General features: G+C 67.0%; 47 protein-coding genes and 1 pseudogene (1 of these 48 only partly in view). 28 read left to right on the forward strand and 20 right to left on the reverse strand.

Features of this window, described 5'->3' with window-relative positions; all coding sequences use genetic code 11:
- A partial coding sequence (locus tag ACK4S9_RS11225; protein WP_409725544.1) for a GIY-YIG nuclease family protein occupies positions 1–395 on the forward strand: 395 nt, incomplete at its 5' end.
- Positions 396–461: 66 nt separating this feature from the next.
- A complete protein-coding gene (locus ACK4S9_RS11230) occupies positions 462–3,077 on the forward strand; it encodes an EAL domain-containing protein (protein WP_409725547.1) in 2,616 nt (871 codons plus the stop codon).
- A gap of 21 nt (positions 3,078–3,098) precedes the next feature.
- Here ACK4S9_RS11230 and ACK4S9_RS11235 read toward each other — a convergent pair whose 3' ends face one another.
- Positions 3,099–3,815 carry an SDR family oxidoreductase gene (locus ACK4S9_RS11235; protein WP_409725549.1) on the reverse strand — a complete coding sequence of 239 codons (717 nt, stop codon included), beginning with the start codon at positions 3,813–3,815 and terminating at the stop codon, positions 3,099–3,101.
- 201 nt (positions 3,816–4,016) lie between these two features.
- Positions 4,017–5,045: a UDP-N-acetylmuramate dehydrogenase gene (murB, locus tag ACK4S9_RS11240; protein ID WP_409725552.1), complete on the reverse strand. Its 1,029-nt coding sequence runs from the start codon at positions 5,043–5,045 to the stop codon at positions 4,017–4,019.
- A 157-nt stretch (positions 5,046–5,202) separates the two neighbouring features.
- Here murB and ACK4S9_RS11245 point away from each other — a divergent pair, with 157 nt between their 5' ends.
- The 5 genes from ACK4S9_RS11245 to ACK4S9_RS11265 all read left to right on the forward strand — a co-directional run bounded on the left by ACK4S9_RS11245 (position 5,203) and on the right by ACK4S9_RS11265 (position 10,410).
- A complete protein-coding gene (locus ACK4S9_RS11245; protein WP_227800642.1) occupies positions 5,203–5,688 on the forward strand; it encodes a YajQ family cyclic di-GMP-binding protein in 486 nt (161 codons plus the stop codon).
- Positions 5,689–5,825: 137 nt separating this feature from the next.
- The gene (locus ACK4S9_RS11250) at positions 5,826–7,094 is read left to right on the forward strand and encodes a nitronate monooxygenase (protein WP_409725556.1); all 1,269 of its coding nucleotides are present in this window, start codon (positions 5,826–5,828) and stop codon (positions 7,092–7,094) included.
- 130 nt (positions 7,095–7,224) lie between these two features.
- Positions 7,225–9,615: an EAL domain-containing protein gene (locus ACK4S9_RS11255; protein ID WP_409725559.1), complete on the forward strand. Its 2,391-nt coding sequence runs from the start codon at positions 7,225–7,227 to the stop codon at positions 9,613–9,615.
- A 79-nt stretch (positions 9,616–9,694) separates the two neighbouring features.
- Positions 9,695–10,003 carry a metalloregulator ArsR/SmtB family transcription factor gene (locus tag ACK4S9_RS11260; protein ID WP_409725561.1) on the forward strand — a complete coding sequence of 103 codons (309 nt, stop codon included), beginning with the start codon at positions 9,695–9,697 and terminating at the stop codon, positions 10,001–10,003.
- Complete coding sequence (locus tag ACK4S9_RS11265) at positions 10,000–10,410, forward strand: hypothetical protein (RefSeq protein ID WP_409725566.1); 411 nt, start codon at positions 10,000–10,002, stop codon at positions 10,408–10,410. The genes ACK4S9_RS11260 and ACK4S9_RS11265 overlap by 4 nt, the downstream gene beginning before the upstream one ends.
- Positions 10,411–10,415: 5 nt before the next feature.
- Here ACK4S9_RS11265 and ACK4S9_RS11270 read toward each other — a convergent pair whose 3' ends face one another.
- Entirely contained in the window at positions 10,416–11,354 is a 939-nt protein-coding gene (locus ACK4S9_RS11270) for an exopolyphosphatase (RefSeq protein ID WP_409725569.1), read from the reverse strand.
- A 275-nt stretch (positions 11,355–11,629) separates the two neighbouring features.
- On the opposite strand from ACK4S9_RS11270, the gene ACK4S9_RS11275 reads away from it, so the two are divergent.
- The 10 genes from ACK4S9_RS11275 (at position 11,630) to crtB (ending at position 24,104) form a co-directional block, all read left to right on the forward strand.
- Positions 11,630–12,898, forward strand: a complete 1,269-nt coding sequence (locus tag ACK4S9_RS11275) for a sensor histidine kinase (RefSeq protein ID WP_409725571.1) — start codon at positions 11,630–11,632, stop codon at positions 12,896–12,898.
- 101 nt (positions 12,899–12,999) lie between these two features.
- Complete coding sequence (locus ACK4S9_RS11280; RefSeq protein ID WP_409725573.1) at positions 13,000–13,776, forward strand: LytR/AlgR family response regulator transcription factor; 777 nt, start codon at positions 13,000–13,002, stop codon at positions 13,774–13,776.
- Between the two features lie 74 nt (positions 13,777–13,850).
- Positions 13,851–15,278 (forward strand): cytochrome P450, encoded by a 1,428-nt coding sequence (locus tag ACK4S9_RS11285; protein WP_409725575.1) that lies wholly within the window; start codon positions 13,851–13,853, stop codon positions 15,276–15,278.
- An 88-nt stretch (positions 15,279–15,366) separates the two neighbouring features.
- Entirely contained in the window at positions 15,367–16,575 is a 1,209-nt protein-coding gene (locus ACK4S9_RS11290; protein WP_409725577.1) for an ATP-binding protein, read from the forward strand.
- Positions 16,576–16,709: 134 nt separating this feature from the next.
- Positions 16,710–17,723, forward strand: coding sequence for a porin (locus ACK4S9_RS11295; RefSeq protein WP_409725579.1), 1,014 nt, complete (start codon positions 16,710–16,712; stop codon positions 17,721–17,723).
- A gap of 361 nt (positions 17,724–18,084) precedes the next feature.
- Entirely contained in the window at positions 18,085–19,086 is a 1,002-nt protein-coding gene (locus ACK4S9_RS11300; RefSeq protein ID WP_409725581.1) for a polyprenyl synthetase family protein, read from the forward strand.
- Positions 19,087–19,104: 18 nt separating this feature from the next.
- Positions 19,105–20,412 (forward strand): glycosyltransferase, encoded by a 1,308-nt coding sequence (locus ACK4S9_RS11305; RefSeq protein ID WP_409725583.1) that lies wholly within the window; start codon positions 19,105–19,107, stop codon positions 20,410–20,412.
- On the forward strand, positions 20,405–21,586 hold the full coding sequence (gene crtY, locus ACK4S9_RS11310) for a lycopene beta-cyclase CrtY (RefSeq protein WP_409725585.1): 1,182 nt from the start codon (positions 20,405–20,407) through the stop codon (positions 21,584–21,586). The genes ACK4S9_RS11305 and crtY overlap by 8 nt, the downstream gene beginning before the upstream one ends.
- Complete coding sequence (locus ACK4S9_RS11315; RefSeq protein ID WP_409725587.1) at positions 21,583–23,136, forward strand: phytoene desaturase; 1,554 nt, start codon at positions 21,583–21,585, stop codon at positions 23,134–23,136. The genes crtY and ACK4S9_RS11315 overlap by 4 nt, the downstream gene beginning before the upstream one ends.
- On the forward strand, positions 23,133–24,104 hold the full coding sequence (gene crtB, locus ACK4S9_RS11320; RefSeq protein ID WP_409725589.1) for a 15-cis-phytoene synthase CrtB: 972 nt from the start codon (positions 23,133–23,135) through the stop codon (positions 24,102–24,104). The genes ACK4S9_RS11315 and crtB overlap by 4 nt, the downstream gene beginning before the upstream one ends.
- On the opposite strand, the gene ACK4S9_RS11325 is transcribed toward crtB, so the two are convergent.
- Positions 24,010–24,534 (reverse strand): sterol desaturase family protein, encoded by a 525-nt coding sequence (locus ACK4S9_RS11325; protein WP_409725591.1) that lies wholly within the window; start codon positions 24,532–24,534, stop codon positions 24,010–24,012. The genes crtB and ACK4S9_RS11325 overlap by 95 nt on opposite strands.
- Positions 24,535–24,658: 124 nt before the next feature.
- Here ACK4S9_RS11325 and ACK4S9_RS11330 point away from each other — a divergent pair, with 124 nt between their 5' ends.
- From ACK4S9_RS11330 to nhaA, 3 genes and pseudogenes are all read left to right on the forward strand, one after another.
- The gene (locus ACK4S9_RS11330) at positions 24,659–25,063 is read left to right on the forward strand and encodes a DUF2141 domain-containing protein (RefSeq protein ID WP_409725593.1); all 405 of its coding nucleotides are present in this window, start codon (positions 24,659–24,661) and stop codon (positions 25,061–25,063) included.
- Positions 25,064–25,285: 222 nt separating this feature from the next.
- Positions 25,286–26,701: pseudogene (locus tag ACK4S9_RS11335) on the forward strand (alanine/glycine:cation symporter family protein); the annotation flags it as partial.
- Positions 26,702–26,976: 275 nt separating this feature from the next.
- Positions 26,977–28,194, forward strand: coding sequence for a Na+/H+ antiporter NhaA (gene nhaA, locus ACK4S9_RS11340; RefSeq protein WP_409725595.1), 1,218 nt, complete (start codon positions 26,977–26,979; stop codon positions 28,192–28,194).
- 137 nt (positions 28,195–28,331) lie between these two features.
- Here the strand turns inward: nhaA and ACK4S9_RS11345 are convergent, their stop codons facing one another.
- From ACK4S9_RS11345 to ACK4S9_RS11370, 6 genes are all read right to left on the reverse strand, one after another.
- Positions 28,332–31,040: a PEP/pyruvate-binding domain-containing protein gene (locus ACK4S9_RS11345; RefSeq protein WP_409725597.1), complete on the reverse strand. Its 2,709-nt coding sequence runs from the start codon at positions 31,038–31,040 to the stop codon at positions 28,332–28,334.
- Positions 31,041–31,204: 164 nt separating this feature from the next.
- Positions 31,205–31,687 carry a hypothetical protein gene (locus ACK4S9_RS11350; RefSeq protein ID WP_409725599.1) on the reverse strand — a complete coding sequence of 161 codons (483 nt, stop codon included), beginning with the start codon at positions 31,685–31,687 and terminating at the stop codon, positions 31,205–31,207.
- Positions 31,688–31,779: 92 nt separating this feature from the next.
- Positions 31,780–31,905, reverse strand: coding sequence for a hypothetical protein (locus tag ACK4S9_RS11355; RefSeq protein ID WP_409725601.1), 126 nt, complete (start codon positions 31,903–31,905; stop codon positions 31,780–31,782).
- 44 nt (positions 31,906–31,949) lie between these two features.
- Complete coding sequence (locus ACK4S9_RS11360; RefSeq protein WP_409725603.1) at positions 31,950–33,077, reverse strand: hypothetical protein; 1,128 nt, start codon at positions 33,075–33,077, stop codon at positions 31,950–31,952.
- A 241-nt stretch (positions 33,078–33,318) separates the two neighbouring features.
- Positions 33,319–33,978, reverse strand: a complete 660-nt coding sequence (locus tag ACK4S9_RS11365; RefSeq protein WP_409725605.1) for a class I SAM-dependent methyltransferase — start codon at positions 33,976–33,978, stop codon at positions 33,319–33,321.
- Between the two features lie 15 nt (positions 33,979–33,993).
- On the reverse strand, positions 33,994–34,932 hold the full coding sequence (locus tag ACK4S9_RS11370) for a CysB family HTH-type transcriptional regulator (RefSeq protein WP_409725607.1): 939 nt from the start codon (positions 34,930–34,932) through the stop codon (positions 33,994–33,996).
- 201 nt (positions 34,933–35,133) lie between these two features.
- Between ACK4S9_RS11370 and ACK4S9_RS11375 the strand changes: the two genes are divergently transcribed.
- From ACK4S9_RS11375 to cobA, 6 genes are read left to right on the forward strand one after another with little or no spacing between them, the layout of a single operon-like run.
- Positions 35,134–36,822, forward strand: coding sequence for a nitrite/sulfite reductase (locus ACK4S9_RS11375; protein ID WP_409725609.1), 1,689 nt, complete (start codon positions 35,134–35,136; stop codon positions 36,820–36,822).
- Entirely contained in the window at positions 36,815–37,378 is a 564-nt protein-coding gene (locus ACK4S9_RS11380) for a DUF934 domain-containing protein (protein WP_409725611.1), read from the forward strand. The genes ACK4S9_RS11375 and ACK4S9_RS11380 overlap by 8 nt, the downstream gene beginning before the upstream one ends.
- A gap of 9 nt (positions 37,379–37,387) precedes the next feature.
- Positions 37,388–38,104, forward strand: coding sequence for a phosphoadenylyl-sulfate reductase (locus ACK4S9_RS11385; RefSeq protein WP_409725613.1), 717 nt, complete (start codon positions 37,388–37,390; stop codon positions 38,102–38,104).
- A gap of 25 nt (positions 38,105–38,129) precedes the next feature.
- Positions 38,130–39,068 (forward strand): sulfate adenylyltransferase subunit CysD, encoded by a 939-nt coding sequence (cysD, locus tag ACK4S9_RS11390; RefSeq protein WP_409725615.1) that lies wholly within the window; start codon positions 38,130–38,132, stop codon positions 39,066–39,068.
- A complete protein-coding gene (locus ACK4S9_RS11395; protein WP_409725617.1) occupies positions 39,068–40,384 on the forward strand; it encodes a sulfate adenylyltransferase subunit 1 in 1,317 nt (438 codons plus the stop codon). Before cysD ends, ACK4S9_RS11395 begins: the two co-directional genes overlap by 1 nt.
- A 13-nt stretch (positions 40,385–40,397) precedes the next feature.
- Positions 40,398–41,117, forward strand: coding sequence for a uroporphyrinogen-III C-methyltransferase (gene cobA / locus ACK4S9_RS11400; protein ID WP_409725619.1), 720 nt, complete (start codon positions 40,398–40,400; stop codon positions 41,115–41,117).
- 148 nt (positions 41,118–41,265) lie between these two features.
- Here the strand turns inward: cobA and ACK4S9_RS11405 are convergent, their stop codons facing one another.
- From ACK4S9_RS11405 to lptF, 4 genes are all read right to left on the reverse strand, one after another.
- Positions 41,266–43,569 carry a DUF4214 domain-containing protein gene (locus tag ACK4S9_RS11405; RefSeq protein WP_409725621.1) on the reverse strand — a complete coding sequence of 768 codons (2,304 nt, stop codon included), beginning with the start codon at positions 43,567–43,569 and terminating at the stop codon, positions 41,266–41,268.
- 213 nt (positions 43,570–43,782) lie between these two features.
- Positions 43,783–44,151: a sirohydrochlorin chelatase gene (locus tag ACK4S9_RS11410; RefSeq protein ID WP_409725623.1), complete on the reverse strand. Its 369-nt coding sequence runs from the start codon at positions 44,149–44,151 to the stop codon at positions 43,783–43,785.
- A gap of 5 nt (positions 44,152–44,156) precedes the next feature.
- Positions 44,157–45,341 carry an LPS export ABC transporter permease LptG gene (lptG, locus tag ACK4S9_RS11415; protein ID WP_409725625.1) on the reverse strand — a complete coding sequence of 395 codons (1,185 nt, stop codon included), beginning with the start codon at positions 45,339–45,341 and terminating at the stop codon, positions 44,157–44,159.
- Positions 45,338–46,504, reverse strand: a complete 1,167-nt coding sequence (gene lptF / locus ACK4S9_RS11420; RefSeq protein WP_409725627.1) for an LPS export ABC transporter permease LptF — start codon at positions 46,502–46,504, stop codon at positions 45,338–45,340. Before lptF ends, lptG begins: the two co-directional genes overlap by 4 nt.
- 77 nt (positions 46,505–46,581) lie before the next feature.
- On the opposite strand from lptF, the gene ACK4S9_RS11425 reads away from it, so the two are divergent.
- Entirely contained in the window at positions 46,582–48,084 is a 1,503-nt protein-coding gene (locus ACK4S9_RS11425) for a leucyl aminopeptidase (protein WP_409725629.1), read from the forward strand.
- Positions 48,085–48,190: 106 nt separating this feature from the next.
- Here the strand turns inward: ACK4S9_RS11425 and ACK4S9_RS11430 are convergent, their stop codons facing one another.
- The 3 genes from ACK4S9_RS11430 to ACK4S9_RS11440 form a co-directional block, all read right to left on the reverse strand.
- Entirely contained in the window at positions 48,191–48,649 is a 459-nt protein-coding gene (locus tag ACK4S9_RS11430) for a hypothetical protein (RefSeq protein WP_409725631.1), read from the reverse strand.
- Between the two features lie 67 nt (positions 48,650–48,716).
- The gene (locus tag ACK4S9_RS11435; RefSeq protein WP_409725633.1) at positions 48,717–48,923 is read right to left on the reverse strand and encodes a DUF1653 domain-containing protein; all 207 of its coding nucleotides are present in this window, start codon (positions 48,921–48,923) and stop codon (positions 48,717–48,719) included.
- Between the two features lies 1 nt (position 48,924).
- On the reverse strand, positions 48,925–49,275 hold the full coding sequence (locus tag ACK4S9_RS11440; protein ID WP_409725635.1) for a hypothetical protein: 351 nt from the start codon (positions 49,273–49,275) through the stop codon (positions 48,925–48,927).
- Between the two features lie 498 nt (positions 49,276–49,773).
- Between ACK4S9_RS11440 and xth the strand changes: the two genes are divergently transcribed.
- Complete coding sequence (gene xth, locus ACK4S9_RS11445; RefSeq protein ID WP_409725682.1) at positions 49,774–50,541, forward strand: exodeoxyribonuclease III; 768 nt, start codon at positions 49,774–49,776, stop codon at positions 50,539–50,541.
- A gap of 3 nt (positions 50,542–50,544) precedes the next feature.
- On the opposite strand, the gene ACK4S9_RS11450 is transcribed toward xth, so the two are convergent.
- From ACK4S9_RS11450 to acnD, 3 genes are all read right to left on the reverse strand, one after another.
- Positions 50,545–53,163, reverse strand: a complete 2,619-nt coding sequence (locus ACK4S9_RS11450; RefSeq protein WP_409725637.1) for an EAL domain-containing protein — start codon at positions 53,161–53,163, stop codon at positions 50,545–50,547.
- Positions 53,164–53,297: 134 nt separating this feature from the next.
- Positions 53,298–54,497, reverse strand: coding sequence for a 2-methylaconitate cis-trans isomerase PrpF (gene prpF, locus ACK4S9_RS11455; RefSeq protein WP_409725639.1), 1,200 nt, complete (start codon positions 54,495–54,497; stop codon positions 53,298–53,300).
- A 146-nt stretch (positions 54,498–54,643) separates the two neighbouring features.
- Positions 54,644–57,234, reverse strand: the 3' portion of a protein-coding gene (acnD, locus tag ACK4S9_RS11460; protein WP_409725641.1) for a Fe/S-dependent 2-methylisocitrate dehydratase AcnD. The gene runs 16 nt beyond the window's last position; only the last 2,591 of its 2,607 coding nucleotides appear in the window; the start codon falls outside the window, past its right edge; its stop codon occupies positions 54,644–54,646.

Below are 57,234 nucleotides of genomic sequence, written 5' to 3' on the forward strand. Positions count from 1 at the left end.
TTAAGTGTCGCACCGGCCCCGTCGTTCCGGCGAAGGCCGGAACCCAAGCTTTGTTTGCGTACCCGCAGCACCAGTCCCGAGTGGCGGCGCAAGGATACCGGATGGATAAACAATCCTTCGTCTACATTCTGGCCAGCCGCTCCTACGGTACGCTTTATATCGGCGTCACCTCCGACCTCATCCGCCGTGTCTGGCAACACAAGGAAGGCTGCGTCGATGGCTTCACCAAAACCCATCGTGTACACCAACTCGTCTGGTACGAAATCCATGGCGACATCATCGAGGCCATCACGCGCGAAAAACAGATCAAGAAATGGCGTCGGGACTGGAAAATCAATCTCATCCAATCCGCAAATCCTGCGTGGCAAGACCTGTACCCCGCCCTGGCCGCGTGATCACCTGAACCGTGCCCGCACGCCTTCCGCGCTAGAATGGCGGCCACTGTCCACCTTCCAGCCCGCATGTATCCCGACAACGATTCCGTCAACGCGCACGGCGGCGGCGCTCCCCCACCAGCGGCCGCGTGGCCGGGCACGGCCAGCGCCGATGCCACCGCCATCATCTACCGCAACATCGAGGACGTCGTTTACCGCTATGCCGTCGAGGGCGGCGATACCTTCCGCTTCATTGACGTGAACCCGGCTTTCTACAAGGCCACCCACCTGAAGCCCGAGCAGGTCATCGGCAAGACCGTCGACGAGGTGATCCCCGAGCCTTCGCTGTCCATGGTGCGTGAGCATTACCGCACCGCGATCCGCACGGGGCAGACCCAGCGCTGGGAAGAACACACCGACTTCCCGGCCGGGCGCAAGGTCGGCCGGGTGTCGATCACGCCCGTGTTCGACGGCGAGGGCCGCTGCACCGACCTGGTCGGCACGGTGCACGACATCACCGACGTCATCGAGCGCGAGGAAAAACTGCAGCAGGCCCACCGCGCGCTGGAACAGGCCTTCGCTGTCCAGGGCAGCCTCGCGGAGTCGCTGCGACGCGACGAAGAGCGCCTGGCGCTGGCGCTGAACGGAACCGGGGAAGGCGTCTGGGATTGGCGCGTCGACGAGGACTGCGTGAGCTACTCCGCCAAATGGAAGGACATCATGGGCGCTACCTGCGAGCTGAGCCGCAACCAGGAACACACCTGGCGCAAGCGCATCCATCCCGACGATGCCGCGCGCGTGCTGCGCAGCTTCGAACGCTACCTGGCCGGCGAGGCGCCGGCCTACATCTGCGAATACCGGATCCGGCGCTTCAGCGGCGAATGGATCTGGGTCCGCTCGCGCGGCAGCATCGTCGAGCGCGATGCGCAGGGCCGGCCGCTGCGCGTGATCGGCACCCTGACCGACATCACCGAAGCCCGCGACATGCGGCAAGCCCTGGCGGACAGCCACGAGCGGCTCGCCAGGCTGGCCCAGCAGGTGCCGGGCGCCCTGCTGGAACTGGCGCAGCGGGCCGACGGCAGCCTGGCCTGCCCGTTCATCAGCGACATGGCCCACGCCCTGTTCGGCCTGTCGCCGGCAGCCATCCAGGCCGACCTCGGCTGCGTGGGCGCACGCATCCCGCCGCTGCACCTGGGCCGCCTGCGGCGCGCGCTGGCGCGCTCGGCGGCGCAACTGCAGCCGCTGCGCGCCGAGTTCAAGTTCGCGATGCCGGACGGCGAAACCAGCTGGCGCGAGCTGATCGCGACCCCGGCCCCGTCCGCGGACGGCGGCACCATCTGGTACGGCTTCATCGACGACATCAGCAGCCGCAAGCGCAGCGACGAAACGATCCGCCAGTTCACCGAAAAGCTGGAGCGGCGCGCCCATTACGACACGCTAACCGGCCTGCCCAACCGCGCCCTGTTCCGCGACCGCCTGGAACAGGCGATCCGCCACGCCGAGGACGAGGGCGACGAACTGGCCCTGCTGTTCATCGACCTCGACCGCTTCAAGGAGGTCAACGACCTGCTCGGCCACGACGCCGGCGACCTGCTGCTGGTCGAGGCGGCCCAGCGCATCCAGTCCTGCGTGCGCAAGGGCGACACGGTGGCGCGCCTGGGCGGCGACGAATTCACCGTGATCCTGAGCGAGACGCGCGAACTGGCCCACGTCGAGGGGGTCGCGCAGGCGATCCTGGATGCACTCGCCCAGCCCTTCCCCATCCAGCAGGAGTTGCTCTACATCGCCGGCAGCATCGGCATCGCGCGCTTTCCCGAGGACGCGCGCGATCCGGAAGAACTGATGCGCAACGCCGACCATGCGATGTACCGTTCCAAGGCGGCCGGGCGCAACCAGCTGACTTTTTTCGAAGCGACCATGCAGGCGGCGGCGCTGCGGCGCCTGAAGCTGCTCGCCGAGCTGCGCAACGCCGTGCCCGGCAACCAGCTGGAGCTGTATTTCCAGCCGATCGTCGACCTCGGCTCGAACCGGATCGTCAAGGCCGAAGCCCTGCTGCGCTGGCGCCATGCGTCCGGCGCCCTGCTGTCGCCGGACACCTTCATCGGCGTGGCCGAGGAATCCGGCCTGATCCACGAGATCGGCGACTGGGTATTCCGCACCGCGGCCCACTACTCGAAACGCTGGTCCGACATGCTGGCGCGCGATTTTCAGGTGAGCATCAACAAGTCGCCGGTGCAGTTCCAGTCCCAGCTCGACGCCGCCGACTGGGTGGCGCACCTGGACGAGATCCGCCTGGTTCCGCGCTGCATCAACGTCGAGATCACCGAAGGCCTGCTGCTGAACCTGTCGGATACCGTGCTGGCCAAGCTGGCGGCGCTGCAGTCGAGCGGCATGCAGGTGTCGATCGACGATTTCGGCACCGGCTATTCCTCGATGAGCTACCTGAAGCGCCTCGACATCGACTACCTGAAGATCGACCAGTCTTTTGTGAAGGAACTGGTGCACGACAATTTCAGCCGCACGATCACCGAGACCATCATCGTCATGGCGCACAAGCTGGGACTGAAGGTCATCGCCGAGGGCGTCGAGACGCCGGAGCAGTGCGCGGCCCTGAGCCGCGCGGGCTGCGACTATGCCCAGGGTTACCTGTTCTCGCGCCCGGTGCCGGCCGACCTGTTCGAGACCATGCTGGCCTGGCAGTAGCCGGCGTGGCCGGCCTTCGTGCTATGCGCCGTTGCGCAGGTCGTCGACCGGTTCGTGCCCGAAGCGCTGCGACAGCAGGCAATCCACCAGCTTCACCGCGCAATCGCGCGGAGCCACCAGCACCCCGCCCTCCTTCATGTCGACGAAGCGCTGCTTGAGCGGGAAGTTCGCATCCGGCGTGGCCCGGATCTCGGCCTGCATGTCGGTATCGATCACGCCCGGCGCCAGGCTGACGCAGCGCACCCGCGGGTCGCCGTCGAGCGCGACCGCGCGGGCATGCTGGTCGAGCGCCGCCTTGGTGGCGCAGTAGACGCTCCAGCCCGGGTAGGCGCTGCGTCCCGCGCCGCTGGAAATGTGCAGGATGCGCCGCTCGGCCTGCGGCGCGGCCTGCACGAAGGCGGCGGACAGCGCCAGCGGCGCGCCGACGTTGAGCGTGGCCGCGCGCAGCGCCGCCAGCGGATCCTGCCCGGCCAGCGGCCCGACCGGCGTCACCACGCCGGCATTGTTGACCAGCAGCGCCGTATCGCAGCCGGCCAGGAAGGAGCGCAGCGTGTGCCCGCCCAGCCAGGCGCCCAGGGCTTGCGCGTCGCCCAGGTCGACCACGGCCTGCTCCATCCCTTCGCCTATTTCCGCATGCCCGCGCGCCAGCCCCAGCACGGGAATGCCGCGCGCCACCAGTTCCGCCGCCACCGCGGCCCCCAGGCCACGGCTGTGACCGGTCACGACTGCCTTGATCATGTTCGTCTCCGTTCCTGCTGTCTGGCTTGCTGAATTTTCTCCACTAACCGAAAGACCGTCGCACCGGCGAGGCCGGTGCCCAATTTCGTAGCGCATCGAGATGCTTGCGAAAATTGGGTTCCGGCCTGCGCCGGAACGACGTTCCAAGCTTACGGTACTGACGTGCAACACATCACTAGACCTCTTCCGACCTAGCTGCGCCTAGATGAATACCGGTTCCGGCTCCAGTTCCACGCCGTAGCGCGACTTGACGTCGGCCTGGATCGCGCGCGCCAGCCGCACCACGTCCTTGCCGGTGGCGCCGCCCAGGTTGACCAGCACCAGCGCCTGCTTCGGATACACGCCCGCCGCTCCCAGCGCCCGGCCCTTCCAGCCGCACTGGTCGATCAGCCAGCCGGCCGCCAGCTTCTCGCTGCCGTCCGCCTGTGCATGGTGCACCAGTTGCGGAAATTCGGCCAGCAGCCGCGCGCAGCGTTCCCGGCTGACGACCGGGTTCTTGAAGAAGCTGCCGGCGTTGCCGATCTCGCTTGGGTCGGGCAGCTTGCGGCGCCGGATCGCCTCGACGGTGCGCCCGATGTCCAGCGGCGTCGGCGCGGTGAGTCCGGCCTCTTCCACGGCCCGGGCCAGTTCGGCATAACGCAGGTTCGGCGACCAGGCCGCCGGCAGCGCGAAGGTGACGTCCAGCACCACCAGCGCACGTCCTTCCGGATGCTTGAAGAGGCTGTCGCGGTAGGCGAAGCGGCAGGCGGCCGCGTCCAGGGTGCGCACTTCCCCGCTGTCCATGTCGTAGGCGCTCAGGGAGTGGAAAACGTCCTTGGTTTCCGTCCCGTACGCCCCCACGTTCTGGATCGGCGCCGCCCCCACCGTGCCCGGGATCAGGGACAGGTTTTCCAGCCCGCCCAGTCCCTGGGCCAGGGTCCACTGGACGAAGGCATGCCAGTTCTCGCCGGCCTGGGCCCGTACCAGGATGCGGCCGTTCCGCTCGCCCAGCACTTCCTTGCCCAAGCCCGCCATGTGCAGGACGATGCCGTCGAAGTCGCGGGTGAACAGCATGTTGCTGCCGCCGCCCAGCACCAGGCGCGGCAGCCCGGCCAGCAGCGGATCGCGCCGCACGGCATCGAGCTGGGCCGCCCCCCTCACCTCCAGGTAATGGCGGGCCCGCGCCGGGATGCGGAAGGTGTTCAGGGAGGCGAGGGAGAAATCGTCGAGGATGGGCAGGTCGGCTTGCATAGGATGACAGTGTTTTTTGGCCATTATAGGGGGAAGCGGGGAGGCAGGGCTGACCCCGTTCCTTGCCGGACGGGCAAATCCGGTGGCCTAGCGCAGGCGTTGTCCGTTAAAATAGAGGGATTCATCTATTCAGCTTTACAAGAAAAAGGAAACCGCCATGCCATCGTTTGATGTCGTCTGCGAAGCAGACATGGTCGAAGTGAAGAATGCTGTCGAACAATCGAACAAGGAAATCACCACCCGCTTCGACTTCAAGGGCAGCTCGGCCAATGTCGAGCAAAAGGACAAGGAACTGACCCTGTTCGCCGATTCCGACTTCCAGCTCGGCCAGGTCAAGGACGTCCTGATCAACAAGATGGCCAAGCGCAAGGTCGACGTGCGTTTCCTCGACGAAGGCAAGATCGAGAAGATCGGCGGCGACAAGGTCAAGCAGGTCATCAAGGTGCGCAACGGCATCGAGACCGAGGACGCGAAGAAGATTACCAAGCTCATCAAGGAAAGCAAGATGAAGGTGCAGGCCAGCATCCAGGGCGAATCGGTGCGCGTCACCGGCGCCAAGCGCGACGACCTGCAAGCCGCCATGGCGATGCTGCGCAAGGACGTGCAGGAGCTGCCGCTGGCCTTCAACAACTTCCGCGATTGAGCTTGCCCGCAAGACAATGGCGCGCGATCGTGTCGCGCAAAACCTGCCCCGCCTTGGGGTAGAATGACGGCCGCGCGGCTGCGCGACTGGTCGATGCATATGTACGCGTAGGGAACTACGGCGGTTTAAGGATTGCAATGAAACGTGTTGATGATTTCCGCCTGAAGCTGGGCAACAAGGAATATGTGCCCATCATGATCGGCGGGATGGGCGTGGACATCTCGACCTCGGAGCTGGCCCTCGAGGCCGCCCGCCTCGGCGGTATCGGACACATCTCCGATGCGATGGTGCAAGACGTGTCGGACCGCAAGTTCGACACCACCTTCGTCAAGGACAAGACCAAGCTCTACAAGTTCAATATCAACAACATGAACAAGGCGGTGGTCCAGTTCGACCTCGACCGCCTGGCCGAGGCGACCCGCCTGCACGTGGGCTCGACCATGGAAGCGAAGAAGGGCGACGGCCTGATCTTCGTGAACTGCATGGAAAAGCTGACCATGAACGCGCCCAAGGAAACCCTGCGCACCCGCCTGTCGGCGGCCATGGACGCGGGTATCGACGGCATCACCATGTCGGCCGGCCTGCACCTGGGTTCCTTCGAGCTGATCAAGGACCACCCGCGCTTCCGCGATACCAAGCTGGGCATCATCGTGTCCTCGGTGCGCGCGCTGCAGCTGTTCCTGAAGAAGGTCGCGCGCCTGGACCGCCTGCCCGACTACATCATCGTCGAAGGCCCGCTGGCCGGCGGCCACCTCGGCTTCGGCATCGACGACTGGCAGCAGTACGACCTGCACACCATCATGGACGAGATCCATGCCTACATGCGCGCGCAGCAACTGGACATCCCGGTGATCGCCGCGGGCGGCATCTTCACCGGCTCGGACGCGGTCGGTTTCCTGGAAAAAGGCGCCGGCGGCGTGCAGGTGGCGACCCGCTTCACCGTCACCCACGAGTGCGGCATGCCGGACCACGTCAAGCAGGAATACTTCCGCGCCAGCGAGGAAGACATCATCGTCAACGGCGTCTCGCCGACCGGCTACCCGATGCGCATGCTGAAAAGCACGCCGGCGATCGGTTCCGGCATCCGCCCGGGCTGCGAATCCTACGGCTACCTGCTGGACGCCACCGGCAACTGCGCCTACATCAACTCGTACAACCGCGAGGTGCAGGCCAGCCCGGACGGCAAGAACATCACGGTGTTCGACAAGACCTGCCTGTGCACCCATATGCGCAACTTCAACTGCTGGACCTGCGGCCACACCACATACCGCCTGAAGGACACCACCCACCGCCTGGCCGACGGCAGCTACCAGATCCTGTCGGCCCAGCACGTGTTCGAGGACTACCAGTTCAGCGTGAACAACGAGATCGCCCTGCCGCCGAAGCAGGAGACCGTCGCAGCCTGACACAGCCTTCGTTTGCTGTTCCATATCTTCAAAGCCACGGTTCGCCGTGGCTTTGCGCTTTATGCGCCGCGCATGGACGAAGGCGTGTAATCTGATCACCCCATGAGCGCTTTTCGCGAAGGGTGCCGGCATGTCGTCCATCGAACCGTCCGCCCACGTCTGCTTCCTGACCGATGACGAGGGCAAGGTCGCGACCTGGAATCCCGCATGCGCGACGCTGTTCGGCTGGACCCCGGCGCAGGCGTCCGGACGCGCCCTGCTCGACCTCGTCGCCGGCGACGCCGGCAAGCCCGCCTGGCCCGCCCTGGCCGCCGCCGGCGGGGCCAAGCTGCGCATGCGCTTTGCCGCCGGGCGCGAGGGCCTGGCCACGCTTGGGCTGCTGCGCCAGTACGACGGCCGCGGCGAGCCGCGGGGCTGGAGCGCCACCGTCCTGATCGCCCCGTCCGATGCGCTGTCCGAATCCGACCGGGTCGGCAATACGCCGCTGTCCGAAGTCGTCGACCTGCTGCCCGGCACGTTTTACGCGATCAACCGCGCCGGCCGCTTCATCCTCTGGAACCACAACCTCGAACGCATGACCGAAATGACGCCGGACGAACTCGGCGCCGCCCACGTGTTCGACATGTTCGAGCCGCGCGAGCGCGCGACCGCCATGGAAAACTTCCGCCGCGTGTTCGACGAGGGCGCCGAGGTGGCGATGGAGATGAACTACGTGTCGCGCAGCGGGCGCGAGACCCCGGTCATCGTCGGCGGCGCGCGGGTGGGCTGCGACGGCGACCAGTACCTGTTCGGGATGGGCCTGAGCATCGCCAAGCGGCGCGAGAAGGAGCACCAGCTGCTCCTGCGCGAGCGCGCGCTGCACGCGGCCAGCAACGGCATCGTCATCACCCGCTGCGCCGGGCGCGACAACATCATCGAGTACGTCAACCCGGCCTTCGAACGCATCGCCGGCTATCCGGCCGTGGAAGCGATCGGGCGCGATGCGCGTTTCATGCAAGCGCCCGATTTCGATGCCCACGAGCGCGGCCAGGTGCGCCTGGCCCTGGCCGAGCGGCGCGCGGTCAATGTGGTGTTCCGCAACATGCGCAAGAACGGCGAGATCTTCTGGAACGACCTCTCCATCACCCCGGTGCGCGACGAGCACGGCGAAGTGACCCATTTCATCGGCATCCTGCAGGACGTCACCGCCACCAAGCAGCGTACCGAGCATCTCGAGCACGAGATCAACCACGATCCCCTCACCGGCCTGGCCAACCGCAACCTGCTGTGGGACCGGCTCGAGCACGCGGTGCACCTGGCCCAGCGCCACGGGGCGATGGTGGCGACCATCCTCGTCGACCTCGACAACTTCAAGACCATCAACGACACCTTCGGCCACGAGGCCGGCGACGTGGTGCTCAGGGTGGTCGGGCGCCGCCTGCTATCGGCGGTGCGCGACAGCGACACGGTGGCGCGCATGTCGGGCGACGAGTTCGTGCTGGTGCTGGTCGACCAGCCCTCGGTGCGCTTCACGCTGCGCATGGCCGAGCGCCTGCAGCGCGCGATGACGATGCCGGTGGCCTTCGGCGGCAACGAGATTCCGGTCGGCGCCAGCATGGGCGTGGCGCTGTTCCCGCAGGACGGCGCCTCGTCCGCCGAACTGGTGCGCGCGGCCGACATGGCGATGTACCACGCCAAGGGCAATGGCGGCGGCGTGCATTTCTACTCGCCCGAGATGCGTTCGGCCAGCCAGAAGCGCGCCGCGCTGGCCGACAGCATCCGCAGCGCCCTCGAGCACGACGAACTGTTCCTGCTGTTCCAGCCGCGCATGGACGCCAGGAGCGGCAAGGTGCGCGGCTTCGAGGCCCTGCTGCGCTGGCGCCACCCGAAGAATGGCATCATGCTGCCGGCCGACTTCCTGGCCGAGGCAGAGGAATCGGGCAAAATGATCGAGATCGGCAACTGGGTGCTGGACCAGGCCTGCGCCTTCCTGCGGGAGCTGCGCCAGCTCGGCTACACCGGCCTGCCGGTATCGGTGAACGTCTCGCACCGCGAATACAGCCAGCACGGCTTCGTCCCGGGCCTGGCCGAACGCATGGGGCGCTATGCCCTGCCGCCCGGCAGCCTGGAGATCGAGATTCCCGAAGCCGACCTGATCCGCAACCCGGCACTCGGGCGCGACCTGTCGGCGCAGCTGCGCGAGGTCGGCGTGGCGCTCTCGCTCGACGAATTCGGCAAGGGGATTTCCGACCTGTCCTTCCTGCGCCAGCTCTCGGTGCGCCAGGTCAAGCTCTCGAAGGCGGCGGTGCACGAGATCGCCCGTGAGGGCGACGGCAGCGGCGCCAACCGGCTGGCCAAGACCCTGATCGACATCGGCCACAACCTCGACCTGGCGGTGGTGGGCGAAGCGGTCGAGACCGAGGCGCAAGTGGACTTCCTGCGCTCGCACGGCTGCGACCAGCTGCAGGGGCAATGGTTCAGCGAACCGCTGCTGCCGGAGGCGGTAAGGCAGATGCTGGACCAGCGCTACCACGCCCGGTAGCCGCCATCCCTCCCGCATTTTCCAGCACGGCGAGCGTGAAAGCGCTTGCAATAGTTCGATATTTAGCTAACAATCGATCATGACTTCCGTTTTCAAAGCCCTTTCCGATCCGACCCGCCGCGCCGTCCTCCAGCACCTTCAACGGGGACCGATGGGCGCCGGCGAACTGGCCGACCTGTTCGACGTGTCCAAGCCGACCATGTCGGCCCACTTCGCCGTGCTGGTCGCGGCCGGGTTGATCGAACCGGAAAAGCACGGCCGCACCATTACCTACCGGCTCAGGCTGTCGGTGCTCGAAGACGCCTTGCTCGGATTCGCGCAAGCCTTCGGACTGAACCTCAGCCGGCCAGACGCATCCGCTGTTCCACCCAAGAAGGAGCAACCATGAAGCCGTCCCCGTCGTCCCGCCTTTCCCACCTGTGCCGCGCCGTGCTGGCGGCTGCCTGCATCCTCGGGGCCTGTGCCCTGCTGGCCTGGGCCGCGCCGTCCTACCTCGATCCGGAATGGGCGCGGCGTTTCTCCGGCGCCCTGCTGGGCGTCGTCGTCGTGGTGTATGCGAACGCAATCCCGAAGGCACTGACGGCCCGCATGCGCTGCGCCTCCCCTGGCGCCGACCAGGCCGCGCGCCGCTTCGCCGGCTGGGCCCTGGTGCTGGGTGGCCTCGGCTACATGCTCGCCTGGCTTGCCGCCCCGCTCGGCATCGCAGGGATGATCGGGGGCCTGGCCTTGGGCACCGCGGTGACCTGCGCCGCGCTCGGCTGCATCCGTATCGGCGCACGCCGGGCCGGCAACTGACGCGTTCAGCCGTCCTTGTTGATCCGGTTGATGAGGGCGCCGAGCACGTCCTCGGCCATCTCGTTGTCCACCTGGCAGGTGCCGGCGTTCTCGTGCCCGCCCCCGCCGTACTCCAGCATCAGGGCGCCGATGTTGGTGTTCGAGGTCCGGTTCAGGATCGACTTGCCGGTGGCGAACACGGTGTTCTGCTGCTTCACGCCCCACAGCACGTGGATCGAGATATTGGTCTCGGGGAACAAGGCGTAGATGATGAAGCGGTTGCCGGCATAGATCACCGCTTCGTCGCGCAGGTCGAGCACCACCAGGTTCTTGTGGACGCGGGCGCAGCGCCGGATCTGCTCCTTGCAACGCTCGCTGTGCTCGAAGTACAGCGTGGTGCGCTCGCGCACGTCGGGCAGTTCCATGATTTTTTCGATCGGGTGCTCGGCGCAATAGTCGATCAGGGCCATCATCAGCTGGTAGTTGGAAATGCGGAACTCGTGGAAGCGCCCCAGGCCGGTGCGCGCGTCCATCAGGAAGTTCAGCAGGTTCCAGCCCTGCGGGAACAGCACCTCCTCGCGCGAGAAGCGCGCCGAATCGCCCTTGTCGACCGCCGCCATCATCTCGTTCCAGGCGGCCGGGAAGGTCCTGGCGCCGCCGTAGTGGTCGTAGACCACCCGCGCCGCCGAGGGGGCCTCGGGATGGATGACGTGGTTGTCGCGCCTACCCGTGTTGCGGATGGTTTCGGATAAATGGTGGTCGAAGGCCAGGTGGGCCGCCGCGACATAGGGCAGGTTGGTCGTGATGTCGCGTGCGCTGATGGCGATCTTGCCGTCCTGCATGTCTTTCGGATGCACGAACAGGATGTCGTCGATCAGGTCGAGGTGCTTGAGCAGCACCGCGCACACCAGTCCGTCGAAGTCGCTACGGGTTACGAGTCGAAATTTTTTCTGGGCGGCTGACATCTGCACTTCCTTTCTGGAGTCGGAAAGCGGGACTGCGGTCTAAAGATCATACATTGCAACGTTTCCGTTTGTCAGCTTTTGCGATCACGCATCCTGGCCGGACGCCATCCATTCCCCGGATCGTGCAGGCTGTCGCACGACGCTGGCTGCAAAGCGGGGCGAGGGGTAAAGTTGCATCATCCCAACAGTTGTCGTTGCCGCGGATGTTGTATTTCCGGCACGCGCCAGCGGCGAAGAGGTACACTCGCCGCTTGCACCCAGAGTGAATAATGAGCATGCAAGCAAGAGACACCAATCCGCATTATTTTTCGAGCGTCCTGTCGTGGCTCTACCGCGGCTTCGACGCCGTGGCGACTTGGGTCACCCAGCTGTCATGGTGGAAGTTTTTCCTGTTTGCGATCCTGACCCTGACCGCCGGGGCCATCCTGCAGGAAGAACTGTTTTCCGGGCCGGCCGAAGAATACGTGGCGCGCGCCGAGCGCGAGCGGCGCGGCGGCGACGCCGCCATCCTGATCGACGAGAGCGGCATCCGCTTCCATCCGCGCAACCGGCCGCGCAACGCCACCACGCCGCCAGAACCGCCGAGCCCGCCGGACGCCGACGGCGCACCGGATGCGCCCGATGCGCCGGCCGCCCCGGCGGCGCCGAGCGCCGCGCCGGCCCCTGCCGCGGGCAGCAACGGCGAATCGGTCCACATCGAACTACCGCCCCAGATCAGCGAGGAACTGTCGAACGCGATCGACGCCGCGGTGGAGGACGCCGCCGAGCAGAAGGTGTCGCGCTACCACAAGCAGGCCTCGACCTGGTTCATGAACTTCGTGCTGCTGTTCGTGCTGGCCCTGTTCGGCACCAAGGCCCTGGTCGGCGGCAAGAAGCGCGCCGAAGCGCAATCGCAACTGGCCAACGCGGCGGCCGAGCGCGAAGCGATGCAGCGCCAGCTGTCGGAAACCAGGATGCAGATGATGCAGGCCCAGGTCGAGCCGCACTTCCTGTTCAACACCCTGGCTTCGGTCGAGCACCTGATCCAGGTCGACCCGCCGCGCGCCTCGGCCATGCAGCGCAGTCTGATCCAGTACCTGCGCGCGGTGCTGCCGCAGATGCGCGACAACGCCGTGGTGACGGGTCTGGGGCGCGAGGTGGACATGGTCACGGCCTACCTGGCCCTGCTCAAGATGCGCATGGAGGAGCGCCTGACGGTGGTGATGCAGGTGCCGGACGGCCTGCGCAGCGCCGCCTTCCCGCCGATGATGCTGCAGTCGATGGTCGAGAACGCGATCAAGCACGGCCTCGAATGCAAGCCGGAAGGCGGCACCCTCAAGATCCAGGCCGAGGTGGTCGACAGCAAGCTGCTTGTCACCGTCACCGACGACGGGGTCGGCTTCGGGGTCATGCCGAGCGACGGCACCGGCCTCGGGCTGCAGACCATCCGCGACCGTCTCAAGCTGCTGCACGGCGACGCCGGCCAGCTGCACATCGCGGCCAACAGCCCGAGCGGCGTGATCGCCATGATCGAGGTGCCTTACCAGCTCGCCAAGGCGAGTTGACCCAGGGTGCATGCGCGCCGGCCGGCGGCCCGCCGGGTGCTTGCCTGGCGCGCTGTTTCATTGAATAATCAACAAATAACCACATAGCTACAGGGACAAGCATGCCTACCGCACCTACCGCGATCATCGCCGATGACGAACGACTCATGCGCGACCAGCTGCGCCTGCGCCTGTCCGAGGCCTGGCCGGAACTCGACATCATTGGCGAAGCCAAGAACGGTGAGGAAGCGGTGGCACTGGTCGAGCAGCTGGGGCCGGACCTGACCTTCCTCGACATCCGCATGCCGGGCAAGACCGGCATGGAAGCTGCGCGCGACATCGGCGCGCGCAGCCAGATCGTGTTCGTCACGGCCTACGACCAGTATGCGGTGGAAGCCTTCGAGCGCGGCGCCATCGACTACGTGCTCAAGCCCACCGAACCGGAGCGCCTGAAGCTCACGGTGGACCGCCTCAAGCAGCGCCTCGAGCGCCCGAGCGAGAAAGCCAGCGTCAACGACAGCGTGCAGGCGATGCTGTCGCAACTGGCCGAGAAGATCGCCGCGCCCAAGCCCAAGCATTTGCAGTGGATCCAGGCCAGCATTGGACAAGACCTGCGCATGATTCCGGTGGAGGATATCCTGTTCTTCCGCTCCGACGAAAAATACACCTGCGTGCAGACCGCCAGCTTCGAAGCCCTGATCCGCAAGCCGGTGCGCGACCTGGCCGAAGAGCTCGACCCCTCGCTGTTCTGGCAGATCCACCGCGCCACCCTGGTCAACGTCAACGCGATCGAAGGCGTGACCCGCGATATCCGCGGACGGCACCTGGTGCTGGTCAAGGGCAGGCCGGAAAAGCTCGAAGTGAGCCGCAGCTTCCTGCACCTGTTCAAGCAGATGTAATTCCGGCGGGGCCGTGCGCGCCCGTCCTGTCGAAAGTCGTACAGTCAAGTTTTACGAACTCGACAGGATAAACCATGAGGAATTCGCGCAAGGACACCCTGCTGCTGGCCGCCGGCGTGCTCGGCGCCTTCGGCGCCGGACTGGCTGCCGGCCGGCGCATCGCCCGGACCGCTCCCGCTACCCACGCCAATCACGATGACGGCTTGCCGCGCGCCAGCCTGTTCGACACCCTCGCCCTCGGCCTGGAGGTCTTCGCCCCGGTGGTGGCGCAGGGCGTGATCATCCGCCGTCCGCCGATGATGGCCCTGGCCGAGCGCTTCGACACCCATCGCCGCGCCATCCGGCGCATGCAGAAGCTGCGCGACAAGTACGGCCCCGGCCCCCTGATGCTGCCGTTGCCGATCCGCAAGCAGGCGGTGGTGCTGGATCCGGCCCACGCCCAGCGCGTGCTGGACGAATCGCCGGTCCCGTTTTCCGCCGTCAGCACCGAGAAGCGCGCCGCGCTGTCGCACTTCGAACCGAAGGGTGTGCTGCTGTCGACCGGTCCCGAGCGCGCCGACCGGCGCCGCTTCAACGAGGCTGCGCTCGACACCGCGCATCCGATGCATCGGATGGCCGCCAGCTTCCTGCCCATCGTCGAGGAAGAGGCCGCGCGCATGCTGGCGCAGGCCAGCGGTACGCTCGACTGGAAAACCTGGTCCGAAGGCTGGTACCGCCTGATCCGGCGGGTGGTGTTGGGCAACAGCGCCGCCGAGGACCAGGAATTGCAGGACCTGATCGTGCGCCTGCGCGGGGCCGCCAACTGGGCCGGTTTCCACCCGAAGATGCCGGCCAAGCGCGAGCGCTTCCTGGCGCGCATCCAGATGTACCTCGAGCGCGCCGAGCCGGGCAGCCTGGCCGGCCACATGGCAGGGATCGCGCGCAGCGCCACGACAGCGCCGCGGCAGCAGGTGCCGCAATGGCTGTTCGCCTTCGACGCCGCCGTGATGGCGAGTTTCCGCGCCCTGGCCCTGCTCGCCAGCCATCCCGCACAGCTGGCGCGCGCCCGCGAGGAGATCGCGGCGCACCAGGCCGGGCAGCCCCTGCCCTTCCTGCGCGCCTGCATGCTCGAAGCGCTGCGCCTGTGGCCAACCACGCCCATGGTGCTGCGCCAGAGCACGTCCGAGACGCGCTGGGAACATGGCAGCATGCCGGCCGACACCGGCATCCTGATCCACGCCCCCTTCTTCCACCGCGACGATACCCGCCTGGAGCACGCCGACCGCTTCACGCCGGAGCTGTGGCTGGACGGCCGGACCGCCGGCCACGACTGGCCCCTGGTTCCCTTCAGCGACGGTCCGGTGATGTGCCCGGGGCGCCATCTGGTGCTGATGCTGAGCAGCGCCATGCTGGCCACCCTGCTCGACGCTCGCCCGCTGGCGCAGACCGGCGGGCTGGCGCTAGACCCGGAACGGCTGCCGGGGACGCTGGACAATTTTGCGCTGCGCTTCCAGCTAGGCTAGAACGGTCTTGTGTGGCCTCAATCCGCTGTGCGCCGCCACACCGTAATGTAGAGCTCCCGGCCTCCAGGCCTTTCCTTGCAGCTTCTGCATGAGCATTCAGCGGCCACCACAGCGACGCTTGCGCCGGCGCGGTCCGGGCACGGCGGTTCTCGTGTTCTCCTTCCTGGGCGGTTACTGCGCCGGCCAGGCCGTCGCCGCACTGCGCCGTGCGCGCGCCGTGCATCGCCCGGTGCGCGCCTTCGACAGCCGCCGCATCGTGCACAGCGCCAGCGACGCCATTCTCTCGATCGACGAAGAGGCGGTGATCCTGTTCGCCAACCCGGCCGCGGCCCAGATGTTCGCCAGCAGCGTCGGCGCCATGCAGGGCAGCTCGCTGGCCCGCTTCATCCAGGCGTCGGTACGCAATGCCAGGGCGCCCTGCGACTACTTCCCTGCCGGCGGCGGGCGCGCCGGACGGCGCGCCACCGATTACGCCGTCACCGGCATCCGCGCCAACGGCCAGCTGTTCCCGATCGAGGGCTCGATCTCCACCGTCGAGCACGACGGGCACGAAGTCTGCACCGTGATCCTGCGCGACGTCTCCGAACGCCACCTGGTGCAGCAGAAGCTGGCGCGCTCGCACGACCAGCTGCGCCAGCTGTCGTCGGCGCTGCAGACCATCCGCGAAGAAGAGCGCACCCACATCGCGCGCGAGCTGCACGACGACCTCGGGCAACTGCTGGCCTCGCTGCGCATGGACCTGACCCTGCTGCAGGGGAACAACCAGTTGCCCGAGCCTAGCCAGCGCCTGATCGAGGGCATGGAAAGCAACCTCCTGATGGCGATCGCCTCGCTGCGCCGTATCGCCACCAACCTGCGCCCGCGCGCCCTCGACGAAGGCGGCCTGTACTTCGCGCTGCAGGGCTTGCGCGACGACTTCGTCGAGCGTCACGGGATCGCCTGCACCCTGCTGGCCGACGAGGCCGAACTGCGCCTGGACGATACCGCCAGCACCGCCGTGTTCCGCATCGTGCAAGAGGCGCTCACCAACATCGCGCGCCACGCCGGGGCCACCCAGGTCGTGCTCGAGCTCGATCGTCTCGACGACGAACTGCTCTTGAGCATCCGCGACGACGGCCGCGGCATCCGCTCCGAAGACATGGAAAAGAAGGAATCGCTCGGCCTGGTCGGCATGCGCGAACGGGTCTGGGCCATGGACGGCGAGATCACCATCAGCAGCGAGGGCATGTCGGGTACCACCATCGAGATCGCGCTGCCGCTTGCCGGCCGCATCATCGGGGAGAACACCACGAACTGAGGTCCATGCCCCTTTGGCATATCAGCATGTCACGTAGCAACATGTCATTAAGCAGACATATTCGCTAGGTAAGATCCGCGTCGATCTGAGTTCATCGAGAACTCGACATCCTGTCCAAACCAAAGGAGCTCTTCATGAAGTTCAAGTACCTGGCAGCCGCGCTGCTGTCCTCCCTGCCACTGCTCGCCAACGCCCAGACCAGCGTCCAGATCTACGGCGTGATGGACGCGGCCATCGGCGTGGAAGACACCGACGCACCGGGTGAAGACAGCCGTACCGTGATCAATTCGGGCAACCAGTCGAGCAGCCGCATCGGCTTTCGCGGCACCGAAGACCTGGGCAATGGCCTGAAAGCACTGTTCAACATCGAAGCGGGCGTCGCCCTGGATACCGGCGCCGCCGATTCGACCCTGTTCGGCCGCCGCGCCGTGGTCGGCCTGCAAGGCAGCTTCGGCACCCTGACCGTGGGCCGCGAATACAGCCCGATCGCCGCCGTGGCCGCCGCCACCGACGCGCTGGGCCAGGGCCTGTACGGCAGCAACCTGTCGGCCTTCACCAGCGGCCGCCTGACCCGCCGCCTGGCCAACTCGGTCAACTACAAGAGCAATGCGGCGGGCGGCTTCTCCGTCAACGCCGCCTACTCGACCGGCGAAAAAACGGTCGATCCGTCGGGCGACCTGATGGGCGTGTCGCTGGAATACAAGAACGGCGGCCTGTACCTGGGCGCCGGCTACCACCAGCTCGAGCGCCTGGCCACCGGCGACGACAAGGAGTACGCCTTCGGCGCGGGCTACAGCTTCGGCGCCTTCGAAGTGAAGGGCAACTACCTGGTGGCCGACCCGACCGGCGCCAACAACGAGTACAAGAACGCCAACCTGGGCGGCACCTACACCGCCGGCCCCAGCAAGTTCCTCGTCAATTTCCAGCAGCAAAAGCTCGAGAACGGCGCCAAGGGCACCACCGTGGCGGTGGGTTACACCTACGCGCTGTCGAAGCGCACCAACATCTACACGACCTACGCCCAACTGCGCAACAATGGCCGCGCCGCCTTCGGCATCACCTCCTCGTCGGTGACCGTGACGCCGCCGGCAAGCGCACTGGGCGCCGATCCGCGCGTGTTCAACGTGGGTATCCGCCACTCGTTCTAAGCAGCATCGCCACGCGGCGCCCGCCGCGTGCCTCGGAAAGGCCGGCCCTGCCGGCCTTTTTCGTTTTGTCCCGGATGTGCGCCGGGACGCACCATCTTCGTCCCGCGCTTGACCCGGTGAACATTTGCCACGATAGCGAATCTGGCCTAATTTTCAAGTTTAATACGTTTGCCACACCCATGCGGTCGTTCGCAGGCTGGAACACGCATGCACCTCAACACCCGTGCGCACAATTGAAAAATTATCGAATTCCCAATATTGCTTCCGGTATGATCGTCGGCAAATTTAGCAATTATTGTTCTGGCTCTCGACGACAAGGGGATGGCACATGACACGAAAGTCACAGCGGTTCAACGGAGCCATGAACGCTTCCATCAATGGCTTTACCTTGGCGCCGGGCGAAGAGCACGATCCGCACGGCCTGCTCGCGCTGCGCGAGCGCGTCGAGGAACGCATGGCCGTCTTGCTGGCCGAGTCCGGCGACGGCGCCGACCTGCTGGGCGCGGCAATGCGCGCCGGCGCCCTCGGCGCGGGCAAGCGCATGCGCCCGCTGCTGGTCATGCTGGTGGCGCGCGACCTCGGCTGCAACTCGCCGGCACTGGTCGACGTCGCCTGCGCCGTCGAAATGGTGCATGCGGCATCGCTGGTGCTCGACGACCTGCCCTGCATGGACAATGCCCGGCTGCGGCGCGGCAAGCCGGCCGTCCACGTCCAGTACGGCGAAGACGTCGCCATCCTGGCCTCGGTCGCCCTGCTGAGCCGCGCCTTCGGCGTGCTGGCCGGCGCCGGCGACATTCCCCCCGTTACCCGGGCCCGCCTGGTGGCCAAATTGGCCGAAACCGTCGGCACCCAGGGCCTGGTGCGCGGCCAGTTCCAGGACCTGCACGGCGGCGCGCGCACGCTCGACGACATCGCCACCACCAATGAACTCAAGACCGGGGTGCTGCTCGGCGTCGCCGTCGACATGGCGGCCATCGTCTGCCAGGCCGACGAGCGCGTGGCGGCCTCGCTGCGCGCCTTCGCGCTGGCGGCCGGCCATGCCTTCCAGATCCGTGACGACCTGATCGACCTGCCGGGCAAGGACATCGCCCTGACCGGCATGGAGAGCGGCAAGGACACCGGCCAGGATCACGGCAAGGCCACCGTGCTCGCCGCGCTCGGCGTCGAGGAGACGCAGCGCCGCCTGGCCCGGCACCTGCACGAGGCGCAGCAGCACCTGGTGGCGGCCCTCGGCCCCACGGCCGCGACCTGCCTGTTCGTGGACAGCCTGTTCGCGCCAGGCCGTGGGCGCGCGCATTGCCCCGCAGAGACTGCCGTGGCGGGCGCCGATGCGGCGCGCAGCCGCGAAGCCGTGGTGAACTGAAAGGCGAAAAGACATCACATGGCGCACTTCGGGGTCGTCGCACCCGCCTTCTATAGCCATTTCAGCGCCCTGGGCGCGCTCGCCGGCGAACTGGTGGAGCGCGGCCACCGCGTCACCTTCGTGCACCGCCCCGATGCGGCCGCCTACGTCAGGGATCCGCGCGTGGGCTTTCACGCGGTGGGCGCCGCGAGCCATCCGCCCGGTTCGCTGGCGGCCGTGCTGCGGCGCGCCGCCAACCCGGGCAGTCCGCTCGGCCTGCGCCGCGTGATCCTCGACATGGCGGGCAGCACCGACATGCTGTGCCATGAACTGCCGCGCGCCATCGACGCGCTCGGCATCGACGCCATCATCGCCGACCAGATGGAAGCGGCCGGGGGCCTGGTCGCCGAAGGGCTCGGCCTGCCCTTCGTCTCGGTGGCCTGCGCCCTGCCGGTGAACCGCGAACCGGGCATTCCGCTGGCCGTCATGCCCTTCGACTATGCCGAGGACGAGCGCACGCGCAAGATCTACGAAGGCAGCACCCGCGTCTACGACTGGATGATGAGCCCGCACCGCCGCAGCATTGCCGCCAACGCGCGCCGCTTCGGCCTGGGCGAACGCGGTGCCCTGCACGAATGCCTGTCGCCGCTGGCCCAGCTCAGCCAGACCGTCAGCGCCTTCGACTTCCCGCGCCGCGCCTTGCCGCCGCACTTTCACCACGTGGGGCCGCTGCGTCCGACCGGCGCGCATGCCGGCGGCCCGAACCGGCACTTCATGCCTGCGATCGCGGCCGGCAAGCCCTTCGTGTTCGCCTCGCTGGGCACCATGCAGGGCGGACGCCTGGCGCTGTTCAAGCGCATCGCGCGAGCCTGCCGCGCGCTCGACGCGCAGTTGCTGGTCGCTCACTGCGGCGGCCTGGATGCCCGCCAGGAGCGCGCCCTCGAGGCGGCCGGCGCCACCTGGGTCTGCGGCTTCGCCGACCAGCAGGCGGCGCTCGAGCGCGCCGACGCGGTGGTCTCGCATGCCGGCTCGAACACGGTGATGGACGCGATCGCCGCACGCACGCCGATCCTGGCCCTGCCGATCGCGTTCGACCAGCCCGGCACCGCCGCGCGCATCGTCCACGCCGGCATCGGCCTGAAGGCATCCGCGCGCCTGGCCGGCAGCGCGCAGTTGGCGCGCCTGCTGCGCCGCCTGCTCGAAGAAAACAGCTTCCGCACCCGCCTGGACGCCCTGGCCGGCAGCGTGGCCGGCGCCGGCGGCACGCCGCGCGCGGCCGACATCATCGAGGCGGCCTTGCCGGGTATGCGTCGGCCGCTTGCCATGGACGCCGCCAACCTTGGATAAGCCCACGCCCGACTACGACCTGGTGCTGGCCGGCGGCGGACTCGCCAACGGCCTGCTGGCCTGGCGCCTGCGCAGCCTGCGCCCGGAGCTGCGCATCCTGCTGCTGGAAAGCGACGAACACATCGGCGGCAACCACACCTGGTCCTTCCACGATTCCGACCTGAGCCCGGACCAGGCGGCCTGGATCGCCCCGCTGGTCAGCCGGCGCTGGCCGCGCTACGACGTCGCCTTCCCGGACCTGGCGCGCACGCTCGAGGGCGGCTACGCCAGCATCGCCTCGAACGACTTCGCGCGCGTGATCGAGCCGGCGCTGGGCGCCGCCCTGCTCACCGGCGCGCGCATCGAATCGCTCACGCCGACGGGCGTGCGCCTGCGCGACGGCCGGCGCATCCACGCGCGCGCCGTCGTTGACGGGCGCGGCATGCGCCCCAGTCCCCGGCTCTCGCTGGGCTACCAGACCTTCCTGGGCCAGGAGCTGCGCCTGGCCGCGCCGCACGGCCTGGACCACCCGGTCATCATGGACGCCACCGTGGCCCAGCAGGGCGGCTACCGCTTCGTCTACCTGCTGCCCTTCGGCCCGGACCGGTTGCTGGTCGAGGACACCCACTACGTCGACAGCGCCGCCTGGCAGCCGGAACGGCTGCGCGCCAACATCGCGGCCTACGTGGCCGCGCGCGGCTGGCAGACAGCCGAAGTCCTGCGCGAGGAACACGGCTCGCTGCCGATCGTGCTGGCCGGCGACTTCGACGCCTTCTGGGACGAGCTGGGCGGACAGCCCAGCAGCGGCCTGCGCGCCGGCCTGTTCCACCCGACCACCGGCTATTCGCTGCCGCATGCGGTGCGCCTGGCCGACGCCGTCGCCGCCCTGCCCGCGTTCGAGGCGCCGCAGCTGTTCGCGGCGATCCGCGCGGAGGCGCGGCGCGAATGGCAGGGGCAGCGCTTCTTCCGCCTGCTCAACCGCATGCTCTTCCTCGCCGGCCGCCCCGAACAGCGCTGGCGCGTGATGCAGCGCTTCTACCGCCTGCCGGCGCCGCTGATCGCACGCTTCTATGCCGGCCGGCCACGCCTGGCCGACAAGGCGCGGGTTCTCAGCGGCAAACCGCCGGTGCCGGTGGGGCAAGCCCTGGCAGCGGCATGCAAGATCCACCCCGACCAGATCAGGAAACCATCATGACTCAGTTCACAAGCGATCGCATCGCACAAGACAAACGGGCCGTGGTGGTCGGCGCCGGTTTCGGCGGCCTCGCGCTCGCCATCCGGCTGCAGGCCAGCGGCATGCAGGTCACGCTGCTCGAAAAACGCGACAAGCCGGGCGGGCGCGCCTATGTCTATGAAGACGAAGGCTTCGTCTTCGACGCCGGGCCGACGGTGATCACCGACCCCTCCTGCATCGAGGAGCTGTTCACCGTCGCCGGCAAGCGCCTGTCCGACTACGTCGAGCTGTTGCCGGTGGCGCCCTTCTACCGCCTGTGCTGGGAAGACGGCAGCCACTTCGATTACGCCAACGACCAGGAGGCGCTCGACCGCCAGATCCATGCGCGCAACCCGGCCGACGTGGAAGGCTACCGCCGCTTCCTGGCCTATTCGAAGGCCGTGTTCGACGAGGGCTACCTGAAGCTGGGCGCCGTGCCTTTCCTGTCCTTCCGCGACATGATCGCGGCGGGTCCGCAGCTGGCGCGCCTGCAGGCCTGGCGCAGCGTCTATGGCCTGGTGGCGAAGTTCATCCAGGACGAGCAGCTGCGCCAGGCCTTCTCCTTCCATTCGCTGCTGGTGGGCGGCAACCCCTTCGCCACGAGTTCGATCTACACCCTCATTCACGCATTGGAACGGCAATGGGGCGTGTGGTTCCCGCGCGGCGGCACCGGCGCCCTGGTGCGCGGCATGGTCAAGCTGTTCCAGGACATCGGCGGGCGCATCGAGCTGAACGCGCCGGTGGCGCACATCGAGGCATCCGGAAACCGCGTCACCGGGGTGCGGGTGGAAGACGGCCGCCTGTTTGGCGCCGATGCGGTGGCCTCGAACGCCGACGTGGTGCACACCTATGCCAAGCTGCTCGGCGCGCACCCGCGCGGCGCGCAACAAGGCGCGGCGCTGCAGAAGAAGCGCTTCAGCAATTCGCTGTTCGTGCTCTACTTCGGCCTGGACAAGCACCACGAGCAGTTGCAGCACCACACGGTCTGCTTCGGCCCGCGCTACCGCGAGCTGATCAAGGACATTTTCCAGGGACAGGAACTGGCCGAGGATTTCTCGCTCTACCTGCACGCGCCCTGCGTCACCGACCCGTCGCTGGCCCCGCCCGGCTGCGGCAGCCACTACGTGCTGGCGCCGGTGCCGCACCTGGGCAATGCGCCGATCGACTGGTCAAGCGAGGGCCCGCGCTACCGCGACCGCATCTTCGACTACCTCGAAGAGCGCTACATGCCGGGCCTGCGCAGCCAGCTGGTCACCAGCCGCTTCTTCACCCCGGTCGACTTCCGCGACCAGCTCAATGCCCACCTGGGTTCGGCCTTCTCGCTCGAGCCGATCCTGACCCAGAGCGCCTGGTTCCGTCCGCACAACCGCGACAGCGAGCTGTCCAACCTCTACCTGGTGGGCGCGGGCACCCATCCGGGCGCCGGCGTGCCGGGCGTGATCGGCTCGGCCAAGGCGACCGCCGGATTGATGATCGCGGAGGCCGCGCAGTCGCGCGCGCCGGCGCCGGCGGTGCGGGAGCTGCGCGCATGAGCCAGGAGCTGATGGACCATGCCACCCGCACCATCGAGGTCGGGTCCAAGAGCTTTGCCGCCGCGGCGCGCCTGTTCGATCCTGGCACGCGGCGCAGCGTGCTGATGCTGTATGCCTGGTGCCGCCACTGCGACGACGTCGTCGACGGCCAGGAGCTCGGTTTCAAGCTGCCGGGCGGCGCGCCGCGCGATGCCGCCGCCAAGCTGGCCGTGCTCGAAGACCAGACCCGGCGCGCCTATGCTGGCGAACCGATGCGCGACCCGGCCTTCGCCGCCTTCCAGGAAGTGGCGCTGCGCCACCGCATCGACCCGCGCTTCGCGCTCGACCACCTGGCCGGCTTCGCGATGGACGTGCAGCAGACCCACTACGAGAGCATCGAGGACACGCTACGCTACTGCTACCACGTGGCCGGCGTGGTCGGGCTGATGATGGCCTCGATCATGGGTGCGCACGACCCGCGCGTGCTGGACCGCGCCTGCGACCTGGGGCTGGCCTTCCAGCTGACCAACATTGCCCGCGACATCGTCGAGGACGCCCGCATGGGCCGCTGCTACCTGCCGGCGCAGTGGCTGCGCGAAGCCGGCATTCCGCCGTCCGCGCTGGCCGATCCGCGCTACCGGGCGCAGTTGGCCAAGGTGGCGGCGCGCCTGGTCGACCACGCCGAGCCCTACTACGCATCGGCCGGTGCCGGCATCGCCGCCCTGCCGCTGCGTTCGGCCTGGGCGATCGCCAGCGCGCGCAACGTCTACCGGCAGATCGGCATCGAGGTCAAGCGGCGCGGGGCGCATGCCTGGGACGCGCGCACCGGCACCGGCAAGGCGGCCAAGCTGTGGCTGCTGGCGAAGGGGGCGGCCGGCGCCCTCGGCTCGCGTTTCAGTGGTCCTGCGCTGCCGCGCGATCCGGCGCTGTGGCAGCGTCCGGGCGGCGCGGCGGACGCCCCCCATGCCGCGCATGCAAGGCCTGCTTGAGCTTGTGGACCGGCGGCGCGTACAGGAAGCCGAAGGACACGGCGCCATCCTTGCCTTCGACCGCGTGGTGCATGCGGTGGGCCTGGTACAGGCGCTTGAGGTAGCCGCTGCGCGGCGTGTAGCGGAAGGGCCAGCGCTGGTGCACCAGGCCGTCGTGGGCGACGAAGTACAGGGCGCCATAGGCGGTCATGCCGGCGCCGATCCACTGCAGCGGCCAGGCGCCTTCGGTGCCGAACCAGATCAGGGCGATCGCCACGCCCGCGAACACCACGGCGTACAGGTCGTTCTTCTCGAACCACCCGGTGCGCGGCTCATGGTGCGAGCGGTGCCAGCCCCAGCCGAAGCCATGCATCACATACTTGTGCGCGACGATGGAAAACACTTCCATCAGCACGACGGTGAGCACGACGATGAAGGCGTTGAGCAGCATGGCGAATAAACAGGATCAATGGAATACATCGAGCCTACCACAGGCGCCGCGCCGCACAAGCGCCGCACGCGGCGCGCCGCGGTTCAGCGACGGTACAAGCATTCTCATCAATGAAAGGACATCCATGCGTCACCTACTGCTTTCCTGCGCCCTGCTGCTGGCGCTGCCCGCATCGGCCGCCACGGTCGAAGTACGGGTATCGAACGTCGCCGGCGGCAAGGGCAAGGTCAATGTCGCCGTGTGCGACCGCGAGCGCTTCCTCAAGCAGTGCGCCTACAGCGCCTCGGTCCCGGCCCGGGCCGGCGAGACCGTGGTCAGCCTGAAGGATATTCCGCCCGGCACCTGGGCGGTACTGGCCTACCAGGACGAGAACGAAAACAACCAGCTCGACCGCAACTTCATCGGCATCCCCAAGGAGAACTACGGCTTCAGCCGCGACGCCGCCAGCCGCTTCGGCCCGCCGGGTTTCGACGATGCCGCCATCGAAGTGCGCGACGGGACCACGGTCGCGCCGATCAAGCTGCATTGACGCACTGAAAGCGTGCCGCCCACGCCCCACAGCGACGCCCGCGCATGGCAGCCGCGCACCTTCCTGACGCATGTCGGGAGGGTCCGAAAATAACGATAGGAATCGATTAACTCTTCATGTATCTTTGCACTCCACGAGAGGCCGGGCAGCGTTTCCGGCCGTGTCCATAACACGAAGCGGGCCCACAAAGCCCGTATCTCCTTGCTACGGGGAAACAAGCAAATGAATGAGTTGGTCTCTACCCTGAACGAATACGTCTGGAGCACGGCACTGATCGCGCTCTGCCTGGGCGCCGGGCTTTACTTTTCGGTCCGGTCGCGCTTCCTGCAGCTACGTCACATCCGCGAGATGTTCCGCCTGCTCATGGAAGGGAAAAGCTCGGACCAGGGCGTGTCCTCGTTTCAGGCCCTGACCATGACGCTGGCCGGCCGTGTCGGCACCGGCAACATCGCCGGCGTCGCCACCGCCATTACCTTCGGTGGTCCCGGCGCGGTGTTCTGGATGTGGATGGTGGCCTTCCTGGGCGCCAGCTCGGCCTTCGTCGAATCCACTCTTGGCCAGGTGTACAAGGAATCGATCAACAAGCAGTACCGCGGCGGACCCGCCTTCTATATCGAAAAAGGCCTGGGCGTGAAATGGTACGCCCTGCTGTTCGCTTTCGTGACCGTCATCGCCACCGGCCTGCTGCTGCCGGGCGTGCAGGCCAACGCGATCGCCGAAAGCCTGAAATCCGCTACCGGCGTCGAGAACGCCACGACCGGCGCCTTGCTGGCGATCGCGCTGGCTTTCATCATCTTCGGCGGCGTCAAGCGCATCGCGACCTTCGCCGAATTCGTGGTGCCCTTCATGGCGCTCGGCTACATCGTCGTCGCCTGCATCGTCATTCTCCTGCACATCGAGCAGCTGCCGGCCGTGATCTCCTTGATCCTCACCTCGGCCTTCGGCGCGGACGCCGCCTTCGGCGCCATCCTCGGCATGGCGATCCAGTGGGGCGTCAAGCGCGGCGTGTATTCGAACGAAGCCGGCCAGGGCACCGGCCCGCACGCTTCGTCGGCGGCGGAAGTGAGCCACCCGGCCAAGCAGGGCCTGGTGCAGGGCTTCTCGGTCTATGTCGACACCCTGTTCGTGTGCTCGGCCACCGCTTTCATGCTCCTGATTACCGGCCAGTACAACGTGCAGGCGCCGGACGGCAGCCCGATGTTCACCGGCATCCAGGGCGTGGCGGCAGGCCCGGGCTATGTCCAGACTGCGCTGGAGAACATCATGCCGGGCTTCGGCTCGCTGTTCGTCGCCATCGCCCTGGTGTTCTTCGCCTTCACGACGATCGTGGCCTATTACTACATCGCCGAAACCAACATCGCGTATATCAACCGCGCCACCAGCCGTCCCTGGATGGCCTTCGTCCTGAAGCTGTGCATCATCGCCGCGACCTTCTACGGCACCATCCGGACCGCCGACGCGGCCTGGGCGCTGGGCGACCTGGGCGTGGGCCTGATGGCCTGGCTGAACATCATCGCCATCCTCCTGATGCGTAACGTGGCCTTCAAGTGCCTGCGCGACTACGAGGCGCAGAAGGCCCAGGGCAAGGACCCGGTCTTCGATCCGGTGGCGCTGGGCATCAAGAATGCCGACTACTGGGTGCAGCGCAACAGCCAGGCCGCGGCCGAGGGCAAGGCGGCAGGCGGCGCCGTGGCCACCGAGCCGGCCAGCTGCGCCTTCGCAGCGGCCGCGCGGTCCGGCGCGGCCGCTGCCCCGTCTCTGTTATACTGTGCGCGGGTGTTCGTACCATGGGGGTACGGCAGGATGCGCGATGGTCGGGCCGCCACGCGGTTTATTCACGACCATCCTATGCACGATATCCGTCCGATCTCCCTCCCCACGTCCCTTTCCCGCCATGTCGCCACGGAGGCCGCATGATCCGTATCGAGCGCCCTCTCTCGCTGAGCTTCAAGGAATTCTTCGAGTCGAGCAAGGCCGGCGGCATCATCCTCATCCTGTGCACGATCCTCTCGCTGTCGGTCGCCAACTCCACGCTCGGTCCCGTCTATCTCGGTTTCTGGCATCAGTACGTCGCCGGCCTGAGCATCGAGCACTGGGTCAACGACGCCCTGATGGCGATCTTCTTCCTGCTGATCGGCCTCGAGCTGAAACGCGAACTGGTCAACGGCGAACTGTCCGACCTGCGTAACGCCATGCTGCCGATGCTGGCCGCCGCGGGCGGCATCGCGGTGCCGGCCCTGGTCCACTTCGCCCTGAACGCCGGCACGCCCACGCAGGCCGGCGTCGGCATCCCGATGGCCACCGACATCGCCTTCGCGCTGGGCGTGCTGGCCCTGCTCGGCAGCCGGGTGCCGGCCTCGCTCAAGATTTTTTTGACGGCGCTGGCCGTGATGGACGACCTCGGGGCGATCATCGTCATCGCCCTGTTCTATACCGCCGAGCTGTCCTTCCTTTACCTGCTGGGGGCGCTGGCCGTGTTCGCCGGCCTGCTGGCGCTGAACCGGGTGCTGCGCGTGATGGCGCTGCTGCCATACCTGCTGGGTGGCGCGCTGATGTGGTTCCTGATGCTCAAGTCCGGCGTGCACGCGACAATCGCCGGCGTGCTGCTGGCCTTCGCCATTCCCTATTCCGCCAGGGAAGACGACGCACAATCGCCTTCGCACCGTCTCGAACACATCCTGCACAAGCCGGTCACCTTCCTGATCCTGCCGGTGTTCGCGCTGGCCAACACGGGCATCGTGATCGGCGCGGGCTGGGCGACCGAACTGCTCAGTGCAAACAGCCTCGGCATCATCCTCGGCCTGGTCGCCGGCAAACCGGTCGGCATCTTCCTGTTCAGCTTTGCGGCGGTCGCGCTCGGGCTGTGCCGCCTGCCGCTGGACCTGGCCTGGCGCCACGTGCTGGGCGCGGGCCTGCTCGGCGGGATCGGCTTCACGATGTCGATCTTCATCACCAATCTCGCCTTCGTTGGCGCGGGCGACACCATCAACGCATCCAAGATGGCGATCCTGGTGGCCTCGCTGGTGGCCGGCGTCGCCGGCTTCGCCTGGCTGAAGCTGCTGGGCGGGCCGCTGGCCACCGACCGCGATACCGACACGCTGGATTTCGAGGCGGACGAAGCCCCGCGCTGACCGGAACGAGCGGCGCGCAGTGAAGGCGATCCTGCATCCGGCGCGTGCTCGGCGAACGCCGTACGCCCTGCCGCCTTCCGGAAGCGCATCCCATCGTCGGGTAAGACCCGGGCAAGCGCGTCGTTCCGGCGCCGCGCTCAAGCCGGATCGACGATGGTCACGGTGCCGTGCTCGCCGTCGACTTCCACCAACTGGCCGTCGCACAGCCGTGCGAACACGTCGCCGATGCCCGCCACGCAGGGCTTGTTCAGCTCGCGCGCGACCAGCGCCCCATGCTGCAGCACGCCGCCGACCTCAAGGACGATGGCGCCCGCACTGATGAACAGCGGGGTCCAGCCCGGATCGGTGGTGAACGCCACCAGGATGTCGCCTGGCGCCACCGCCTTTTCGTGCGCCGTGCGCAGGCACTTCACGCGGCCGCGCACCACCCCCGGCGACAGCCCCGTCCCGCGCAACTGGCCTGCGGCACCGGTGCATGGCGGGGCGCGCAGGATGCGGCCGCGCGAGTCGAGCAGCGCCGGGAACGTCCGTACCTGGCGCGCCAGCAGGTCGAGGAAAGCGCCGCGTTCCCGCAGACGAGCGCGCAGGCAGGCGCCGGCGCCGGCCGGTTCCGGTTCGAGGTCTGCATACGCCAGGCCGAAAACGTCCTGCGCATTGTCCAGCCGGCCGGTCGCCGCCAGTTCGGCCCCCTTCGCCAGAACGTGTTCGCGCAGGCGCTGGCGGGCCAGCAGGTTGAAGTGCTTGGGCGTGTCGCGCGTGCCGGCAAACAGGCTGCTCATCGCATACAGGCGCTTGAGCAACAGGCGCCGCAGCGGGCCGAAGCGCGCCAGCAGCGCGCGATAGGCCGCTTCGCGCTCGCCCGCCAGCTGCCGGTGCGCGGCTTCCGGATCGTGGCCGGCCGGCGCGGCCGCCATGAAGGACATCTGGCGCAGCAGCATGGCCGGATCGTCGCGATAGCTCGGATGGGCCAGGTCCATCTCGCCCGGACCGCGGCATCCATAGGTCGCCATGAAGCGCTGCCACGCGTCGAGGAAGGAGGTCGGCAATTCGGCGCGCGCGATCCTTTGCGCCAGCACGCCGGGATCGGCGAGATCCGCGGGCGGCAGCATGCGCGCGAGGCGATACATGGCGATGCCCATGTCGACCACCAGGTTGCCGCTCATCCCACGGCCCAGTTGTGCGACGAGCCGCTGCTCGACGGCACAGTCCTTGCGCGCCAGGCGGTTCAGCGCGCCGGCCGCACCAAGGCCGGCCACCATCGCCGGCATCGCGATATCGATCACGGTCTCCGCGACGATGGCGCCGAGCCGCTCCTGCAGCGCCGGCAGACTGGTGCCGGCTTCGACCGGCGCCGACAGCATGGTCTTTGCCCGGCACTCACGCTGGCGGTACAGGCGGTGCGCATGTTGAGGGGCGGCAAACGCCTGCAGGCTGCGCCACAGCGGGCGCCGCAGGCGCCAGAGCATGCGCGGCAGCAGGCGCAACAGCGGCAATGCGGATGCCCGCTGCGGCGCCCGGTAGCGCGCCACGTCGATCGTCGCCAGCGTTCTGGCCAGCAGCGCGTCGGTCGGCGCATTGCTGCGCGCCAGCTGCCGCGGCGTGGCCAGCCATAGCATGCGCGACAGGTTCAGGTACATGCGTCCGCCCTGGATGCTCAGCCATCCGTCGGCGCGGTCGAGCGGCAGCGCGACCGCGCCGGCACAGTGCGCCACCATGCAGGCGATCGTATGTCGCAGCCAGTCCTGTCCCATGGGCGAGACCGGCGCATTGATCGTCATCCCCTTGGCCAGGGCGATGTCCAGGTACAGCGTCCGTGGCGCGCCCGGCGCCGACAACATGGCGGGCGGCAGCGGCACCCAGGTGCTCACCGGCCTGGCCTGCAGAACGTGCAGGGTGCCGACGGCGAACGCGAACTCCACATCCATCGGCCTGCCGAACAGAGACTCGATGCGCGCCAGCATCGCCGCCAGCGCTTCCAGCTGCGCGGGCGCGAGGCAGGGTGCTTCGCTGCCGCAGCCGCTACGCTCCAGCGTCCCGGTAGCCGGCGCCAGCACGCTGGCGATCCGTTTGCTGCCCAGCGAGCCGCCGAGCACGCGTCCGCTTGCCTTGTCCAGCACGAACTGGTCGGCCATGACACGGCCGTCGACGACAGCGTCGCCCAGCCCCCAGTTGGCGCTGACGAGCATCTCGTCATGGTCGTTCGTCAGCGGATTGATGGAAAAACCCACCCCCGACACCTCGCTGTCGAGCTGCCGTTGGACAATCACGGCAATGGCAGGGCCGAACACCGGCAGGCCGCGCGCCGCCTTGTAGGCCAGCACGGGTAGATCCAGGCAGGACGCGAAGCATGCACGGACGGCCTGGCCGATATCCTGCACCGCAACACCCAGGCAGCTGCGGTAGACACCGGCGAACGAAGCGTTGTCCAGGTCTTCTTCCGGCGCGGACGAGCGCACGGCGAAGCCTGCCTCGGCGCCCCACGCGACGCAATCGCGGACCAGCCCGTCGAGTACCCGGGATTGCGCGGGCGTCCAGTCGAGCGCGGCCAAGGCCGCCTGCACCGGCGCGCAATGCGCCTCCCACTCCGCTTGCGGGGCGCGGGTCAGGGCCTGCCAGGCGGGCATGGCGCCGACCTGCGCGATCCAGGGGGCGAAAAAGTCTGTCGTCAGGACCATGGCGGCCGGCACCGGGAAGCCGGCGCGCGCCAGCAGGTCGAGGGCGTGGGCCTTGCCGCCGGCCAGGGCGCGCGTGAGCGGATGGCTGCCGCCGACCAGCATCCGGCATGGTCCCGCCTCGAGCGCTATCGCCGGCGCTTCCGTTCCAGGCTGGGCAGTATGGGCGTCCATGGAGCCGCATCATCCTACGGATTCCCGCCATTTGGCAAGCACTACCCCGGCGGCATGACAGGCACGGCTTTCCTGCTAAGAATCTATCCCGGTAGGGAGGAGCAAGCTGGCGGCGATGCATGGCAAGCGCGCCGAAAGCGACTCATTTCCTACTGGGATAGGTTCTAAGACAGGCGCCCGTGTTCCGCATACGTCGACAAGGCCACGATGGCGCTGCCTGCGACGACGATCAACGCGTCCTCGATCAGGCCGCTGCGGGTCTGGCCGATGCGCGCCATGGCCTGCTTGCGGCCGGCCAGCGTCAGGTAGGCGAGCGGTACGGCGGTGGCGATCGCTGCCGCCGCGCCGGCCTTTTCCCGGCCCTTGGGCGCCAGCGCCGCACCGGCAATGCCCGCGCTCATGACCCGTGCCAGCAGGCCCAGGGCCACGGTGCGATCGGGCGCGGTTTTCATCTTGTCGCCGATCAGCTCACCCGCCCCCATTGCTAGTGCGCCATATTTGAACAGCGGGCGGTCGAGCAGGAACAGCTCGCCCGGGGTGTCGCGCTTGGCCAGGCGCGCCGTGGCGATGGTGGCCATCGGGGTCATCGAACGTGCGCTGGCGACGGCGCCGATCAGGATGGAAGAAAGCAGGCTGGGAATTCTCATTGTGGCGGACTCCTAAGGTGAAGGTTGCTCATGTCGCTCGACTGTAGCTTTCCCTCTCCCTTTCTGTCGCCACTCTGCCTTCCGTCCTGTTCTCAGGCGCAAAGGATCATTTGCAGCAGCCCGGCCACCAGGTCGTTCAACGCGACGCCGTATTCCTTGCTCAGCGTTTGCAGCTCCTGTACCAGGACGCGATTGAGCTTGACGGCAAACGGCAGCACCGAAGGCGGCGCCTCGCTCCCATCTGGTTCATCAACTCCTTATCCTAGTCTCGCGCCGTATCGAGCAGCGCCAGCAACGCGGCGGCATTGCCGTCCTTCGGCCAGCCGATCACATGGCCGGCCGGTTTGCCGTCCTCGAGCAGGAAGAACTCGGGCGTGTTCGCTTCGGCGATCAGGATCCATTCCTTCGTATCGTAGGCAACGCGCAGGGGCAGCGTCGGATTCGCCGCATTCCACTCGGCCAGGTACCAGAAGGGAATGGGCTCGCGCGGCGAGATCAGGAGCTTCAGGTTCGCCTGCCGCAGGCGCGCCAGCAAGACAGGGTTCGCGCGCAGGGCGGCGAGCGCGTCGCGCGAAAAATGGCAGCCGGCGCCCACCACCATCACCAGTTCCACGCCGGCAGGTGGAGGATCGGCGCGGCGCACCAGCACATCCTTGCCGGCGTCGTACTCGTACAGGCTGCGTCCGCTGAACGCCGTGCCCAGCGTGTCGAGCACGGTGGGAATCTTGTGCTTGCCGAGATGCGGCCGCCCGGCTGCAAAGCTCCTGGCTTCCTCGAAGCGGCGGGCCGCGAGCATGCCATACAGCACGCTGTCATCGAAGCCGCGCCGGGTGTCGATGCCGCGCGCGGCCATTTCGCGGTGTACGGACAACAGGTGTCCGGTGGCAGGCGAAGCGGGATCGAGGTTGCTGGCCAGGAGGGCGGCATCGAACAGCGCCGGCAGATCGCCCGGCGCCTGCCGGCGCAGCGCCGCCGGCTTCATCCGCCCTGCAAACACCGAGTCGTAATAGCTGACCATGGGCTTCATCCGCCTGGCGGAGCTCGCATCCGCGGCAGGCGCCCGTTCCTCGTCGAGCTCCCTGTAGAGTTGCTCGAAACGGTCGAGCTGTGCTTCGAGCGCGCCCGATGGCGGCGGCAGGCGTACCGGGGCGCCGGACAGGTTCTCGCTGTAGCCTTTGGCGTAGGCAGCCAGGTCGAAGAAAGCCAGGACTTGCCCGATCTGGCTGGCGTCCAGCTCGCGCACGAGCTGGGTAGCGCTGAAGCCACCCATGCCCTTGTCCCGCCAGACTATTCCACGAAGCAAGCGCCGTTTGCCATAGGGCGTCAGCGCATCGAGCGGGGTCGGCCGGCCGGAGGCCAGCACCTCATCGAGCTGGGCTTTGGAACGCACGACGGAAGGTTCGCCAGCCTGTACTGGAATAGTCCAGCAGGCCAGGCACAGCAACAGTACGCCAGGAGAGAGTCGAGCAGCCATGCTTGCTCCATCCACTTGGTTTTCGTTGGGCCGAGTATATCGGCGGCCCCGGCGGTATGGAGGCCGGCATGGCCGGAACAGTGCATTTTATGCGGAGAGGGTGGCGGCGCTGTGCGGATCGGGATGGGCCGAGTCGCGCGGCCTATCCCGATGGATCTTACTTCAACCTGCAGGTCAGCGCCCAGCAGCTGTCCCAGCGGCCGATCTTGATCTCGCGCACCGCCGTGCCGAGGCGCTTGCGCAGCGCGCTATCGGTCGGGTAGTTCTTGGGCAACTCGTGGCGCTTGCCGTCGGCATCGACGAACTGGGCCCAGGTATTGCCTTGTGCGTCGGTGCGAGCGACCGTCGGGCTGGCGCCTTCGACATACTCGTCGTCGATCAGCACCAGGAGCGCATTCGAGCCGACGCGGGCGCGCAGGCCGGCGATGAAGGCGTCCTGCTCTTCCTTCCTGAAATGCGACCACAGGAAGCCGGCGAATACCGCGCTAAATTTCCCGAGGTCGGTCGGCAAATTCAGCGCGTCGGCCACGCGGTACTGCACGTTCTCCAGCCCTTCCCCATGCTCGCGCGCCACGTTCAGCATCGCTTCGCTGATGTCGGTCGCCAGCACCGATTGCGCGGTTTCGGCGATGACGTCGGTGAAATAGCCGGTGCCGCAGCCCAGTTCCAGCACGGTATGCCCGCGCAGCAGATCCGCGACCTGCTCGGCGACGTCGTCCAGGTCGTCCTGGCGGTCTTCGTCGCTCTCGTCGTGGAATTGGGCGTCGTAGTGCTCGGCAATCGCGGTATAGAAATCGGCGACAGGGTTGTTGCTCATGGTGTTTCCTTGTAATTACAGTTCGTAGTTCTCGCCGCCGCGCATGGCGGACTCGACCATCTTGCGGTTCAGGGTCGGGGCGAGCAGTTCGATGAAGGTGTAGATGTAGCTGCGCAGGTAGGCGCCCTGCTTGATCGCCACGCGCGAGGTGTTCATGCCGAACAGGTGGCCCACGGGAATGGCGCGCAGGTTGCGGTCGCGCTCCGGGTCGAAGGCCATGCCGGCGATGATGCCCACGCCCATGCCCAGCTCGACATAGGTCTTGATGACGTCGGCGTCGATCGCCTCCAGCAGCACGTCCGGCTTCAGGCTGCGCAGGCCAAAGGCATGGTCGATCTTGCTGCGGCCGGCAAAGGCGGCATCATAGGTGATGACCGGGTAAGAGGCGATTTCCTCCAACGACACGGCTTTCGAGCGCAGCAGCGCATGCTCGACCGGCACCACCAGCACGTGCTCCCACTGGTAGCACGGCAGCGTGATCAGGCCGTCGATGGCGGCGATCGACTCGGTGGCGATGGCCAGGTCGGCCTGGTCGTTCTTGACCATGTCGGCGATCTGCCGCGGATTGCCTTGCAATAAGGACAAGCGCACCTTGGGATACTTCTGCATGAAGGCCTGCACCACCTTGGGCAGCATGTAGCGCGCCTGGGTATGGGTGGTGGCGATGGTGAAGCTGCCGCTGTCGTGGGCCGCGTATTCCTTGCCGATGCGCTTGAGGCTGTCGATCTCCTGCATGATCAGCTCGACCGACTGCAGCACCAGGCGGCCCGGCTCGGTCAAGCCGCGGATGCGCTTGCCGTGGCGGGTGAAGATGTCGACGCCGAGCTCTTCCTCGAGCTCGATAATCGCTTTCGACACCCCCGGCTGGGAGGTGAACAGCGCCTTGGCCGCATCGGTCAGGTTGTAGTTCTGGCGCACGGCTTCGCGCACGAAGCGCAGCTGGTGGAGATTCATGAAGTGGTATCGGTTCTTGTGATTGTGTCAGCAGATGACATTTTAAGATGCTTATTCAAGTTACGCATATAAGCAAATGAATTCTCCGTAGTTTGGAATATAAGCAGCGGTCCGTACACTTGGGCTTACATTTAACGGGTGGACAATGTTTGCGGCGGTTTCGCAAGTTGTTGCACACCTTGCCCCTCACTGGACGAGACCATGTACCGCTACGACCACTACGACCATCTCATCGTGCGCGAACGCATCGCGCAGTACCGCAGCCAGGTGGAACGCCGCCTGTCCGGTGAGCTGACCGAAGAAGAATTCATCCCCCTGCGCCTCCAGAACGGCCTGTACATGCAGCGCCACGCCTACATGCTGCGTGTCGCCGTGCCCTATGGCCTGCTGGCATCGAAGCAGATGCGCATGTTCGCCCATATTGCCCGTAAGTACGACCGTGGTTACGGCCATTTCACCACCCGCCAGAACATCCAGTACAACTGGATTGAGCTGGAGCAAACTCCGCAAATCCTGGAAGACCTGGCCTCGGTCGAGATGCACGCCATCCAGACGTCGGGCAACTGCATCCGCAACATCACTACCGACGAGTTCGCCGGCGTGGCTCTAGATGAGATCATCGACCCGCGCCCCTTCGCCGAGATCCTGCGCCAGTGGAGCACCTTCCACCCCGAGTTCATCGCCCTGCCGCGCAAGTTCAAGGTGGCCATCAACGGCGCCCTGGAAGACCGCGCGGCGATCGCCATCCACGACATCGGCCTGACCCTGGTGAGGAACGACGCGGGCGAAGTCGGCTTCAAGTTCATGGCCGGCGGCGGCATGGGCCGTACCCCGATCCTGGGCTCGGTCATCCGCGACTTCCTGCCCTGGCAGCACCTGCTCACCTATACCGAAGCCGTGATGCGCGTGTACAACCAGCACGGCCGCCGCGATAACAAGTACAAGGCCCGCATCAAGATCCTGCTGAAGGCCCTCGGCGTCGAGGAATTCACCCGCCAGGTGGAAGAAGAGTGGAAAGACCTGAAGGATGGTCCGGAAACCCTGACCCAGGAGGAGTTCGACCGCGTCGCCCAGTGGTTCCAGCCGCACGGCTACGCCAAGCTCGACGACATCGACGTGAGCGCCCAGCACGCGGACAACCGCGCCTTTGCCAACTGGGTCAACCGCAACGTCAAGCCGCACAAGGTGCCGGGTTACGCCGCCGTGGTGCTGTCGCTCAAGAAAACCGGCGTGCCGCCGGGCGACGCCACCGCCGAGCAGATGGACTTCGTGGCCGACCTGGCCGACAAGTACAGCTTCGGCGAACTGCGCGTGACGCACGAGCAGAACCTGGTGCTGGCCGACGTCGAGCAGTCGAAACTCTTCGAGCTGTGGCAGTTGGCCAAGGCCAAGGGCCTGGCCACGCCGAACATCGGCCTCCTGACCGACATCATCGCCTGCCCGGGCGGCGACTTCTGCTCGCTGGCGAACGCCAAGTCGATCCCGATCGCGGCAGCGATTGCCGAGCGTTTCGACAACCTCGACTTCCAGCACGACATCGGCGACATCGAACTGAACATCTCGGGCTGCATCAACGCCTGCGGCCACCACCACGTGGGCGCGATCGGCATCCTCGGCGTCGACAAGGACGGCAGCGAGTGGTACCAGGTATCGATCGGCGGCTCGCAGGGCAACACTTCCGCCATCGGCAAGATCATCGGCCCGTCCTTCTCGGCGGTGCAGATGCCGGAAGTGGTCGGCCGCCTGCTCGAAATCTACGTGCGCGAGCGCTTCGAAGGCGAACGCTTCGTCGACACCGTGCAGCGCCTCGGTGTCGCGCCGTTCAAGGAACATGTCTATGCCACGCCGATCGCGGCGGGCGAACTGGTTGGGGAAGACCACTATGCCTAATTTCGTCCTGCACAAGCAGATCATCAAACACCGCGAAGTGGTCGAGGACGACTGGAGCGTGCTGCGTCTCGCGGAAGGCGAAGCGCCGGAAACCGTGGAAGTACCGCAAGGCCGCGTCATCGTGCCCCTGGCCGTATGGCAGGCGCAGCGTGCTCTGCTTTCCGGTCGCGCCGAGATCGGCGTCTGGCTGGCGCCGGACGAACAGGCGGCGGCGATCAAGGACGACCTGCACCGTTTTGGGGTGATCGCCGTCGACTTCCCGAAGTTCTCGGACGGCCGCGGCTACTCGATCGCCTTCAACCTGCGCAAGCGCCTGGCCTATGCCGGCGAGCTGCGCGCGATCGGCGACGTGCTGCGCGACCAGCTGTGGCCCATGTCGCGCGTCGGCTTCGACGCCTTCGCCACCCGCCAGGACCGCAGCATCATTGATGCGCTCAAGGGCCTGACCGTGTTCTCGGAAACCTACCAGGCCTCGGTCGACCAGCCGCTGCCGCTGTTCCGCCGCGCGCCCCGTGGCACGCCGCCGGAACTGCTGGATGCCGGCGCCGGCATTTAAGGAATCGAGATGAGCGACCTCCATCGCCGCGTCGAGGAAACCCAGGCCATCCTGGCGCGCATCGCCCGCGACTACTCGCCCGCCGTGTTCGCATCGAGCCTGGCGGCCGAGGACATGGTCCTGACCGACCTGATCCTCAAAGCGCGGCTGCCGATCGGGATCTTCTCGCTCGAGACCGGGCGCCTGCATGCCGAAACCCTCGACATGCTGGCCAGGGTCCGCGACACCTACGGCTACGAGATCGCTTTGTTCCGCCCGCAGCCGGAAGCGGTGCAAGCCTACGTGGAACAGAACGGCCTGAACGCCTTCTACGACAGCGTCGAGATGCGCAAGGAATGCTGCCGCGTGCGCAAGGTCGAGCCTTTGGGCCGTGCCCTGGCCGGCAAGCAGGCCTGGATCACCGGCCAGCGCCGCGCCCAGTCGAGCACGCGCGCCGAACTGGCGGTGCAGGAAGACGATGCCGCGCACGGCATGCAGAAGTTCAATCCGCTGGCCGACTGGTCGGAGGAGAACGTCTGGGAATACCTGCGCAGTCACGCGGTGCCCTACAACGCCCTGCACGAGCGCGGCTATCCATCGATCGGCTGCGAACCCTGCACCCGCGCGGTCCAGCCGGGCGAGGACGTGCGCGCCGGCCGCTGGTGGTGGGAAAACCCCGAATCGAAGGAATGCGGCCTGCACGTGGTCGACGGCAAACTCATTCGCATCAAATCCGTGGCGGCTTGATCCGCCACCTACCAGGCAAAACAACATGACGAAGCTTCTCGACAACCCGGCCGTGCTCACCGACGTGAATGCGCGCCACCTCGACACCCTCGAATCGGAGGCCATCCACATCCTGCGCGAAGTGGCCGCCGAATGCAGCAACCCTGCCCTGCTGTTCTCGGGCGGGAAGGATTCGGTCGTGCTGCTGCGCCTGGCCGAGAAGGCCTTCCGCCCGGGCAAGTTCCCCTTCCCGCTGGTCCACATCGACACCGGCCACAACTTCGACGAAGTGATCGCCTTCCGCGACGCACGCGTGGCGGAGTTGGGCGAGCGCCTGATCGTCGGTTCGGTCGAGGAATCGATCCGCCGCGGCACCGTGCGCCTGCGCAATCCGGCCACGGACTCGCGCAACGCCGCGCAGGCCGTGACCCTGCTGGAAACCATCGCCGAACACGGTTTCGACGCCTGCATCGGCGGCGCCAGGCGCGACGAGGAGAAGGCGCGCGCCAAGGAACGCATCTTCTCCTTCCGCGACGAGTTCGGCCAATGGGATCCGAAGGCCCAGCGTCCGGAACTGTGGGACCTGTATAACACCCGCGTCCACCCGGGCGAGAACATGCGCGTGTTCCCGATCTCGAACTGGACCGAACTCGACGTGTGGCAGTACATCGCCCGCGAGAAGCTGGCCCTGCCTTCGATCTACTTCGCGCACGAGCGCCAGGTGATCCCGCGTAACGGCCTCCTGGTGCCGCTCACGCCCCTGACCCCGGCCCGCGAAGGCGAACAGGTCGAGACCCGCACCGTGCGCTTCCGCACCGTGGGCGACATCTCCTGCACCTGCCCGGTGGCCTCGACCGCCAGCAGCGTGGAGAACATCATCGCCGAAACCGCCGTCACCGAAGTGACCGAGCGCGGCGCGACCCGGATGGACGACCAGACCTCCGAAGCCTCGATGGAAAAACGCAAGAAGCAAGGATATTTCTGATGAACGCCATGACCGATAATCTTAATCAACGCGGCCTCCTTCGCTTCATTACCGCCGGCTCGGTCGACGACGGCAAGAGCACGCTGATCGGCCGCCTGCTGTACGACAGCAAGGGCATCTTCGCCGACCAGCTGGCCGCCGTCTCGCGCTCCAAGCACAAGCGCACCGTGGGCGACATCATCGACCTGTCGCTGCTGACCGACGGCCTGGAAGCCGAGCGCGAACAGGGCATCACCATCGACGTGGCCTACCGCTACTTCGCCACGCCCAAGCGCAAGTTCATCATCGCCGACACTCCGGGCCACGAGCAGTACACCCGCAACATGGTGACCGGCGCCTCCACCGCGGACGCCGTGATCATCCTGGTGGACGTCTCGAAGGTGAAACTGGGCGACGACGGTTCTGTGACCCTGCTGACCCAGACCAAGCGTCACTCGACCATCGCCAAGCTGCTGCAGATCGAGCACGTGATCGTGGCCGTCAACAAGATGGACCTGGTGAACTACGACCGCACGGTCTACGAGCGCATCGTGGCCGCCTACGGCGAATTCGCCCGGTCGCTGGGCCTGAAGGACGTCACCGCGATCCCGCTCTCGGCGCTGGCCGGCGACAACGTGGTCGAAGCCTCCGAGCGCATGCCGTGGTACCGGGGCCCGACCCTGATCGAGCTGCTGGAAGGCCTGTCGGTCTACGACGAAGCGCACGCCGCGCCCTTGCGCTTCCCGGTGCAGCTGGTGGCGCGCCACAACGGCCACGAAGCGAACGACTTCCGCGGCTACATGGGCCGCATCGAGTCCGGCAAGGTGTCGGTCGGCGACAAGCTGGTGGTGCAGCCTTCGGGCCAGCAGGCCACCGTCAAGGAGATCGTCACCTTCGACGGCTCGCTGCCATCGGCCGTGGCCGGCCAATCGGTCACCCTGCTGCTGAACGAATACCTGGACATCTCGCGCGGCGACCTGCTGGCAGGCGCCGAGCAGCCGGCGACGCAGTTGAAGCAGGTGGTGGCGGACGTGTGCTGGATGTCGGACGAGCCGCTGGACCCGCGCCGCAAGTACTGGATCAAGCACGGCACCCGCCAGACCGGCGCCAAGGTCAAGCAGGTCGACAGCATCCTGGACGTCAACACCCAGCAGCGCTCGGTCGGCTCGGCGTCGGAGGGCCTGAAGCTGAACGACATCGCCACCGTGCAATTGAGCGTCCAGCAGCCGCTGGCGGCCGACGCCTATTGCGACAACCGTGCCACGGGCGCCTTCATCCTGATCGACGAAGTCAGCCACCAGACCGTCGCTGCGGGTATGATCCGACTGGATCAATAAGCGAAGGAGCAGCATGGCGGCACTGGGCAAAGTCTATCTGGTAGGAGCCGGACCCGGCGCCGCCGACCTCATCACCGTACGCGGCGCGCGCCTGCTGGCGCAGGCCGACGTCGTGCTCTACGACGCCCTGGTCACGCCCGAGATGCTGGACCTGTGCCGCCAGGCGGAGCTGATCTCCGTCGGCAAGCGCTCGGGCCAGCGCTCCACGGCGCAAACCCTGATCAACCAGCAGCTGGTCGACTGCGCCGCCAGGTTCAAGCGCGTGGTGCGGCTCAAGGGCGGCGATCCGATGCTGTTCGGGCGCGCCGACGAAGAATTGCGCGCGCTGGAAGCGGCCGGCATCGCGGTCGAAATCGTCCCCGGCATCACCACCGCGGTCGCAGCGGCGGCCGCAAGCAAGCAGCCGCTGACCAAGCGCGGCGTGGCGCGCAGCGTCGCCTTCTTCACGTCCAGCACGGCGCCGGACCAGCCCGATCACCCCGCATTGCCCGAGACGGATACGCTGGTGCAGTACATGGGCGGGCGCGAAGCCGCGGCCACCGCCGAACGCCTGCTGGCGGAGGGACGGCGGCCGGACCTGCCGGTAGTGGTGGTGGAAAACTGCAGCCGGGCGGATGAGCGCATCCTGCGGCTGACCCTCTCCGACCTGGCCCGCGGCCTGGAGCCGGGACACGGGCCGGTGCTGGTGATGCTCGGCGAGGCCCTGGCAAAACGCGAGCACCAGAGTTTGTAGGGGTGATCTGGTCCGGTGGACCGGATCACGCTTCGCCGTCCGCGCATCCAGCAAGTGCAAGCGCTGTAGCGGCGCATCCGTGATTTGAACGCGCGGACGGCATAGCCGTCCACCCTACGATTCGCGATCATTCACCCGTGACAGTGCATCACCCCCAGGGCATGAACTCGATCCCGTTCTGGATCGCCCCGATCACCTGCGCCTGGTTCTCGGCGCTCTCGCTGAAGAAGGCCAGCACCTGCTCGCGCGGTGTGTGCAGCTCGGTCAGCGCCTTCATCCAGTAATCGTATCCCGCGCCTTCGGCGCTGCGGTGCAGCACGTTGTTGTACAGGAGCCCGACGAACTGCGCGTCGCTCGCGTTGGCGCCGTACAGGCTCTTGAACTCGTCGCTCCCGGCGAAGCCCGCCGCCACTTGCGTCAGCGTCACGCCCGCATCCATCATCTTGATCCAGTAGCCTACGCCCTCCTTGTCGGGCACGCGGTCGAAGGCCGCCCGGTACAGGCGGTAGGCCTGGCCGGCGGTGCCCTCGATGTCCAGCGCCACCGAGACGTCGGCGAACTTCAGGCGCTCGACGTTCACCAGCGTGTCGGCGCCGGAGGCGCCATGGCGGTCGACGACGGTGGTAACGGCCGCGCCGCGCGTGATGTCGAACAGGCTCCTGTAGCTGCCATATTCGACCGTGTCGATCCCGCCGAGGCCGTCGATCTTCTGGCTGCCGGCCATGGCCTTGATCAGGTTGGCGCCGTCGTTGCCGCTCACACTGGTTGCGATGGACGATCCGCTGCCCGTGGTGTTGCCGGTACTGCCCGTGGACGGCGTGGGAGCCGGCGTCACTGTCGGCCCCGGTGCGGGAGCCGGAGCCGGGGCCGGGGCCGGGGCCGGGGCCGGGGCTGGGGCTGGAGCTGGAGCCGGAGCTGGCGCCGGTACGGGCGCCGGTACGGGCGCCGTGCCGGCCGCCGGTGCGGACCCTATCGGCGCCGGTTCGATCCCGGCCAGCACACGGGCCTCGACCTGGACCGTCCCGTCGGCCCGGGTATCGACCCAGGCGGCGGCGAATCCGCCATTGGCCAGCGCACTCAGGACCGGGTTGGCCTGGTCGCCCTGGCGCATTTCGTTGATCCCGAATTCGCGTGCGTCGAGCGACGCGCCGTCGGCGGCGAAGCGGCGGCCGAAGACACCATTGCCGTCGAAGTCGCCGCCCGCGCTCTGCCAGGCGACAAGGAAGCCGCCGTCGGCCAGCGCGACCGTGGTCGCCTCGAAGCGACCGCCGCCGGCGTCGAGGTTCGCCTGGGTCATCTCGCCCAGGCGCTTGCCGGCGGCGTCGAAGCGCTGGAAGAAGATGTCGCTGCTCGCGAAGCCCCACGGCGAATTCGCATAGCTGTCCCAGGTCACCACGAAGCCGCCGCCGGCCAGCGCGGTGACGGCCGGCTGCGGCGCCGCCGTGGCGATGCTGGCGGCCAGCCCGTCGCCGCTCACCAGGATAGTGGCGCCGCCGGCCTGGGCGGCGTAGACGTTGCCATCGTTCAGCTCGCCCCATGCCACGACGTAGCCATTGGCGCTGGCGGCGATGCTCGGGCTGAAGGCCGAGCCCAGCGTGCCATGGACCTGCTCGGCGCCGATCGGGTTGCCGTTGGCGTCAATGCTGCGCACGTGCACCTGGCCGCCGCTGCGCCAGGCGACGGCAAAGGAGCCGTCGCCCAATGCGGCCACGTCGGGCATGGCGGTGTCGAAGCCCGCGGCACCGACGACGACTTCGGCGCCCGGCCTGCCGCCCGCGTCGAGGACGCGGTAGGCGATGCGGGTGAGCGCGCCGTCGGTGCTGGTGTAGGCCACCACCGAGCGCCCGTCCGCCAGCGCGGCCACCGCGGGCGCCCCTTCCACCGCGCCGTCGCTGGCCGAGCTGATGGCGAAGGCCTGCCCCTGTGCGGCGCCGCTGGCGCTGCGCAGTTGCCCGACCACGCTGCCGCCCGGCGCCTGCCATACCGCGATGAAGGCGCCGGTCGATAGCGTCGCCAGTTCCGGGTTGGCGGAAGGCGCCGCGGCGCCGAGGGCAAACTCGCTGCCGAAGCCGGCGAGGTCGCGCGAGCTGCCCGCCTCGACGGTGTACACCAGCGTCTCGGCGATACCCTTGCCCGGCAGCGGATTGCCGTAGCCGTCGATCTGGTAGCGGTCGTAGTAATGCACGGTGACCGCCACGCCGCTGCCTGCGGCCGGCAGCAAGGCCGGGTCATTGAGAATCAGGCGCGCGGTGGTGTCGGTGGCCGGGTTGTAGGCGATCGAGAACAGGCCCGGCACCGACTGGGCATCGATGACCCAGCGTCCGCCGGTCGGCAGTCCCCAGTCGATCGGGGTCAAGGTGGCGGCGAGTTCGCCGCTGCGCAGGGTGGTGAACAGGACATCGCGGTCGTCGAGGATGCCGACAGGCGCGTAATCGGTGATTTCGGTACTCATGGGCGGCATGTTTCTGAAGTGGGCCGCGCGGCGCGCGCGGAACTGAACAGAAACAATGATGCCCTACGGAAACTGGTATTTAAAGACGGAAATTAAATTCCATGCGGCAATACGACGAAAAACCAACGTAATATTGCCGGCTTTGCCAAGCCTGTTAAGCCCTTGACAGCATAAAACTGGACAGGACGGCAAAGATAACGTAATGCCTCGCGCTCAGCCCAGGGCGCGGATGCAGTAGTCGGTCATGGCCGCCTGCACGCCGGGGTCTTCGCCGATGGCGCCGGCCACCGCCAGGTGCAGGCCCGGATGGGCGGCGCGGATGCCGTCCGCCAGTTGCGGCAGGTCGCGCAGCAGGTGGCCGCCCTGCCCCAGGAACACCGGCACCACCGTGACGTCGTCCACGCCCTCGGCGACCAGCGCGTCGACCGCGGCGGGCAGGCGCGGCTCCATCAGTTCCAGAAAAGCCAGGCGCACCTGCACGCCCGGCAGCCGGGCCTGCGACTGCTCGCGCAGGCGTTCGAAGGGTGCGGCCCAGCTTTGCGCGCGGGCGCCGTGGGCGAACAGGACGAGTGCGCGTTTCATGATAGTCAATGCCTTTCCACCCACATCAGGGCGCCGATGGCCAGCAGCAGGAACAGCAGGCTCGGTGCGGCCGCCGTGAAGAAGGCCGGCAGCGCCGTCAGGACGCCCAGGTTCGAGAACAGGGCGTTGAGCAGCAGGAAGCCCACGCCGATCATGATGCCGACAAAGATCTTGAGGCTCACGCCGCCGCTGCGCGTGTGCAGGTAGGCGAAGGGCAGCGCCAGCGCCATCAGCACCAGGATCGAGAGCGGGTCGATCAGCTTCTTCCAGAACGCCACCTTGAAGCGCCCGGTCTCCTGGCGGTTCTCGGCCAGGTGGCGGGTGTAGACGGCCAGTTCGCTGGCCGACATGCGCTCGGGATCGGAACGCGACACCGACAGGATCTTGGGCGTGATCTCCGAGGCCAGGTCGAGGGTGTCGAGCTTGCGGGTGGCGACGGCGGAGGTCTCCTGGCCGAAGGCGGCGGCGATCGACTGTCCCTGCGGCACCGGGGTGCCCGGCGCGGGCAGCACGCGGCTGTTCGAGAACATGGTCTCGGTGACACCAAGCAGGCGCCAGGTATTGTTGCCGCTGTAGCTGCCGCTGCTGGCGGTGATCAGGGCGCGCATGCGCATGTTGGCGTCGAATTCGTACAGGCGCACGTCGACCAGCTGGCCGTCGGAACGGACCTGGCGCACATTGAAGAAGCGGGTGCCGATCACCGGTCCCTTGACGCCCTCGGCATGGATGCTGTCCTTGGTCCACATGCCCGAGCGGAACTCGCCCGACAGGGCCGAGCCCTTGGCCGCCAGGCGCACGCGCTCGGCCAGCGGCGCGGTACGCGGCGTGATCAGTTCGCCGAAGACGAAGGTGATCAGGACCAGCACGATGCCGACCTTGAACAGCATCGACGCCGCCATGCGCGTGGACATCGAGGACGCGCGCATGATGGTGAACTCGGAACTGGAGGCGAACTGCGCCATCGTGTAGATGGTGCCGATCAGGGCCGCCACCGGCATCACCTGGTAGACGTTGCCCGGCACCAGCAGCAGCACGTACATCAGCGCATGCTCGAACTCGTAGCCGCCCTTGCCCACCGAGGGCAGCTCGGCGGTGAGGTCCATGAAGGAAATCAGGGCGAGGAAGGCGACCGCGACGAAGGCGACCGCCTGCAGGATGTTGACCGCGAAATAGCGTTGCAGGATGCTCATTCGGCCTCCGCCTTCGCCAACGGCTGGGCCGCCGCGGCCTTGCCGCGGACGCCGCGGCGCCGCTTGAAGGCGCCCAGCAGGGCCAGCGGATGCCAGCGGTGGTTGACGTTCAGGCGCCAGGCGAACAGCACGGCCACCGTGAGCGCGGCGGCCAGGTGCAGCGGCCACCAGGCCATGTCGAATTCGAGCCTGCCGCGCTGGACGCTCTTTTCCATCATCTTGTTCAGGTTCAGGTAGGTAAAGAAGATCAGCAGCGCCAGGATCATGTTGGCCGAACTGCCGGCGCGCGGGTTGACGAAGCCGAGCGGGATCGCCAGCAGCATCAGCACCAGGCAGATGATCGGCGCCGAGATGCGCGCCAGCAGCTCGGCGCGCGTGTACTGGTTCTCGACCTGCAGCAGCGCCGTGGTGGGCAAGGCATTGGTCGGGGTGTCGGTGCCGAGCACCGGCACCCGGGTGGCGACGCGCATCTTGTAGCGGTCGAACTCCATCGACTGGAAGTCGGCTTGCCCCGGGGTGCCGGAATAGCGCCGGCCATTGCTCAGCACCAGGTACTGGCCGCCTTTGGGGTCGGACTCGATCACGCCTTCCTTGGCCACGACGACGGACACGTTGCCGTTCTTGTCCTGCGAATTGACGAACACGTTCTGCACCACGGTGGCGCCGGTGGTGGAGCGTTCGACGAAGAACACGCGATCGGCCGACGAGGATTCGCGGAACTGGCCGGGCGCCACGCGCTTGAGGTCTTCGCGCTTCTGGAAGCGCTCGACGAATTCGGCGCGCTTGAGCGCCGCCCACGGCGCCGCCACCAGCGACAGCGCGGCCACCACGGCCACGATCGGCAAGCCGAAGGTGAGCACGGGGCGGATCCAGCGCATCAGCGAGGTGCCGGAGGCGAACCAGACGACCATCTCGGAATCGCGGTAGCTGCGCGTCACCGCAGCCAGCACCGAGATGAAGACCGTGAGGGTCAGGATGGTGGGCAGGTAGTTGAGGATGGCGAAACCGATGAGGGCCAGGACATCGCTTGGGTCGACCTTGCCGCCGGCAGCGGTGCCGAGGACTTTGATGAGCGTCCAGGTGACCAGGATCGTGAACAGCACCGTAAAGGTGGCGCCGGCCGAACTGGCCAATTCACGTTGCAGGGCGCGTCGAAAGATCATTCAATATATAGCTATAATTGCAGGTTAGGCACGTTTGTATGCAAATGCGCCGCGAAATCAAACCGGAGAACCAAAAAATGGACTTTAGCATAAAAGCATTCGACACCAAGACCACCCTGGCCGCCGCGAAAGCCGGCGTGGTGGCGGTTGCCGTGTTCGAAAACAAGACCCTGTCGCAGGCTGCCAAGGCGCTCGATGCCAGCGGCGACATCACCGCGGCGCTCAAGTCCGGCGACATCAGCGGCAAGGCCGGTTCGACCCTGCTGCTGCGCGGCGTGAAAGGCGTCAGCGCGGCACGCGTGCTGCTGGTGGGCATGGGCACGATTGATGCGATCAGCGAAAAGAACTACGGCACCGCCATCGGCGCGGCCATGAAAGTGTTCGCCACCCTGGGCAGCCAGGATGCCATTATCGCATTCCCGCTCGCGGATGTGAAAGACCGCGACGTCAACTGGGCGGTGCGCGCACTCGTGATCGCCGCCAATGAGACCGAGCACCGTACTGATACGCAGAAGAGCAAGAAGGATCCGGCCCTGAGCGGCGTGCGCAAGATCGTCATCGCGGCCGACGCCGCGAACGCCGCCACCGCACTCAAGCCGACCCTGGCCCAGGCCATCGCGATCTCGAACGGCATGGCCCTGACCAAGGAACTGGGCAACCTGTCGCCCAACGTCTGCACCCCGACCTACCTGGCCAACACCGCGCGCGGCCTGGCGGACGAATTCGGCTTCGAGATCGAAGTCCTGGAGCGCAAGCAACTCGAAGCGCTGAAGATGGGCAGCTTCCTGGCGGTGGCCAAGGGCAGCGAAGAAGCGCCGAAGTTCATCGTGCTCAAGCACATGGGCGGCAACAAGAAGGATGCGCCGACCGTGCTGGTCGGCAAGGGCATCACCTTCGACACCGGCGGCATTTCGCTCAAGCCGGGTCCGAACATGGACGAAATGAAGTACGACATGTGCGGCGCCGGTTCGGTGCTGGGCACCTTCCGCGCGATCGGCGAGATGAACCTGAAGCTGAACGTGATCGGCATCGTGGCCGCCTGCGAGAACATGCCCTCGGGCCGCGCCACCAAGCCGGGCGACATCGTGACCTCGATGAACGGCCTGACCATCGAAATCCTGAACACCGACGCCGAAGGCCGCCTGATCCTGTGCGACGCCCTCACCTACGCCGAGCGCTTCAAGCCGGCCGCCGTGGTCGACGTCGCCACCCTGACGGGCGCCTGCGTCATCGCGCTGGGCCACCACACCAGCGGCCTGTTCACCCGCCACGACGAGGCCCACGACGCCCTGGCCCAGGAACTGCTGGACGCCGGCAAGCAGGCCGGCGACGTGGCATGGCGCTTCCCGCTGGGCGAGAACTACAACGAGCAGCTCAAGTCGAACTTCGCCGACCTGGCCAACATCGGCACCCCGGGCGCGGCCTCGATCACCGCGGCCTGCTTCCTGGAAAACTTCACCCGCAAGTACACCTGGGCCCACCTGGACATCGCCGGCACCGCCTGGAAGTCGGGCGCGAACAAGGGCGCGACCGGCCGTCCGGTGCCGCTCCTGACCACCTTCCTGATGAACCGCGTGTAATGCGCGCAAGCGCCATGATGAAATATTCTTTCATCATGGCGTTGTGGTGAAATATTCTTTCACCAAGAAAAACAGCCCCGCGTGCGGGGCTGTTTCGTTTCGTCCTTCAGAACACGGGGCTTTGGACCCGCTCGGCCGCCGCCAGTTCCGCAGGCGGCGCGGCCGGTGTCATCAGGACCGTCAGGTTGGCCGGATAGGACCAGCTGGCGCCCGAATACCTGTCCACGGCGAATCCCATGCCGGCACTGATCACGACATTGCCCATCAGGCTCATGGCGTCGGGACGCGATCCGAAGGCTTCCCGGCCCGTTCCCAGTCCCGCCTTCTTGCAACTGACCACCAGGGGCTCGGCGCTGCGCGCGATGGTGACGCGCCCGGGCGCCACGACGAACCAGCGCCCGAGATTATTGCTCAGCAGGCAGCCCACCCCGCTGACTTCCTGGTAATCGAGCACGGCGTGCAGTTCGACTTGCTGCTGCAGGGGCGCATCGGAGACGGTGGCACATCCGCCCAGCAAGAGCGGTGCGAACAGGAATGGGAGAAAAAACCGGGGAAAACGCGACATGGGGCCCACCAGAAATGCTGTATGCCCCATTAACGGCAGCCAAGAGCGTATCCTGAAGGGCAGGTCGCTACGCCTCGCCGATGACGGAAAAGCGCGGCACGGCCGCGCCATCGACCTCGACGGTCTCGAAGAAGGCCGCGCGCGGACGCACCCAGACGGCGCCGTCCTGGCCGCGGTAGACCATCACGGGCGTGTGGTCCGCTTCCATGACGGCTTCGCAGACCAGTTCGTAGATGCCGCCCTTGTAGTGGCGGTAGCGCTTGGCCCGCCCCAACTCAGGCCTTGGTCTCTTCCAGGGTCTTCTGCTTCTTCTTGAGGCCCTGGATGACCTTCAGCACGCCTTCCATGCCGGCGGCTTCGTCCAACTCGCTGAAGGCGTCGAGCACTTCGTTGAGCACGCGGTTGCGCACCGCGGCTTCGTCCTGCGTGACCGCAGGCTTGTGCTCGGCGTCCTTGGCGAACTTCGACGGCGCCTCGGCCGCGGCCTTGGCGCCATGCGTCAGGGCAGCCTGCCAGATCACCCAGCGGCGCTGGGTTTCATAGACGAGGTATTCCTCGGGCTTGTCTTCGCGGCGGCGCGTAATGTGGCCTTCGCGTTGGGCCCACGCTTCGAATGCATTGCGCATTTCAGTCCTTTGTAAATCGGCGTTCGGGTTCATTTGCTATCGAAAAAACAAGATTTCGAATAGTACCATTTTGCACCTTGCCAATATGCCCGCACGATACACGGACAGATGGCAACCGAACTTGTTCCTTGGTATGCAAATAGTACAGTCTTAGTTGCCGTAACGCAATTAATATATTCCACACGGAAACAGTGTTAAATGCTTCGGCGCTAGTTTAATTCTTTTACGAACATTTTTACAGCCCGCACGGCATAAAATCGTCAACTTCTTTATTATTCTATTAAGGAATTCTAACATAACGCCTTGCATGACACACAATGATAGTGGCTCTTTAATAACAATTGCTGTGTAACCGGCATAAATACAACTGTCATATCACGACGGTTATTTGGGTGGCATATTTCTGTCTCAATAAGCGATGTGCCGAAGGCATGGCAAGGCTATCCGCTCATCTTGCAAACGGTTATCATGCCGCCTTTACCACCCAAGCCGCTGCCCATGAAGATCGCCACCTGGAACGTCAACTCGCTGAAAGTCCGCCTCCAGCACCTGCTCACCTGGCTCGAGGCCAATCCGGTCGACGTCCTGTGCATCCAGGAAACCAAGCTCACCGACGACAAATTCCCGGTGGCCGCGATCAATGCCGCCGGCTACCAGGTCGTCTTCGCCGGCCAGAAGACCTATAACGGCGTGGCGATCCTGTCGAAGCATCCGATCGAAGACGTCCTGGTCGGCAATCCCCATTTCGAGGACGAGCAGCAGCGCCTGATCGCCGCGACCATCTCCGGCATGCGCATCATCTGCGCCTACGTGGTGAACGGCCAGGAAATCGGCAGCGACAAGTTCGCCTACAAGATGGCCTGGCTGGAAGGGCTGCGCACCTGGGTGGCCGAGGAGATGCGCCAGCATCCGCAACTGGCGGTGCTGGGCGACTACAACATCGCGCCGGAAGCGCGCGACGTGCACGACCCGGCCGAATGGGAAAACCACATCCACTTCACCGCGCCGGAGCGCGCGGCGCTGTCAGAGCTGATGGCGCTCGGCCTGATAGACGCTTTCCGCCTGTTCGAGCAAGCGGAAAAACAGTACAGCTGGTGGGACTACCGCAACCTGGCCTTCCGCCGCAACCGCGGGCTGCGCATCGACCACATCCTGCTCACGGAGGCACTGGCGAAACGCTGCACGGCCTGCCACATCGACCGCGAGACCCGCAAGTGGGAACAGCCCTCGGACCACGCGCCCGTGGTGGCGACGCTGGCGGACTGACCCTCAGGCGGCCAGCAGGCGCGCCGCCTCCACGGCCGGCAGCGGCCGCGCGAACAGGTAGCCCTGCGCGAACTGGCAGCCGTAGCCGCTCAGCAGCGCGTACTGCCCTTCCGTCTCGACGCCCTCGGCCACCACCGACAGCCCCAGGCTGTTCGCCAGCGCCATCACCGCCGCCACGATGGCCCGGTCTTCCGAACTGGCTTCCAGCTCGCGCACGAAGGCGCGGTCGATCTTGATCTTGCGGACCGGGAAGCGCTTCAGGTAGGCCAGGCTCGAATAGCCGGTGCCGAAATCGTCGATCGACAGGCGCATGCCCATGTCGTTAATCTGGCGCAGGATCTCGAGCGTCTGCCCGCCGTGCTGCATCAGCGCGGTCTCCGTCAGCTCGAACTCCACCAGCGCCGGGTCGATGCCGGTTTCGCCGACGATGCGCCGGATCGAGGACACCAGCGCGTCGTGCATGAACTGGCGCGCCGACAGGTTGATCGCCAGCGGCACCGCCGGTAGGCCCTGGCGCTGCCAGGCGATGCTCTGCTCGCAGGCGCTGCGGATCACCCACTCGCCCACCGGCACGATCATGCCGTTCTCTTCCAGGATCGGGATGAACTCGTCGGGCCCCACCAGCATCTGGCCGCTCGTGTCGCCGCTGCGGCGCCAGCGCAGCAGCACCTCGAGCGCATGCAGGCGGCGCGTGGCGGTGTCGATGATCGGCTGGTAATGCAGCTCGAACTCCTTGCGCGCGAGCGCCCCGCGCAGGTTCGATTCCAGCTCGAAGCGCCGCGCCGCGGCCTGGTTCATGCGCTGGTCGAAGAACTGGTAGTTGTTGCGCCCCGCCGCCTTGGCGTGGTACATGGCCGCGTCGGCATGGCGCATCAGGGTGTCGACGTCGTCGCCGTCGTCGGGGTAGAGGCAGATGCCGATCGAGGGCGAAATGTGCAGGCTGCGGCCCTCGAAGGGAAACGGGGTCGCGAGCGCCTCGATGATCTTGTCGCCGACCTGCGCGCAGTCGCGCGCGCCGCCGACGTCCGGCAGCAGCACCACGAACTCGTCGCCCCCGAGGCGCGCCACGGTGTCGCTGTCGCGCACCGCCGTGCACAGGCGGCGCGCGACCTCGCGCAGCAACTGGTCGCCGGTGGCGTGGCCGAGCGAATCGTTGATGGTCTTGAAGCGGTCGAGGTCGAGGAACATCACGGCCAGTTTGCGGCCACTGCGGTGCGCCGCGCGCAAGGCGCAGTCGAGCCGGTCGGACAGCAGCGCACGGTTCGGCAGGCCGGTGAGGCTGTCGTGGTAGGCCATGTGGTGCACGCGCGCCTCGGCTTGGCGCCGTTCGGCGATTTCTTCCTGCAGCAAGGCATTGGCCCCGGCCAGTTCGGCGGTGCGCTCGGCCACCCGGATCTCGAGCTCGTCGCGCGCGCGCCGGATCGCCTCGGCCGCTTCGCGCCGCGCGGTGACGTCGTCGATCAGCCAGACGCTGCGCCCGCGCTTCTGGGCGGCATCGAACAGGCGTCCCGACAGGCGCGCCCAGAACGGCGTGCCGTCACGGCGCGCCATCAGGTATTCCGCCGTGTGCACCTGGCCGGCTTCGAAGCTGCGCGCGGTGTCGAGGCGCGCCAGCTTCCAGCCGGCTTCGTCCGGGTACAGGGCGCGCACCGGGGTGCCGTCCATGCCGCCGGCGGGGCTGCCGAACAGTTCTTCCATCTTGCTGTTGCAATGCAGGGTGACGCCGTCCTCGACCACCGCGATGCCGAGCACCGCGTTGTCGAGGATCGCGCGGTTCTCCATCAGGGCATTGCGCAACTGGATCTCGTCGAGACGCTCGCGGGTGCGGTCCTCGAACATCCAGATCGCGCCCAGTGCCGGGTCTTCGGGACTGAACAGGTAGCCGTTGAGCTGGCCCCAGATGCGCGAGCCGTCCTTGCGCACGAATTCGGTCTCGGCGCGGTAGGGATGGCCGCTTGCCAGCTGCGGATAGGCATTCGCGCCGAATTCCTGCCACGACTGGTCGTCCGGGTAAACGATGCGGGTCGAGCGGCCCAGCGCCTCGCCGTCGCGGTAGCCGAACATGGCGGCGAAGGCCGGGTTGTAGCGCTGGATGATGCGGTTGCGCGTGTACATGATGCCGATCGTGGCGTTCTGCATGATCGCCTGCACCTCGAACAGCGTCTGGCGCACGTCGGTGACGTCCTCGGCGATCCAGATGGTGCCGGCCTCGTGCGCGCCGGGGTCGACCGCGCGCCCGCGCAGGCGCGCCCACATGAGCGAGCCGTCACGCCGGCGGAAGGGCTGCTCGCCCTTCTCGTACAGGCCGCCGGCGGCCAGCACCGGATAGGCTTCGGCCACCAGCGCCTGGTAGGCCTCGGGCGAGGCGAAGATGTCGGCCGGACTCAGGCGGCTCAGCTCGGAGTAGGAATAGTCGAGCATCTCGCAGATGCGCGGATTGCAGGACTTGAACTGGCCCGGCAGCGTGAAGACGATGCCGACCGGCGCGTTCTCCAGGATGGCGTGCTGGTCGCGCAAGGCGATGCGCAGCATCTCGTGCTCGAGATCCCTCGGCTCTGCGGGCGTCTGGGCGGATGGGGCGCTATCGGCTGCGAGCGCGAGCGCACCTAGGTGTCGGTCCATGGTGGTTCTTGATTGTCTCTCGGCTAACTTGCCTTTTAGAAATCATAAACCACAAAGCCTCCATGTTCCAAAACTAAGAAGCATAAAGACGGGCCGTGTTGTCACGGCCCATCAATCGCATCATCCGACCAATTTCAAGCTTCTTCGAAATAATCGCCCGGGACGCGTACCCAGCCTTCCATCAGCACGCGTGCGCTGCGGCTCATGATCGCCTTGGCGACGCTCCACTCGCCGTTCGACTGCACGGCTTGCGCGCCCACCCGCAGGGTGCCGGACGGATGACCGAAGCGAACGGCCGTGCGCTCGCCGCCGCCGGCCGCCAGGTTGACCAGGGTGCCGGGAATCGCGGCGGCGGTGCCGATCGCCACCGCGGCGGTGCCCATCATCGCGTGGTGCAGCTTGCCCATCGAGAGCGCGCGCACCAGGAGGTCGACGTCGGACGCCGCCACCTGCTTGCCGCTGGAGGCGACGTAGTTCGCGGGTTTCGCCACGAAGGCCACCTTGGGCGTGTGCTGGCGCTTGGCCGCTTCCTCGATGTTGGCGATCAGGCCCATGCGCAAGGCGCCGTGGGCGCGGATGGTTTCGAACATGGCCAGCGCGCGCGGGTCGCCGTTGATGGCCTCCTGCAGCTCGGTCCCGGTGTAGCCGATCGCTTCGGCGTTCACGAAGATGGTCGGGATGCCGGCATTGATCATGGTCGCCTGCAGCCGTCCGACGCCCGGGACGTCCAGTTCGTCGACCAGGTTCCCGGTCGGGAACATCGAGCCGCCGGCGCCCTCCTCCTCGGCCGCCGGGTCGAGGAATTCGAGCTGCACCTCGGCCGCCGGGAAGGTCACGCCGTCGAGCTCGAAGTCGCCGGTTTCCTGGACTTCGCCATTCGTCACCGGGACGTGGGCGACGATGGTCTTGCCGATGTTGGCCTGCCAGATGCGTACCAATGCCACGCCGTCCCGCGGGACGCGCTCGGGGTCCACCAGGCCGCTGGCGATGGCGAAGGACCCGACCGCCGAGGACAGGTTGCCGCAGTTGCCGCTCCAGTCCACAAAAGGCTTGTCGATCGAGACCTGGCCGAACAGGTAGTCGACGTCATGGTCGGCCTTGTCGCTCCTGGCGACGATCACGGCCTTGCTGGTGCTGGAGGTGGCGCCGCCCATGCCGTCGATCTGCTTGCCGTAGGGGTCGGGGCTGCCGATCACGCGCAGCAGGAGCGCGTCGCGCGCCGGGCCGGGCACGCGCGCGGCTTCGGGGAGGTCTTGCAGGCGGAAGAACACGCCTTTGCTGGTGCCGCCGCGCATGTAGGTGGCGGGGATTTTGATTTGGTGTGTGTGTGGCATATCGCCTCAAGTTGATTTCATCGTTAGCCCACGAACGTCATCCCCGCGCTGGCGGGGATCCAATTTTGCGAACGTCATCGATACGCCGGCAACATTGGGTTCCCGCCTTCGCGGGAACGACGCGCACGGAGGGCATCCACAAGTAGTTACGCGGCGACCTTGGGAACCGACGACTCGAGGAAATCCTGCGCGAAGCGCTGCAGCACCCCGCCCGCCTCGTAGATCGCCACTTCCTCGGCGGTGTCGAGCCGGCAGGTTACCGAGACTTCGACGCGTTCGCCGTTCTTGCGGTGGATCACCAGGGTCAGGTCGGCACGCGGGGTACGCTCGCCGCGCACGTCGAAGGTCTCGGTGCCGTCCAGCCCCAGGCTCAAGCGGTTCACGCCGGGCTTGAACTCGAGCGGCAGCACGCCCATGCCGACCAGGTTGGTGCGGTGGATGCGCTCGAAGCCTTCGGCCACGATCGCTTCCACGCCCGCCAGGCGCACGCCCTTGGCCGCCCAGTCGCGCGACGAACCCTGGCCGTAGTCGGCGCCGGCGATCACGATCAGGGGCTGCTTGCGCTCCATGTAGGTCTCGATGGCTTCCCACATGCGCGTAACTTGGCCTTCCGGCTCGATGCGCGCCAGCGAGCCGGCCTTCACGTTACCCATGGCATCGAGCACCATTTCGTTCTTGAGGGTCGGATTGGCGAAGGTGGCGCGCTGCGCGGTCAGGTGGTCGCCCCGGTGGGTGGCGTAGGAGTTGAAGTCCTCTTCCGGCAGGCCCATCTTCGCCAGGTACTCGCCGGCCGCCGAATCCGGCAGGATCGCGTTCGAGGGCGACAGGTGGTCGGTGGTGATGTTGTCGCCCAGGATGGCCAGCGGACGCATGCCGGCGAGCGTGCGCTCGCCGGCCAGCGCGCCTTCCCAGTAAGGCGGGCGGCGGATGTAGGTGCTCTGCGGGCGCCAGTCGTACAGCGGGCTGACCTTCTCGCCATCGTCCACCACGCGCGCGAACATCGGGGTGTAGACCTTGCGGAACTGCTCCGGCTTGACGGCCTGCGCCACCACGGCGTCGATCTCCTCGTCGCTCGGCCACAGGTCGGCGAGACGAATGGGCGCGCCCGACGCGTCGACGCCCAGCACGTCCTTCTCGATGTCGAAGCGGATGCTGCCGGCGATCGCATAGGCCACCACCAGCGGCGGCGAGGCCAGGAAGGCCTGCTTGGCATAGGGGTGGATGCGGCCGTCGAAGTTGCGGTTGCCCGACAGGACGGCGGTCGCGTACAGGTCGCGCTCGATGATCTCCTGCTGGATCGTCGGGTCGAGCGCGCCGCTCATGCCGTTGCAGGTGGTGCAGGCGAAGGCGACCACGCCGAAGCCCAGCTTTTCCAGTTCAGGCATCAAGCCGGCTTCTTCCAGGTACAGGGCCACGGCCTTGGAACCCGGCGCCAGCGAACTCTTGACCCAGGGCTTGCGCAGCAAACCTGCGCGGTTGGCGTTGCGGGCGATCAGGCCGGCCGCGATCATGTTGCGTGGGTTGTTGGTGTTGGTGCAGCTGGTGATGGCCGCGATGATCACGGCGCCGTCCGGCATCAGGCCTGCTTCGTTCTCGACCTTGGCGGCGATGCCACGCTCGGCCAGCTCGGAGGTCGGCACGCGCTTGTGCGGGTTCGACGGACCGGCGATGTTGCGCACCACCGAGGACAGGTCGAAGGAAAGCACGCGCTCGTACTGGGCGGTCTTGAGGCTGTCGGCCCACAGGCCGGCTTCCTTGGCGTAGGTTTCGACCAGTTGCACGGTCTCTTCCTCGCGGCCGGTCAGGCGCAGGTACTTGATGGTCTGCTCGTCGATGTAGAACATCGCGGCGGTGGCGCCGAACTCGGGGGCCATGTTCGAGATGGTCGCGCGGTCGCCCAGGGTCAGCGCCGCGGCGCCCTCGCCATAGAATTCCAGATAGGCCGAGACAACCTTCGACTTGCGCAGGAACTCGGTCAGCGCCAGCACGATGTCGGTGGCGGTGATGCCCGGCTGCGGTTTGCCGGTCAGCTCGACGCCGACGATGTCCGGCAGGCGCATGTACGAGGCGCGGCCGAGCATGACGCTCTCGGCTTCCAGGCCGCCCACGCCGATGGCGATCACGCCCAGGGCGTCGACCATCGGGGTGTGCGAATCGGTGCCGACCAGGGTGTCCGGATAGGCCACGCCCTGCTCGGACTGGATCACCGGCGACATGCGCTCGAGGTTGATCTGGTGCAGGATGCCGTTGCCCGGCGGGATCACGTCGACGTTCTGGAAGGCCTTCTTGGTCCACTCGATGAAGTGGAAGCGGTCTTCGTTGCGGCGGTCCTCGATGGCGCGGTTCTTGGCGAAGGCGTCCGGGTCGAAGCCGCCGCACTCGACGGCCAGCGAATGGTCCACCACCAGCTGGGTCGGGACCACCGGGTTGACCATGGCGGGGTCGCCGCCCTGCTCTGCGATGGCGTCGCGCAGGCCGGCCAGGTCGACCAGCGCGGTCTGGCCCAGGATGTCGTGGCAGACCACCCGCGCGGGGAACCAGGGGAAGTCGAGATCGCGCTTGCGCTCGATGATTTGCTTGAGGGCATCTAGCATGCTGGCCGGGTCGCAGCGGCGGACCAGGTTCTCGGCCAGCACGCGCGAGGTATACGGCAGCGTGTCGTAGGCGCCGGGCTGGATGGCCTCGACCGCGGCGCGCGTGTCGAAGTAGTCCAGGCTGGTGCCAGGGAGGGGTTTGC

The sequence above is a fragment of the Massilia sp. genome (assembly GCF_046293535.1).
Lineage (GTDB): Bacteria > Pseudomonadota > Gammaproteobacteria > Burkholderiales > Burkholderiaceae_D > Telluria.

Excerpts from the sequence above, each read along its gene's own strand:
- ACK4S9_RS11315 (WP_409725587.1), top strand. The coding sequence starts at position 21,583 with ATGACTCAGTTCACAAGCGATCGCATCGCACAAGACAAACGGGCCGTG.
- ACK4S9_RS11405 (WP_409725621.1), bottom strand. The coding sequence starts at position 43,569 with ATGAGTACCGAAATCACCGATTACGCGCCTGTCGGCATCCTCGACGAC.
- cobA (WP_409725619.1), top strand. The coding sequence starts at position 40,398 with ATGGCGGCACTGGGCAAAGTCTATCTGGTAGGAGCCGGACCCGGCGCC.
- ACK4S9_RS11345 (WP_409725597.1), bottom strand. The coding sequence starts at position 31,040 with ATGGACGCCCATACTGCCCAGCCTGGAACGGAAGCGCCGGCGATAGCG.
- prpF (WP_409725639.1), bottom strand. The coding sequence starts at position 54,497 with ATGCCACACACACACCAAATCAAAATCCCCGCCACCTACATGCGCGGC.
- ACK4S9_RS11290 (WP_409725577.1), top strand. The coding sequence starts at position 15,367 with ATGAGCATTCAGCGGCCACCACAGCGACGCTTGCGCCGGCGCGGTCCG.
- ACK4S9_RS11450 (WP_409725637.1), bottom strand. The coding sequence starts at position 53,163 with ATGGACCGACACCTAGGTGCGCTCGCGCTCGCAGCCGATAGCGCCCCA.
- ACK4S9_RS11380 (WP_409725611.1), top strand. The coding sequence starts at position 36,815 with ATGCCTAATTTCGTCCTGCACAAGCAGATCATCAAACACCGCGAAGTG.
- ACK4S9_RS11265 (WP_409725566.1), top strand. The coding sequence starts at position 10,000 with ATGAAGCCGTCCCCGTCGTCCCGCCTTTCCCACCTGTGCCGCGCCGTG.
- ACK4S9_RS11425 (WP_409725629.1), top strand. The coding sequence starts at position 46,582 with ATGGACTTTAGCATAAAAGCATTCGACACCAAGACCACCCTGGCCGCC.
- ACK4S9_RS11325 (WP_409725591.1), bottom strand. The coding sequence starts at position 24,534 with ATGCTGCTCAACGCCTTCATCGTCGTGCTCACCGTCGTGCTGATGGAA.
- ACK4S9_RS11270 (WP_409725569.1), bottom strand. The coding sequence starts at position 11,354 with ATGTCAGCCGCCCAGAAAAAATTTCGACTCGTAACCCGTAGCGACTTC.
- ACK4S9_RS11245 (WP_227800642.1), top strand. The coding sequence starts at position 5,203 with ATGCCATCGTTTGATGTCGTCTGCGAAGCAGACATGGTCGAAGTGAAG.
- lptF (WP_409725627.1), bottom strand. The coding sequence starts at position 46,504 with ATGATCTTTCGACGCGCCCTGCAACGTGAATTGGCCAGTTCGGCCGGC.
- murB (WP_409725552.1), bottom strand. The coding sequence starts at position 5,045 with ATGCAAGCCGACCTGCCCATCCTCGACGATTTCTCCCTCGCCTCCCTG.
- lptG (WP_409725625.1), bottom strand. The coding sequence starts at position 45,341 with ATGAGCATCCTGCAACGCTATTTCGCGGTCAACATCCTGCAGGCGGTC.
- ACK4S9_RS11385 (WP_409725613.1), top strand. The coding sequence starts at position 37,388 with ATGAGCGACCTCCATCGCCGCGTCGAGGAAACCCAGGCCATCCTGGCG.
- ACK4S9_RS11235 (WP_409725549.1), bottom strand. The coding sequence starts at position 3,815 with ATGATCAAGGCAGTCGTGACCGGTCACAGCCGTGGCCTGGGGGCCGCG.
- nhaA (WP_409725595.1), top strand. The coding sequence starts at position 26,977 with ATGATCCGTATCGAGCGCCCTCTCTCGCTGAGCTTCAAGGAATTCTTC.
- ACK4S9_RS11300 (WP_409725581.1), top strand. The coding sequence starts at position 18,085 with ATGAACGCTTCCATCAATGGCTTTACCTTGGCGCCGGGCGAAGAGCAC.
- ACK4S9_RS11410 (WP_409725623.1), bottom strand. The coding sequence starts at position 44,151 with ATGAAACGCGCACTCGTCCTGTTCGCCCACGGCGCCCGCGCGCAAAGC.
- ACK4S9_RS11370 (WP_409725607.1), bottom strand. The coding sequence starts at position 34,932 with ATGAATCTCCACCAGCTGCGCTTCGTGCGCGAAGCCGTGCGCCAGAAC.
- ACK4S9_RS11295 (WP_409725579.1), top strand. The coding sequence starts at position 16,710 with ATGAAGTTCAAGTACCTGGCAGCCGCGCTGCTGTCCTCCCTGCCACTG.
- ACK4S9_RS11280 (WP_409725573.1), top strand. The coding sequence starts at position 13,000 with ATGCCTACCGCACCTACCGCGATCATCGCCGATGACGAACGACTCATG.
- ACK4S9_RS11285 (WP_409725575.1), top strand. The coding sequence starts at position 13,851 with ATGAGGAATTCGCGCAAGGACACCCTGCTGCTGGCCGCCGGCGTGCTC.
- ACK4S9_RS11365 (WP_409725605.1), bottom strand. The coding sequence starts at position 33,978 with ATGAGCAACAACCCTGTCGCCGATTTCTATACCGCGATTGCCGAGCAC.
- ACK4S9_RS11275 (WP_409725571.1), top strand. The coding sequence starts at position 11,630 with ATGCAAGCAAGAGACACCAATCCGCATTATTTTTCGAGCGTCCTGTCG.
- ACK4S9_RS11230 (WP_409725547.1), top strand. The coding sequence starts at position 462 with ATGTATCCCGACAACGATTCCGTCAACGCGCACGGCGGCGGCGCTCCC.
- ACK4S9_RS11260 (WP_409725561.1), top strand. The coding sequence starts at position 9,695 with ATGACTTCCGTTTTCAAAGCCCTTTCCGATCCGACCCGCCGCGCCGTC.
- ACK4S9_RS11250 (WP_409725556.1), top strand. The coding sequence starts at position 5,826 with ATGAAACGTGTTGATGATTTCCGCCTGAAGCTGGGCAACAAGGAATAT.
- ACK4S9_RS11375 (WP_409725609.1), top strand. The coding sequence starts at position 35,134 with ATGTACCGCTACGACCACTACGACCATCTCATCGTGCGCGAACGCATC.
- ACK4S9_RS11430 (WP_409725631.1), bottom strand. The coding sequence starts at position 48,649 with ATGTCGCGTTTTCCCCGGTTTTTTCTCCCATTCCTGTTCGCACCGCTC.
- xth (WP_409725682.1), top strand. The coding sequence starts at position 49,774 with ATGAAGATCGCCACCTGGAACGTCAACTCGCTGAAAGTCCGCCTCCAG.
- ACK4S9_RS11350 (WP_409725599.1), bottom strand. The coding sequence starts at position 31,687 with ATGAGAATTCCCAGCCTGCTTTCTTCCATCCTGATCGGCGCCGTCGCC.
- ACK4S9_RS11330 (WP_409725593.1), top strand. The coding sequence starts at position 24,659 with ATGCGTCACCTACTGCTTTCCTGCGCCCTGCTGCTGGCGCTGCCCGCA.
- ACK4S9_RS11395 (WP_409725617.1), top strand. The coding sequence starts at position 39,068 with ATGAACGCCATGACCGATAATCTTAATCAACGCGGCCTCCTTCGCTTC.
- ACK4S9_RS11305 (WP_409725583.1), top strand. The coding sequence starts at position 19,105 with ATGGCGCACTTCGGGGTCGTCGCACCCGCCTTCTATAGCCATTTCAGC.
- ACK4S9_RS11440 (WP_409725635.1), bottom strand. The coding sequence starts at position 49,275 with ATGCGCAATGCATTCGAAGCGTGGGCCCAACGCGAAGGCCACATTACG.
- ACK4S9_RS11255 (WP_409725559.1), top strand. The coding sequence starts at position 7,225 with ATGTCGTCCATCGAACCGTCCGCCCACGTCTGCTTCCTGACCGATGAC.
- cysD (WP_409725615.1), top strand. The coding sequence starts at position 38,130 with ATGACGAAGCTTCTCGACAACCCGGCCGTGCTCACCGACGTGAATGCG.
- crtB (WP_409725589.1), top strand. The coding sequence starts at position 23,133 with ATGAGCCAGGAGCTGATGGACCATGCCACCCGCACCATCGAGGTCGGG.